A 54,439-nucleotide genomic window follows, 5' to 3' on the forward strand; every position below is an offset into this window, starting at 1 on the left:
GGTTTCGAGATGGCCGTGCTGCGCATGCTGGCGTTCCGGCCGGCCGCAGCGGTACCGCCGGTGCCGAAGGGGGGGAGCGGGGCCGGTATTCACGAAGCGACGCCGGCCGCAATTTCGGCGAGCCCTGCCGTGGCGGCGCAGTCGTCCGCTCCAGTGCAGGCCGCGCCACGCGAACCTGAACCCGAACCTGAGCCGGCTCCGCAACCCGAGCCGGAGCCAACGCCGGACCCTGAACCGGTTCCGGTGCGGGAACCCGTGCAGCCTCCGCCGGTGAAGGCGGAGGGAGATGCGACGGCAACCGATGACCTGCCGCCGTGGGCCCCCGACGAAAAAACGGCGGCCCGCGATGAGAAGCTGGCCGCGGAGATGGCTGGCCCGGACGCGGCCATGGCGGCGCCCTGGCATCAGCCGCCGGACCCTGCCGTGGCCGCCGCCGAGCCCGCCGAGCCGGAGCGCCCGTTCCGCGCCGAAGGCATTGCCATTGCCCCCGCCGATCCGGCGGTGCGGGCGCGGGATGCCGGGCCGCAGGAGGGCATCAGCGAGCTGGCTTCCGCCGAGGACTGGCTGGATCTGGTCGCCAACAGCGGCCTGAGCGGCCCGTCGCGCCAGCTGGCAGCCAATGCGGCCTTCATCAGTTGCCAGCGGGGGACCTTGAAACTGGGCCTTTCGCCCGGATTTGAATACCTGCGCTCGGAGCGCGCACTGGCCGCCTTGGGCGAGATGCTGGAAAGGACCCTTGGCCAGGCGCCGAAGATCGTGGTCGAGACCGTGGAAACCGAACACGTTCCGGCCGAGACCCTGCACCAGCGCGCCGACCGCCAGCGCAGCGAGCGGCAGCAGGTGGCAGAGTCCGTTTTCATGGACGACCCGGAAGTACAGGTGCTGATCCAGCAGCACGGTGCCCGGGTTGTTCCCGATTCCATCCGTTCTTTTGACGAGTAACAGACCATGCGTGGCAACATCGCCCAACTGATGCAGCAGGCCCAGAAGATGCAGGAAAACCTGCAGAAGGCCCAGGAAGAAATCGCCCGGATCGAAGTGACCGGCAGCGCCGGTGGCGGCATGGTCAGCGTGACCCTGACCGGCACCAAGGAGTGCCGCAAGGTGCGCATCGATCCGTCGCTGGCCAGCGATCCGGAGATGCTGGAGGACCTGATCGCCGCCGCCTTCAACGACGCCTCGAACAAGATCGATGCCGAGTCGAAGTCGAAGATGGGCTCGGCCACTGCGGGCATGCAGCTGCCGCCGGGCATGAAGCTGCCGTTCTGATCTTCGGCAGGGCGCCTGTACCGGCGGGCGCCCCGCGGCGTCGAGCTTGCTCGACGGTTCCAGTCCCCAGTCGAGCCTGGCTCGACTCTACAAAGCACGCCGCCGTGTCCGCACCCCTGCTTGAACAATTGATCGATGCACTGCGGGTGCTGCCTGGCGTGGGCCAGAAGACGGCGCAGCGCATGGCGTACCACCTGCTTGAGCGCGAGCGCGAAGGAGGCCAGCGGCTGGCCGAAACACTGGCGCTGGCGGTTGAACGCATCGGCCACTGCGCACAGTGCCGCGACTTCAGTGAAACCGAGCTGTGCCCGACCTGTGCCAACGGCAGCCGTGAACGCAGCCAGTTGTGCGTGGTCGAGTCGCCGGCCGATCGCCTGGCGATCGAGAACGCCACCGGTTTCCGTGGTGTCTACTTCGTGCTGCAGGGCCGGCTGTCACCGCTCGATGGCATCGGGCCGCGCGAGCTGGGCCTGGAGCAGCTGGAGCAGCGTCTGGCCGAAGGCGAGGTGCAGGAACTGATCATCGCGACCAGCGCCACCGTCGAGGGCGAGGCGACCGCCCATTACCTGGCGCAGCTGGCGCGTGCACGTGCGGTGCGGCCGAGCCGCCTGGCGCAGGGGCTGCCGCTGGGTGGTGAACTGGAATACGTGGATCGCGGCACGCTTTCGCACGCGTTCGGAACGCGCAGCGAAGTCCGCGATTGAGCAGGGACCAGCATCGCCCGGTACGGGCGGCCTACAATGCGGGAGATATCTCCGCCGAGGCCGACCATGAGCAACGAAACCCTCTTCAGCAAGATCATCCGTCGCGAGATTCCGGCCACCATCGTCTACGAGGATGACGAGGTGCTGGGTTTCAAGGACATCGCACCGCAGGCGCCGGTGCATGTACTGTTCATTCCGAAGAACGAGATCATCCCGACGCTGGACGACCTTCAGCCGTCGCAGGCGCACCTGATCGGCAAGCTGGCCCTGGCTGCTGCCGAGTACGCGCGCCGCGAGGGTCTGGCACAGGACGGGTACCGCATCGTGATGAACTGCCGCGAGCATGCCGGGCAGACCGTGTTCCACCTCCACATGCACCTGCTGGCGGGCGCGCCTCTGGGGCATTTCGGCGTGCCGGGGCGCTGACGCCCCTCCTGCCATGCCTGGATGCAAAAGGCCGCCCGAAGGCGGCCTTTTGCGTCATGCCCGTGTGATGGCAGCGGTCACCACCAGCCCCACCGCCCATAACCCCAGTACGGGCCCCATGGGCCCGGGCCCCACGGACCGTAAGGGTAGGGCACCACCTCGACCTGGCGCTGTTCCGGCCACAGGTAGATCACGTCGGCCGACAGCTTCGGCAGGCGATAGTCGTACTCGCCGATGCGCGTGTTCTGGTAGCCCTCGATTTTGCCGATGAAGGTCACGTCACGACCGGCCTCGAACACCGCCGGATCGTAGAAACCGGCGCGACAGGCAATGAAGCGGCCGTCGCTGGCGTCGGACGAGCTGGTGTTGGGGCGGCCACTGGCGTTGAGCGGCCGCGAGATCATCTGGAAGCAGGTCTCGCCCTGGCCGGGCTTGGTTTCGATGATGCGGCCGCCCCAACGGACCGGCGTGCCGACCTGCTGGGTGGCGACCGAGTCGCGCGGGGAAACCAGGCTGAACTGTCCCTGCAGCGGCTTGGGGGCCGTGGCGCAGGCCGACAGGGCCAGCGTGGCCACGGCGGTGAGGAGGAACTTGGTGTTCATGGGGAGGCTCCGGAAGTCGGGCGATGCCTGCGCAGGTCCCGCAATAATGAAGCGAGGTCGGTGCAAGTTCCAGCGTAGCGCGCATCGGCGAAACGCTGGCTGAGTGCGAGCAGGCCCGGGTCGGGGCGCTGGGCGTGTACCCGCTGTGCCCAATCGCGCGCGGCCTCGTGGGGTTCGCGGGCCAGGCCCAGGCGGGCATAGCGCCGCCCCAGCCGATGCCAGGCGCGCAGCAGTGGATCGCGTTCGCGCTCGCCGCGGGCCAGCAGCCAGGCCATCCACGCCAGGGCCAGCAGGGCGACGACCACGAAGCCAGCGACCAGCTGCCCCGGTCCCAGTTCGTCCAGCCCGAATGGCCTGAGCATCTGCTGCTGGCGGCGGGCGTCGAAGGACAGCACCAGGTCGTTCCAGCCGCGGCGCAGCCAATCGCCGACCTGTCCCAGTTGCAGCCAGCGCTGCTGCAGTGGCGCGTCCGTACCGGACTGCAGGCGATCATCCAGCGTGTCGAGGATGCGTTCCGGCGCCACGGCTGCGGTCGGGTCGATCCGCACCCAGCCGCGCTGCGGCAACCACACTTCGGCCCAGGCATGGGCGTCCATGCGCCGGACGACCCAGTAGTCACCCAGCCGGTTGCGGGTGCCGCCGGCAAAGCCGGTCACCACCCGCGCCGGAATGCCGGCGTTGCGCATCAGCACGACGAAGGCCGAACTGAAGTGCTCGCAGAAACCCGCCTTGTAACCGAACAGGAATTCATCGACGGGATCGCGCCCTGCCGGGGGTGTTTCCAGCGTGTAGGAGAAATCGGTGGTGATCCACTGCAGCGCGCGGCGGACAATCGCTTCGTCATCGCCGCCAGCGTCCTGCCGCCATTGCCGGGCCAACGTGGCGGTACGTGGATTGAAGCCTGCCGGCAGCTGCAGCGCTGCGTGGCGCTGGCCGGGCGACAGCGTGCCGTCGAAGCGCTGTGGTGGCGCCGAGTGCAGGCGCCAGCGGCTCAGGGAGGACAGCGAGCGGTCACTGCGCAGGCTCATGTCCGCATCCAGCGTGCTGCCTGCGGGAGCGTGACTGGGCAGGTCCAGCGCCACCAGCTGGCGGCGGTCGGTAGGCTCGTAGTCGATCTGATAGTCCCAGCCCTGCGCGCCCGCTTCGACCACGGCCGCAGGTCGCAGGCCGCTGGTGCGATCACGGGACCAGCGCCGGCCGTCGAAGGCGGTCAGCACCGGGCCACGCCAATAGCGCTGCGCGGGGTCGGGCACGGCTCCGAAGAACTGCGCGCGCAGTGCCGGGGTGTCATCGGCCATCAGGTCCAGCCACTGGCCGGGCTCCATGCTGTCGGACAGGCCAGGGGTACCTACCGCGCGTTCGGGGACGCCCCACAGCGGGGTCGCCAGGCGCGGGAACAGCCAGAAGCAGGCCAATGCCAGTGGCAGGCCGATCGCCAGCAGGCGGCCAACGCCACGTAGCTGCCCGCGCAACGGCAGGCGGCCCGCGTGGCCTTCATCCTGGGCCAGGCGTTGCAGGGCGAGCAGCGCGCTGACACCTGCCAGCGCCGCGAGGGCCGTTGTCAGCGGGCCCTGGTCGAGCAGGAACGCTGCAAACGGTGAGAACAGCGCGAAACCGAGCAGGCTCCGCGCATCGCGCAGGCTGCGCAGTTCGCTGGACTTGATCGCCAGCATCGCTGCCAGCAAAGCGCAGCCGGTATCACGCCCCGGGCGGACCATGCCCATCTGCCAGATGATGGCTGCCAGCATGCCCAGTACCAGCAGCAGGCGCGCCGGTACCGGCAGCGTCCTCCGCCAGGACAGTGCGGCGGTCAGGATCGCGGCGATCGCGATCACGGCGGCCAGCAGCGGTGGCAACTGCAGCAGCAACGGCAACAGTGCCAGCGCGGCGCTGGCCAGGGTCCAGGTGCGTGCGCTCCGATCGAGCAGGGCGGTCGTTTCAATCATGCGGCATCAGCGCCAGCGCGCGCAGGCAAAGGTGGTGATGGCCGGCACCCTGGCCAGGCCCGAACGGCGGGTGGGCAGGCAACAGCAGGGTATAGCGGCGGCCCTCGCGTTCGGCCAGATCGACCCAGCGTGCCAGCCGTGCGATGCGTGCTTCATGACCCAGCGGTGCCAGCGCATGCCAGTCCAGCACCACTTCGATACCGATCGGCTTCTCGTATTCGCGCACCAGCAGCGAGTCGCGCCGCGCCGAGTGCTTCCAGGAAATGCTGCGGGGGGCATCGCCGACACGGTAGGAACGCAGCTGGTGAAGTTCCTCGCCACTGGCGTGGGCGCGGGTGTGCAGCGGGTCGCTGCCGCTCTCCGGCAACGGGGGAGCCGTCGATTCGGGCAGCGGATAGACCAGCAGCGGTTGCTCCGGCCATACCCACGACCAGGCCCGCACCAGGCCGAGCGGCTGGGTGGTGGACAGGCGGATGCGCGGCAGTTCCAGCCAGCCTCGGCGCTCGGTAGGGACCTCCAGCTCCACTTCGCCGCGGCCGTGCGCGGGCAGGGATGTCCAGGCTTCGCTGCCCGCCAGTTGCAGATGCAGGCCCTGCCGCGCGCGCGGATCGTGCAGTGACAGGTCCACGCGCAGCCGCAGCGATTGGCCGGCGGGCACCGGTTCGGCGGAGACGGCATCGATCTGCAAGCCGGACAGTTGCAGGTGCGCGGCAATGGCACTGGCAATCGCTGCCGCAGAGAGCAACAGGGCCAGCAGCAGCGCGGGATTGTTGTTGTAGTTCAGTGCACCCAGCAGCATCGCCGCCAGCAGGGTGGCGACGAACAGGCCGAAGCGGGTCGGCAGCACATAGATGCGTTGCCGATCCAGCCGTTGCGGCAGGACCTCGGGCCTGCGCGGCCGCGCCAGCAGCTGCAGGCGCCCCCAGCGTGTGGCCACGTTCAATCCACCGCGACCGTCTGCAGGATCGCGCGCGCCAGCGCCGGGCCCGAGCTGGATTCGGCCTCCGCCACCAATCGATGACCGGCCACCGCCACGAACAGCGTCTGCACATCTTCGGGCACCACATGGCCACGGCCCAGCAGGAGCGCATGCGCCCTGGCCGCGCGCAGCAGGGCCAGGCCCGCGCGCGGCGACAGGCCGACGCGCACGCCGGCGTGCTGGCGGCTGCGGGTCAGCAACGCCTGCACGTAGTCGACGAGCGCATCGCTGGCATGCACCCGGCCTACCGCTTCGCGCAGTGCGCGCACCTGGGTGTCGTCCAGCTTCGGCACGGCGCGTGCGATCAGGTCGCGGCGATCGGTGCCCCGCAACAGCTCCCGTTCGGCCTGCGTGCTGGGGTAGCCCATCGCCAGCCGAAGCAGGAAACGGTCCAGTTGCGAGTCCGGCAATGGGAACGTGCCGGACAGGTCCACCGGGTTCTGCGTGGCGATCACGAAGAACGGATCCGGCAGCGGATGGGTCTGGCCATCCAGGGTGACCTGCTGCTCGGCCATCGCTTCCAGCAGTGCGCTCTGCGTCCGCGGCGGCGCACGGTTGATCTCGTCGGCCAGCAGCACATGGGTGAACACCGGGCCGGGATGGAACTGGAACTGGCGGCTGCCGGCCTCGTAAACAGATACGCCCAGCACGTCGGCGGGCAACAGGTCGGAGGTGAACTGCACGCGCTGGAAGCCCAGGCCGAGGCTGCTGGCCAATGCATGCGCCAGCGTGGTCTTGCCCAGGCCGGGCAGGTCCTCGATCAGCAGGTGGCCGCCGGACAGCAGGGCGACGAAAGCCAGCCTGACTTCCGGCACCTTGCCCAGCACCAGTGCATTCACCTGGTCCTGTGCATCACGAAGGGCCTGGCGCAGTTGATCGGTTAGCATGCTGGGATCGGGGGACGAAGCTGGCATGATCGTCTCGGTTCTGGAATCCACTCGATTATCCATAGGGCAATGCAGGGCGAACAGCGCGCGCGCACGATATTTCTCTGGTTATGGACGCTGGTCACAGCGGCCAAGCTGGTGGTGGCCGCGCGGTTGCCGCTGTTTGTCGACGAGGCGTTCTATTGGCAGGAAGGCAGCACCTGGCCGCCGCCTATTCCGATCTGCCCGGGTTGACGGCGTGGATGGCGCGCCTGGGCGTGGAGATCGGTGGCCACCATGTGCTTGCGTTACGCCTGCCTTTCCTGGCCGTCGGTGCGCTGTTGCCGTTGCTGGTAGTGCGCATCGCCACGCGCTGGTTCGGCAATGTGGCGGGCTGGCAGGCGGGCAGCCTCACGTTGTTGATGCCGCTGTCGGCAACGCTGGGCCTGCTGGCGGTGCCCGACGTGCCGATGGCCCTGGCGGCAGTGATCTGCCTGCATGCCGGCGCGCGCCTGCTGCACAATGTTGATGCCTCTTCGGCGATGAAGCTGGCGCTGGGCCTGGTGATCGGTGCGTTCAGCCACTACCGCTTCATCGGCGTCATCGGCGTCGGCTTCCTTGCGTTGCTGTCGTTGCCCCGGGGCCGGCGCATGCTGGCTGACCCGCGGGTATGGGTTGCGCTGGCGGTGGGCGTGCTGGCCTGGTTGCCATTGCTGGCCTGGAACGCCGACAACCATGATGCTGGCCTGAAGTTCCAGGTGTCGAGCGCCATCCCTGGACATTCGAATGGAATGGCCTGTGGTTCCTGGTGATCCAGCCGATGCTGGTCACGCCCGTGCTGTGCATTGCGATGTGGAAGGTGGCGCTGGCCGGGACCCGCAGCGGTGGCGGTGCGCGGGTGCAGTGGCGTTACTTCGGCCTCGTCGGGGGCGTGTCGACGCTGGGTATCTTCCTGCTCGGATTCTTCACCGATGTCGAGCGGATCAGCTTCCACTGGCCACTGCCGGGCTACCTGGCGCTGCTGGTGGCGGTGCCGGTGGTGCTCAACGGCTGGCCGCGCTGGTTGCGCAGGACGGGTTGGTGGCTGGCAGGCGCCGGCATGTTCCTGGCCTTCGGTTACTACCTGATGGCTTCAACGCCCTTGTTGCGCGAGCAATTGGCCGGCAGCAAGTACTATCCGCGCAATTTCGCAGGCTGGCAGCCACTGGCGGCCGCCGTGCGTGATGAACTGCAGCACATGCCGCCAGGCACGCGCGTGCTGGCCGGCAATTTCAAGGTGGGGGCCGAGCTGGGTTTCCAGCTTGGCAAGGGAGACATCGAAGTGCTGCCGCATCCGCTCAATGACAAGCATGGCCGCACTGCACAGCTGGCGCAGTGGAACCTGCTGCACGAAGGCGAGCGCAGGGCGCCGGTGCTGCTGGTGCTTTCGCCCAGCGACCAGCGCTACCGTGATCTTCTGGCGCGCTACCACGCCGTCTGCGAGCAGGTGGGACCGTTACCTGCGCCGCGGGTGGTCAGCAGCGATCATGGTTTCCAGCGGTTCCTGCTGTTCCGGCTGCCGGCGCACCGTGCGCCGGGGGCGTGCGTGACGCCGGCAATGGCCTGGCTGGATGCTCCTTCCAACGGCCAGGAGGTTTCGGGCACGTTCGCCATCAAGGGCTGGGCGTTCAAGGATGGCGTCGGCCTGGCGCGGGTTGAACTGCTGGTCGATGGCCGTTCCATCGGCGATGCCCGCTATGGGCGCGAGTTCGACATCCGCTCCGCCTGGCCGGACAGCACTGACCCGCAGCATCCGGCAGTCGGGTTTGACGCGTCGCTGGATACTCGTGCGCTGGCGCCGGGGCGGCACTGGCTGGGCCTGCGCCTGCATGGTCGCGATGGCAGCGTGGAACAGTGGCAGGAGCAGCCGTTCGAGGTTCGTTGAGGCCCCTGCCTTTGTAGAGTCGAGCCATGCTCGACTGCATTTTCCGGGCCGCCTGCCATTCGGGGCAGAAGCAGTCGAGCATGGCTCGACCCTACAGTTCAGGGCACCACGAACCCCGCCTGGCGCAGCAGCCCGCACAACGCGATCAGCGGCAGGCCGATCAATGCGGTCGGGTCGCGGGTGACGATGGCTTCGAACAGGCTGATGCCCAGGCCTTCGCATTTGAAGCTGCCGGCGCAGTCCAGCGGCTGCTCCGCGGCGACATAGCGGTCGATCTCGTCCCGGTGCAGCGCGCGGAAGCGCACTTCGGTCAGATCGATCGCAGCAAATGATTCTCCGTCGCGCGTGAGACTGATGGCGGTGTGGAAGTGCACGGTCCGCCCGGACATCGCCGCCAGCTGCGCACAGGCGGCCTCGACCGTACCTGGCTTGCCGAGCGGCCGGCCGTCCACGCCGGCCACCTGGTCCGAGCCGATCACCCAGGCACCGGGGTAGCGCGCGGCCACCTGGGCGGCCTTGGCGGCGGCCAGGCGTCTGGCCAGGGCCAGAGGGGGCTCGCCGTCCAACGGGGTCTCGTCCACGTCCGGACGTGCGCAGTCGAACGGCAGGCCCAGCCGTTGCAGCAATTCGCGGCGGTAGCGGGAGGTAGAGGCCAGGACCAGGGACATGCGACAATACCGGGGCAGGGCGCCGCAGTCTGGCCTTTCGGCGGCGCCAGCGGCAAGTGTTGTCGAGCCGGTATTTGACAGCAGTCGCCTCGATCCTTAGTATTCAGCGGCTTATGTCCGCGAACGTGCCCGAAACGCTGGATGCCTGGCGGATGGTTGTAGCGCGAAGGCGCTTCGACGGTCAGGTTTCCTTGGCTGAATTGACCCGCCTGCAGGGGTTGGTGGCAGATACCGACGGCGAGTGCATCTACTCGCTTGAGTTCGGCCGCGACGACGTCTTGCGGGTATCCTATGTGGAACTGACCATCGACACCGCGCTGCCGCTGACCTGTCAGCGCAGCATGCAGCGATTCCTGTTGCCGGTGAAGATGACCCAGAGGCTTGGCCTGATCCGCGACGAGGACGAGGAATCGTCCCTGCCGCCGGATTACGAGGCGTTGCTGGTGCCGGAAGACGGCCAGCTGCGCCCATTGGACCTGGTCGAGGACGAGTTGGTGCTGGCGGTGCCGGTGGTGCCGTTGTCGCCTGACGGCGAGGCAGTCGACAAGGACTGGGCGCCGAGCGAAGAAGAAGCGAAGCAGGCCAACCCGTTCGCGGCGTTGGCGGCATTGAAGAAACAATAGCAGCCGGTTGTCGTCGGCGGCTGCGGCGAAAGCGAAAAGTGTGCTGGGCGCTGGCGTCCTGTGCGACGAAACGACGAAGCAAAACGAACCGAGTTTGGAGCAATCCCATGGCTGTCCAGAAATCCCGTGTTACCCCGTCCCGTCGCGGCCAGCGCCGTTCGCATGACGCCCTGAGCGCCAAGCAGCTGTCGACCGACCCGACCACCGGCGAAGTGCATCTGCGTCACCACATCACTGCCGACGGTTTCTACCGCGGCAAGAAGGTCATCCAGACCAAGACCTCGGCCGTCGAAGAAGATTGATGTGCCGGGAAGGCCGCTGCCTCCGGGCAGCGGCCTTTGCCTTCTTTCCCGGGTGCGCCGGTGATCGGCGGCCCGCGCAACAGGAACCATGATGAGCAAGCGGATCTACTCGAGGATCGCGGGCACCGGCAGCTATTTGCCGGAAAAAGTCCTGACCAATGCCGACCTGGAAAAGATGGTCGAAACCTCGGACGAGTGGATCCAGTCGCGCACCGGAATTCGTGAGCGGCACATCGCCGCCGACGGCGAAACCACCAGCGACCTGGGCTACAACGCCGCCGTGCGCGCGCTGGAAGCGGCCGGCATCGATGCCTCGCAGCTCGACATGATCGTGGTCGGCACGACCACTCCTGACCTTATTTTCCCGTCCACCGCGTGCCTGATCCAGGCCAAGCTCGGTGTTGCGGGGTGCCCTGCCTTCGACGTCAACGCGGCCTGTTCCGGCTTCGTGTTCGCGCTGGGCGTGGCCGACAAGTTCATCCGTTCCGGCGACTGCAAGCATGTGCTGGTGATCGGCACCGAAACGCTGACCCGCATGGTTGACTGGACGATCGCACCACCTGCGTGCTGTTCGGCGATGGCGCCGGCGCTGTCGTGCTGAAGGCTGACGAAGAGACCGGCATCCTCAGCACCCACCTGCATGCCGACGGCAGCAAGAAGGAACTGCTGTGGAACCCGGTCGGCGTCTCGGCCGGCTTCAAGGATGGCGTCAACGGCGGTGGCACCATCAACATGAAGGGCAACGACGTGTTCAAGTATGCCGTGAAGGCGCTGGACTCGGTCGTGGATGAGACCCTGGCTGCCAACGGCCTGGACAAGTCCGACCTGGATTGGCTGATTCCGCACCAGGCCAACCTGCGCATCATCGAAGCGACCGCCAAGCGCCTGGACATGTCGATGGACCAGGTGGTGGTGACCGTCGACAAGCATGGCAACACCTCGTCGGGCTCGGTGCCGCTGGCACTGGATGCCGCCGTGCGTTCGGGCCGCGTCGAGCGCGGGCAGCTGCTGCTGCTTGAAGCCTTCGGTGGCGGCTTCACCTGGGGTTCGGCTCTGTTGCGCTATTGATAGTGCGGATTACGACAACGTAAAGTCTTGTCGTTACGGCCCCGCGGGGCCGTAACGCGTTTTAGGGAGGACCTGTCATGGTTGAGCCCATCGTCATCGAAGGGCAGCGTGCCTGGCTCAAGCAGTACGGCAAGGGAAGCCGCGCAGTGGCCCTGGGCCTGCTCAGTTTCGTTGCCCGCCGTTTCGATCTCGATGCCCTGCGCCCGCCACCGCATCGCGGCGGTGACGCTGCCCGTGAAACCGAGGCCCGTCGCCTGGGAGAGCTGCAGGCACTGGGTGTGAACGTGCCCGACGTGCTGGGCAGCGGCCATGCCGCGCTGGTGATCGGCGACAACGGTAGTTCCTTCAATACCTGCCTGCGCGAAGCCGATGATGCGGGCCGCGACCGGCTGGTGATGGCGGCGATGCAGGCCATCGCCGAAGCGCACGCCCGCGGCGCGTATTTCGGCCAACCGTTGCCGCGCAACCTGACCTGGGATGGCGAGCGGGTGGGTTTCATCGATTTCGAGGAAGACCCGCTGGAAGTGATGGAACTGGCCGAAGCGCAGGCCAGGGACTGGTTGATGTTCGGCTATGGCGTGGCCAGGTACTACGCTGACCGCCCCGGTCACCTGCAGGCAATGATGGCTGAGGCGATGGGGGAAGTTCAGGCGCCGGTGCGCGAGCACGTGCACGCGATGAGCGGTCGCCTGCGCAGCCTGGCCCGGGTGTGCATGAAGCTGGGCCGTTCAGCGCGCGCATTGGCCCATTCCATCTTCATCACCCATGGCGCCAGTACCGTCGGCGTCCTGATGCTGATCGGGCTGTGCGTAGATTTCTTCGCCGATGGCGAACTGGACGTCCTGCAGTTGTTCTGCTGATGGCTGATCGGGGTCAGATCCCTTTTGCGCAGGAAAAGGGATCTGACCCCGTCGCCCCTGCCCGTCAATGCTCCATACGCCTGCATACGCGCACGTACAGACGACACAGCGGATTCGCCCTTATCATGGCCCGCTTCGATTGCAACAAGCGGATGACCGCGTGACCGAATCCACCCTCGCTTTTGTCTTCCCCGGCCAGGGCTCGCAGTCTGTGGGCATGCTGGCCGAGCTGGCCGAACTGCACCCGCAGGTGCGTGAGGCCTTCACCGAGGCATCCGACGGTGCCGGCGTCGACCTGTGGGCACTGTCCCAGGGCGGCCCGGAGGAAATGCTCAACCGTACCGAATACACGCAGCCGGCCCTGCTGGCCGCGAGCATCGGCGTGTGGCGTGCCTGGAATGCCGTGGGCGGTCCGCGTCCGTCGGTGCTGGCCGGCCACAGCCTGGGCGAGTACACCGCCCTGGTCGCCGCCGGCGCGCTGAGCCTGCATGACGGTGCGCACCTGGTGCGCCTTCGTGGCCAGCTGATGCAGGACGCTGCACCGGCCGGTGTCGGCGCCATGGCGGCCGTGCTCGGTGCCGAGGATCAGCTGGTGCTGGACGTCTGCACCGAAGCAGCGGGCAGCCAGGTTGTGGTGCCGGCCAACTTCAATTCGCCCGGCCAGATCGTGATCGGTGGCGACGCCGATGCGGTCGACCGTGCGCTGGCGCTGCTGGCCGAGAAGGGGGTGCGCAAGGCGGTCAAGCTGGCCGTCAGCGTGCCCTCGCACACCCCGCTGATGCGTGAAGCCGCCAACCGCCTGGCCGAAGTGATGGCCGGTCTGTCCTGGCAGGCGCCGCAGTTGCCGGTGGTGCAGAACGTCGATGCCCAGGTGCACGACGGCGTGGATGCCATCCGCACCGCGCTGGTCCAGCAGCTGTACCAGCCGGTACAGTGGACCGGTTGCGTGCAGGCCTTGGCCGCGCGCGGCATCGTCCGGATCGCCGAGTGCGGTCCAGGCAAGGTGCTGACCGGCCTGGTCAAGCGCATCGACAAGGCCATCGACGGCCGTCCGCTGGCCACTCCGGGCGACTTCGAAGCCGCCCGCGAGGCTTGGTCGGCCTGATTTCCCTGTTCCTTCCGACCGCACCGGTCGCCGTTGCAAGCGGCACGGGTGCGGCGGTCGCCCCAGCCCGAGGAAAACATCATGAGCAAGCCCCTGCAGGGTGAAATCGCACTGGTCACCGGTGCCAGCCGTGGCATTGGTGCCGCCATCGCCGATCTGCTGGCCGCCCAGGGCGCCACCGTCATCGGCACCGCCACCACCGAATCCGGCGCTGCCGCGATCGGTGAGCGGCTGGCCGCCCACGGGGGCCACGGCCGTGCGCTGAACGTCACTGACGCTGCCGCGCTGGAGAGCGTGCTGGACGGCATCGCCAAGGAATTCGGACCGATCTCGATCCTGGTCAACAATGCCGGGATCACCCGCGACAACCTGCTGATGCGCATGAAGGACGAGGACTGGGCGTCGATCATCGACACCAACCTGACCAGCGTGTTCCGCACCAGCAAGGCGGTGATGCGCGGCATGATGAAGGCACGCAAGGGCCGCATCATCAACATCGCATCGGTGGTGGGCGTGACCGGCAATGCCGGCCAGGCCAACTACGCCGCTGCCAAGGCCGGCATCATCGGCTTCAGCAAGTCGCTGGCCAAGGAAATCGGTTCGCGCGGTGTCACCGTCAATGTTGTCGCACCTGGCTTCATCGACACCGACATGACCAAGGCGTTGCCGGAAGAAGCGCGTACCGCGCTGATCAATGACATCGCCCTCGAACGCCTGGGTTCGCCGGAAGACATCGCCCATGCGGTGGCCTTCCTGGCCAGCCCGGCTGCCGGTTACATCACCGGCGAAACCCTCCATGTGAACGGCGGCATGTACATGCCGTAAGCAAGGGGCGCAGGGATTGCGCCGCAAGTGGTTGATCTGCGGAGGTTTTTGCTGCAATGCAAGGCCGCGCCGGTTTCCACTACACTATCCCACGGCCATCGCCTTTGATGGCGACCACTTTTGAACCACAACTCCATCTGGAGCGAGATCCCATGAGCACCATCGAAGAACGCGTCAAGAAAATCGTCGTCGAACAGCTTGGCGTCAAGGAAGAAGAAGTCACCAACAGCGCATCGTTCGTCGATGACCTGGGCGCTGACTCGCTGGACACCGTCGAGCTGGTGATGGCGCTGGAAGAAGAATTCGAGTGCGAGATCCCGGACGAAGAAGCCGAGAAGATCAGCACCGTGCAGGCCGCCATCGACTACATCAAGGCCCACGTCAAGGCCTGATGTCAGACGGCAGTGCGCGTGCGGGCATCCGCCCGGCGCGCACCGCACCCCATGGGGCCGCTGTTGCGGCCCCGTGTGTTTGAGCATCACACCGAAGCAAACCGAGTTGCCCGTTGAAATCATCCGGGCCAGGAGAATCAGCAATGAAGCGTCGCGTCGTCGTAACCGGCCTGGGTATCGTCTCGCCGTTGGGCAATGATCTGGCCAGCAGCTGGGAAGGCATCATCCACGGTCGCTCGGGCATCGGTCCGCTGACCCACATTCCTGATGCCTACCTGGATCGCTTCACCACCAAGATTGCAGGTGAGGTCAAGGGCTTCGACATCACCGCCGACAACGAACTGTTCGGCAAGTACCGGGTCAGCGGCAAGGATGCCAAGAAGATGGACCCGTTCATCCATTACGGCCTCGGTGCCTCGTTCATGGCCCTGCATGACTCGGGCCTGGAGATCACCGACGCCAATGCCGAACGCATCGGCGCCATCGTCGGCGCCGGCATCGGCGGCCTGCTCGGCATCGAAGAGCAGACCATCGAGTTCCATGAGGGCAAGAAGATCTCGCCCTTCTACGTGCCCAAGACCATCATCAACATGCTACCGGGCCAGCTGAGCATCATCGCTGGCCTGAAGGGCCCGTCGTTCTCGGCGGTCTCGGCGTGCGCGACCTCGAACCATTCGATCGGTACTGCGATGCGCATGATCCAGTACGGCGATGCCGACGTGATGGTGGTCGGTGGTGCCGAGCGAGGCTCTTCGCCGACCGCCGTGGGCGGCTTCTGCGCGATGAAGGCGATGAGCACCCGCAACGATGCCCCGGAACAGGCTTCACGCCCGTGGGACAAGGACCGTGACGGCTTCGTGCTGGGCGACGGTGCCGGCATCCTGATCCTGGAGGAGTACGAGCACGCCAAGGCCCGTGGCGCGAAGATCTACTGCGAACTGGCCGGCTTCGGCGCCAGCTCCGATGCCTACCACATGACCGCGCCGAGCGAGAACGGCGAGGGCGCTGCGCGCTGCATGGTCATGGCCATGAAGGACGCCGGAGTGACCCCGGAACAGGTGGGTTACCTCAACGCGCACGGCACCTCCACGCCGCTGGGCGACCTGGGCGAGACCATGGCGATGAAGACCGCCTTCGGCGACCACGCCTACAAGATGATGGTCAGTTCCACCAAGTCGATGACCGGCCACCTGCTGGGCGCGGCCGGCGGCGTGGAGGCGATCTTCTCGGTGATGGCGCTGCAGGACAACGTCATTCCGCCGACCATCAACCTGCAGGAGCCGGGCGAAGGCTGCGACCTGGACTACGTGCCCAACGAAGCGCGCCAGGCCAAGGTCGATGTGGTGATGTCCAATGGCTTCGGCTTCGGTGGCACCAACGGCACGCTGGTCTTCAAGCGCGTCTGAGCGAGTTGTAGCGTCGGGCCATGCTCGACTCCGCCGTTGTGTAGAGTCGAGCCATGCTCGACTGAACGTGCGTCACGCACGAGGAGGCCGCCGCAAGGCGGCTTCCGTGCATCTGAATCCCTGAACCGGCCGCCATGACCCATGCACCGCTGATCCACCCGCTGCCGCACCCGATCGATCTGCTGGCCCTGCAGCAGCACGACCCGGCGCGATTCCCGCTGCTGATGGAATCCACCGCCTCGGGCACCGCCCAGGGCCGCTGGAGCCTGCTGTTGGCCGCACAGGGCGGCAGCCTGCGCCTGGACGCCGATGGCCGGGTGCGCGACGAGCGCGACACCGAGCATGGGGGCAGCTTCCTGGAGGTGCTGGACCGCGCCTGGCAGGGCGAACGCCTGCCGCATGACCACAGCCACAGCCTGCCGTTCCGGGGTGGTTGGGCGTTGATGCTGGACTACGAAGTGGCCAGCCAGATCGAACCGGTGCTGCCGGCGCGCGCGCGCGCCGACGGCCGCCCGACCGCGCTGGCGCTGCGCTGCCCGGCGGCGGTACTGCACGACCATCACAACGATGCCAGCTTCGTCATCGCCGAAGCCGGCGAGCAGGCACTGCTGGAGGCGCTGGTGGCCCTGGCCTCGCAGGCGTTGCCGGAAGCAGGGCTGGCCTGGCAGCCGCCGCAGTCGGTGGACGAGGACGCCCCGCGTCGCTTCACCGATGGTGTACGCCGGGTGATCGAATACCTGCGTGCCGGCGACGTGTTCCAGGTGAACCTGTCGCGACGCTGGAGTGCCCGGTTTGCCACGCCGGTCAGCCCGCAGGCGCTGTATGCGCAGTTGCGCCGCGCCAACCCTGCACCGTTTGCCGGCCTGTTCAGCGCGCACGGCCGCCACGTGGTCAGCTCCTCGCCGGAGCGGCTGGTATCGGTGCATGCCGGCCACGCGCAGACCCGGCCGATTGCCGGCACGCGTCCGCGCTTCGAGGGCGACGATGATGCGGCGCGCATCCAGGAGCTGGTGGGCCACCCGAAGGAACGTGCCGAACACGTGATGCTGATCGACCTGGAACGCAACGACCTGGGCCGCATCTGCCTGCCGGGTACGGTGGTGGTTGATGAACTGATGACCGTGGAGAGCTATGCCCATGTGCATCACATCGTCAGCAATGTCAGCGGCCGCCTGCGCCCGGAGGTCACGCCGGGCGAGGTGATCGCTGCGACGTTCCCCGGCGGCACCATCACCGGCTGCCCCAAGGTGCGCTGCATGCAGATCATCGGCGAGCTGGAGCAGGTCCCGCGCGGTGCCTACACCGGCGCGTTCGGCTGGCTGAACCGCGATGGCGACCTGGACCTGAACATCCTGATCCGCACCGCCGAGGTGGATGCCACGAGGTCAGCTTCCGCACCGGCGCCGGCATCGTGGTCGATTCGGACCCGGACAGGGAACTGGACGAGACCCGCGCCAAGGCGCGCGGCCTGCTGCGCGCGCTGGGCCAGCAGGGGTAGTGCCGGTGGGTGCCAGTGTTGTGGTGGGTGCCGACCGTTGGTCGGCACGCAGATGCCACCCCGGTCATGACCCCACATCACCGGCACGGTATCCTGCACGACGGAATCGAGTTCAGAGGTAGTCCATGGCGGGAGCCAAGCGCGGATGTCTGTTCGTGGTAACGCTGGGGGTGGTGCTGGCCGCCATCCTGGCCGGTGCGGGCGCGTGGTTCTTCTACCAGCAGGGCCGGTTCGCCGATGCGCGGATCACCCCGACTGCCGAAAGCGTGGTCATCGCCAGTGGCGACGGCATGAACAGCGTACTGCGCAAGCTGCGCGATGCCGGCGTGGATGAAGGCCAGGACACCCAGTGGCAGCTGCTGGCGCGCCAGCTCGACGCAGCCGGCAAGCTGAAGGTGGGCGAGTACGCGCTCAGCAACGAGCTGACGCCGCGCGAACTGCTGCTGCGCATGCGCGCCGGCAAGGTGCTGCAGCACCGGGTCACGATCGTCGAGGGCTGGAACATCCGCCAGCTGCGTGCCGCGCTGAAGCGTGCCGAGCCGCTGCTGCACACCACCGACACCCTCGATGACGCCGCGCTGATGCAACGTCTCGGTTTCGCCGGCCAGCATCCGGAAGGCCGCTTCCTGCCAGAGACTTACGTCTACCAGCGCGGCGACAGTGATCTGGATGTGCTCAAGCGGGCGCACGCGGCCATGGAGAAGGCGCTGGACGAAGCGTGGGAAAGCCGCGCGCCGGACCTGCCGATCAACTCGCCCTACGAACTGCTGACGCTGGCCTCGATCATCGAGAAGGAAACGGCGCTGGCCGGTGAGCGCCCGCAGATTGCCGGCGTGTTCATGCGCCGCCTGAAGATCGGCATGCGCCTGCAGACCGACCCGACCGTCATCTATGGCCTTGGTGCGGCTTATGACGGCAACATCCGCCGGCGCGACCTGAGCACCGATACGCCTTACAACACCTACACCCGTTCCGGACTGACCCCGACCCCGATCGCCATGCCCAGCCGTGACGCGCTGATGGCCGCCGCACAGCCGGCGCCGGGTGATGCGCTGTACTTCGTGGCCGTCGGTGATGGCAGTGGCGCACACGCGTTCTCGTCCAGCCTGGACCAGCACAACGCGGCGGTTGCCCGCTACCTGCGGCAACTGCGCCAGCAACGTACCCAGGAGACCCCGGCGCAATGAGTCCCGCGCTGCTTCGCCATCCCCGTTTCGTCAGCCTGGAAGGCGGCGAGGGCGCGGGCAAGACCACTGCCATCAATGCCATCCGTGACTGCCTGCGCCGGCACGGCCACGAGGTGGTGCTGACCCGCGAGCCGGGCGGTACCCCCCTGGCCGAGCGCATCCGCGGCCTCGTGTTGAAGCCCGATGCCGAGATCGCTGCCGAACCGCTCAGTGCCGAGGCCGAGCTGCTGCTGGTGTTCGCCGCGCGGGCGCAGCATGTGCGGCAGGTGATCCAGCCCGCGCTGCAGCGCGGCGCCTACGTGCTGAGCGATCGCTTCACCGATTCCAGCTATGCGTACCAGGGCGGTGGCCGTGGCCTCGATCCGCAGTGGATCGCCGATCTGGAGCGTCGCGCGGTGGGCCTGTTGCCAGGCCTGACCCTGCTGCTGGACGTGGATGTGGCGGTAGGCCGTGCGCGCGCCAATGGCCGCGACCTGTGGCCGGACCGTATCGAGAGCGAGCAGGACGATTTCTTCCAGCGCGTGCGCGCGGTATTCCGCGACCGGGCGCAGCAGGATCCGCAGCGCTTCGCGCTGATCGACGCCGGGCAGGTGCAGGAGCGCGTGGCCGCCGATGTGGTCGCGCGTGTCGAGCGCTGGCTGCAGGACGGGGAGGGCGCATGAGCACGTTCTCGCCGTGGCAGCAGCGCGCGTTCGAACAGACCGTGGCGGCGCTCGATGCCGGGCGCCTCGGCCATGGCCTGCTGATCTGCGGGCCGGCCGGGCTGGGCAAGCGTGAGGTGGCGCTGGCGCTGGCCGACCACGTGCTGGCGCAGGGTGATGCCGCCCACGCCACGCGCACGCGCCAGCTGATCGCCGCCGGCACCCATCCGGACCTGCAGCTGGTCAGCTTCATTCCGAACAAGAGCGGCGACAAGCTGCGCACCGAGATCGTCATCGAGCAGGTGCGCGAGATCACCGACAAGCTGGCGCTGACCCCGCAATACGGCGTCGCGCAGGTGGTGATCGTCGACCCTGCCGATGCGATCAACCGCTCGGCCGCCAACGCGCTGCTGAAGACGCTGGAAGAGCCGCAACCCGGCCGCTATTTGTGGCTGATCAGCAGCGACCCGGCGCGCCTGCCGCAGACCATCCGCAGCCGCTGCCAGCGCCTGGAATTCAAGCTGCCGCCGCAGCACGAAGCGCTGGCCTGGCTGCAGCAGCAGGGCCACGGCGAGGCACCGGCGCGCGAGGCGCTGGAGGCTGCGCGCGGCCATCCGGGCCTGGCCGACAACTGGCTGCGCGACGATGGCCTGGGCCTGCGCCGCGAAGTGGGGCGCGAGCTGGAACAGCTGGCCGTCGGCAAGGTGGGGGCGGTGGAGCTGGCACAGAAGTGGTGTGGGGACGAGAATGCAGCGCTGCGGCTGCGCTTTGCCGCCGATCTGGCGCTGGCCCAGGCCAGTACCGACGCCTTGACCACGCCTGAGCGATTGCACAAGCTTGCGGCCTGGTTCGACGCTGCCAACCGCACCCGCGACCTGCTGCGCACCACGGTGCGTGCAGACCTAGCGGTGGTCGAGTTGCTGCTGGCCTGGAACAAGGTGAACGAGCGGCCTGCCGCAAGGGGAAATCGATGAGTGCCAGCAACGCCCGCCAGGGCATCCTGTCCCTGGCCGTGAAGGACAAAGCCGCGCTGCACAGCGCGTACATGCCGTTCGTGAAGAATGGCGGCATCTTTGTGCCCACGCCCAAGCGCTACTTCCTGGGTGACGAGGTATTCCTGCTGTTGACCCTGCCCGATTCCAGCGAGCGCCTGCCGGTGGCCGGCAAGGTGATCTGGGTGACCCCGGCCGGCGCGCAGGGCAACCGCACCGCCGGCATCGGCGTGCAGCTGGCCGAGGGTGCCGAAGGCGAGGGCGTGCGCCACAAGATCGAGACCCTGCTGGCCGGCCTGACCAGCTCGGACAAGCCGACCCATACGATGTGATTCCCGTAGCGCCGGCCGCGCCCGGCGGACTGCGAATCACCTGTGGCGCCGCTGCTCCGTAGAGGCGAGCCATGCTCGGCTGCACAGCCCGGAATACCGGTGAACACGAACGTGAAAAGTGTTGACGACCTCTGAAAAGCCCCTATAATGAGCGGCTCAGCAACACACCGGGCGGTTAGCTCAGCGGTAGAGCATTGCCTTCACACGGCAAGGGTCACAGGTTCGATCCCTGTACCGCCCACCATTTAAATTCAGTGTATTGCGAAGAAACCGGCCTTGAGCCGGTTTTTTCGTAACTGCGTGGTAACAGCGTTTGTGCCGTTGACCGGGAGAACGTAATGACCAAAGCTGAAGTCCGTAGTCTCTTTCCCGCATTGCTTGCCGCTTGGCGTGCCCTCCCCGAGAACTGTGATGCTAAAGAGCAGGAGCTCCGATTCTCTGATTTCTATTCTTGGCTGAGAGGCTCGCATTCCTATGCCATCAAGTTCCGGTCCGTGAGGGGGCCTCGTGAGGACCTGGAACAGTGGTTCGACGCGGCCACGCACCAAAGCTGGCGAAACTAGGGCAGGCCAGGCCGAGGTGGCTCACACTGCATGTCCTTGCAGACCCCACGCTGTTCGTGTTGACTTGGGTTAGGAAGTCGATATGTTCGGCATGTCCGGTTGCCACAGTATGGATGGGCATGTCGGCACGAGATGGTGCTTTCAACCAGCGACCAAGGAGGAACAGAAATGGGGATCAGGGAAAATTTCAAGGTGGGTAGCAAGGTTGTCCTGAACTCAGGCGGCCCCGTCATGACCGTTAAGAGTGTTGAGTCCACTCCTCTTTCGGTTCGCTACTGGTGTCAATGGTTTGCCGGGAAGAAGCTTGAACAAGGGCAGTTCCCACAGGATTCGCTTGAGCCGGTGCCTGAGGCTGGCGAATGAATGCCGAAAGGGCTGCTGCATGGATGCAGGCAGTTGTTGAAAAAGAGGGCTGCCTCTACCAAGACGACGTCGTTGACCACCTCCTCAGAGCGAAGCAGGAGTCTTTGCTGCGAGAGAATGCGGACGGCAATCTCGTTGTCGCGACGCCTTTGCTCAACGCCTTCCGAAAGCTCAACGAGAAGACCGTTGTTTGGGTAAAACCGGATCGGTACTGGCGAAAGCGCGTGCCGGAGGACGAAGAAGGTCGAGAAGCTCGCGGTTGAGTGCGTGTAAGAATGATCCGGCTGAAATACGTGGCAGCTCAGTCTGGTCTTCAGCACCCGTTGTGTTCCATGTATGTGGGGCAGTGCCGATTCCCAGTGCCGCCTCGGCGAGTTTGCGGTTGTGATTTTACTATCGGCGGTAGTGCAGCAAGTACGACTGGCCTAAGCGCGCGCCTTGATTGGCCTGGCGCCATGATCGAAGAACTCTTCAATCTTGTTTTGCGAAGCCGTAAGGCCTTTAAGTGCATCCCACATCAGGTCATAGAACTCCGCTTTGTCAAAAATGACGGGCTTCTTTTGGGTGATGCTGCCAAAGCTACTTGATGGTCCTTTCACGTACGTAATGGTTACAAGTTCTTTCGCCCTTGCAATGTTGTATACCGCACGCTGAAGCCCTTCTGCAGCCGGCCCAAGCTCATGAAGTCGATTGACCTCACTTTCTATCGCAGCAGGAACTTCTAATGCTAATTGCGCCTTGGGTCCAAGAAGGCATGAGTTCTCTCCGCGATCTTTAACGTGATCGTCAGGATGCTCGTTGGCCCAAATCTCGTTGTTCCTCTGGACGAAAGCCTGGATGTGCGGAAGAAGCTGAAGTCCAAGGCTGCGCGAGCGATCAAGGGCCTCTCGCTGGCGGCTTCTTGCCGCGATGTAGTGCTGAGTTGCCGGAATAGCTATGGCAATGAGGATTGCCGCAATGCTCCCTATCGCTTGAACCCAAGATGCCCATTCCGCCTGGGTTAGGCATGGCCAGCCTGTAGGAGCGAATTGCCAACAGACGCTTTTGACTGGCTCCATGTGTATCTTCCTGTTGCGTGACGGAATGCACGAGGCACTGGTTGGAGGTTAATCGGCCGCCATCCAAAACCAAAATCTCTCAGGGGCCGACCTAGACTGTTAGCAATAGGGCGACTTTGGCGTACGTCATTCTTGGGCGAGAACATCATTCACGTCGCTATAGTCTGTTGGAGTGATGCCAACGAAAGACTGGAACTCGTGCGCAAATCCCACGCTACTCGACAGCAGCCAACGCAGTTGGTGGCGGAAGCCAAGTAGCTCGTTGCGAGATCTGCATACAGTACGGGCATAGCATCCTCACCTGGACGCATCTTAGTCTGCATTCGTGAAGCCAAGTCGTTCAGTGCTCTACCGGCGCCAATTAGGCTGGCAAGATCCGCGCCGAGGTCGTTTGGAAGATTGTGGATTCGATCCTCAGCCGCTTGCGCTGCTGGCATAAATGGAAGAGTCGCCTCAGCAAGCGTTTGCACGAAAGCACGAGGGTCAGCGACACCAAAGGTGCCATCGCCGAGCATGATTGCCTGGTTCCATCCCCTGGCAAGGGCCGCGACAACCGCCGGGAGCGTCGTCACCTCCACCAGCAGCAGTCGTCCCAGAATGCGGGCGTTGTCTCTTCTGAGTGCTTCTGCCGCGTCGTACTGCATCCTCGCGATGCCCTTAGCCTCCTCCGCGATCGCCGTGGCTTTGCGCGAAGTACTTTGGGCAATTCCTGCAACTACGATTGTTGCGACTGCGGCGCCAAAGCCGACGGCCACCCCAGCCCAGTCGGCAAGGTTCCCTACTTCTGCTGCCAGTGGACAGAGCTCGATGACCATATTCCCCCCTTGTTAGAGCGGATTCTGCCACGGGCAGGCGCTGAGTGCCCTCAGTGGAAATGCTGTTCGTCCGGGTCTACGTCCACAAGCGGATGGCAAACCTTGGATTCATCGGTTGGCGTGGCGCCCAGCTTTGAGAGCATCGCGCTGAGCGTGCGTGGACGACACGCTGAGGTCTTCCCCCTTTTTCCACGCGCGCGGCCAAGATGCACACTTGGCGCAGCAGCAGGCGGTGAGCGGCATTGAGCCAGGGCATGTTTGAGACGCACTCCTTCCAGGCCCTGACCTGTGCGGCGGTCATGCCTTTGTACGGCGTGCCGATGGGGTCCGAATTGGCCGGCTCCGAGCGGTTCTTGTACCGGCCTGGATCTTTGATCGTGGCGCCCGCTACCTGGGCCTTCTTCGGGGGGGGGCGTGGCTTTGCCATGGGTCTCCTTGGCCCGTCAGGGTCGTATTTCCAATTGCGGACCCGAAGTTGCTAGGGCGACTTGGGAGGCGAGCGTCACCGCCTATCGAAACTACCTGGCCGGACAAGGGCATTTGAGGGTGCTTGTGCGGCCGGATTAACGATTCCGCATCAGGCAATAGGCCATAGGTCCGCATAGCCAAGGCCTGGCAGGCAGGCGCTTGGTCCAATGCGGTGGCGACCTGTCGAATTACTTGCTTCAATCAGGGGGCGCAATGACGCGCTATGCGATTGAAGGAACGCCGGGGGATCGATGGCTAACTATATGATTGGTTATGACCTGAACAAGCAGGGCAAGAACTACGATGGTCTGATTAAGAAGATCAAAGATCTGAGTACAAATTGGTGGCATCACCTGGACTCGACTTGGATCGTTACCTCTAATCTCAACACCGTGGCAATCAGAGATGCGTTGAAACATTTTCTTGACTCTGATGACGAACTGTTGGTCGTTGCGCTGAAGAGCGAAGGCGCTTGGGTAGGATTCAATACGGAAGGAAGCAACTGGTTGAAGAATTACCTTTAGCGTATTCCTGGAGGGCTCCAGACTGCGGAGCCCTCTTTCCGGTGATTTGCCGCCGGCCCAGCCTGCTGCCGAGGAGGCCATCTGGCCGCATGTCGCAGATCTGGAGCTCGCGATATCTCGAATCCACGAACCGACCAATCCGTTCCCATCCCGTTTCTCGGGGGGGCGGGCGGATTCTCCTTTCCCCTTCGAAATGGGCCTTTTAAAGCTGTTTTCGGTGCGACCTCGTTTCAGTCGATTGCACCGGATACCTCCGATTTTCCGGCACTATTACACCGAAATTACACCGTCCCACGGCGTGGCTTCCACCCAAGCGATGCCCTCAAGGTTGGTCTGAAGTCTCGCCAAGAGGGTGGGGACAGGTATGCCCGGGTCCATGATGACCGTCAGTCCCTCGCAGAAAAGCGCAGGGCCGTAGAGGAGCAGCTCTCTACGGTAGGCGACTCCATCAGTCTGCAAGCACGCTGGGTGAGCGGTGAATTTAGTGAGCATGTGGCTATCCTGGATGGGCAGGCTGCCTATTAGATACATTCAAAATGGCTTTGCAACAACGAAATTAAAGTTGTCCATGAATACTTAGTAAGTAGTTGATTTAAATGGTATTTATTTTGCAGTACGTGTATTGCTGCTGTTTTACATAAATGTTATGTTGAGAAAATCTTGCGCAGAAATTATTTTGCGTTATGTGCCGCCCTCAATGCGCAACTGCTCGAGGTGCGTACGCCCTGCGTCGAGACGGCCTCCAGCCGGTCCAACCGCTCCACCACCTGCGCGAGCAGAGCATTGCTCTGCTGCACCGCCGCCGTGGTCGCGCCCTGCGCTTTGTTGTCCACCACCAGGTCGAACAGCGCGCGTGAAGTTGTCCGACAACGCCTCGATGGTGTCGGCCAGCTCGCCCATGCCGACGCCACCCTTGTCCAGGTCGCCCACCTTCATCCGGTCGATCAGGCCCGTCACCTGGCGATCGCGTTGAGGTAGTCTCGGGCTTGCTCCCATGGGCGCCTCCTGGCCGGAAAGATATCCACAGGCTTATCTGTGGCCGACGTTACTCCGGCAGTACTATTATCCGGCCAACCTTAGTTTGGGTCTGGCAATGCTAGCTGTGTACGTAGACGAAAGCTGCGCGGATGGTCGGAACCGTTACCTCATCCATGGGGCGCTGTTTCTTTGCGGGCAGCAGATCGGTGATCTGCGCGCTGCTATCGAAGCTACGGTCGCGGCTAGCGGCCTGTCAGATGAAGTGAAGTGGAGCGGTATCACCAGGGCCAAGCGGGAGCGCGAGCTCGCGATCGCTGACCAATATTTCGATGGAACCACTGATCAAGAACTTGCGGCCGGCCGTTGGTTTCAGGCGATGGTGATCGATCAGCATCAGTTGGACGTCCGGGGGTATCACGATGGCGATAGAGACGTCTGCTTCTACAAGTGCTTGTATAACCTTCTTGTAAAGCGCATCGCTCAGTACGCGTTGCCTGATGAAGACGTGCACGTCGTTCTAGATCAGCGCACGACGCTCAGATACGACCTGGAAGATCTCCGGGCAGTGTTGAACAACGCGCTAAGGCGAGACCTCGCTGATCGATCTCCTCACGTTCGCACCGTGATTTACAGAGACTCGCGCACCTGCCGACTACTTCAGCTGTCCGACCTTCTGACTGGTGCTGTTGGCTTCCATCAGAACCGTATGCATTTGGTGCCAACTGCATCTCCGCACAAGCGTGCTGTGGCAGAGCATATTGCCAGGCGGGCCAACTTGGAGTCGTTGCAGATCGCCAACAGTTGGTCGCCGCATATGGGCATCTGGACGCTTCGGATGGGTGAGCGCCGCACATAAAAAAGGCCGAGCGATCTAACGGTTTCCCGTATCCACGTCCGTGGCACTCGGATCTCCGAGGGATTCGATCGGCTGGGCCTCAGGGCGAGTGTGGCATGTCCTGCCCCCAATGCAAACGGGCTGCGTTCAGCATTGCTGGGAGCGTTCTCGGCCGGGCGTAGCCCCGACCATCCCGACGTTCCCCAGCAGGTCGCGCGCGATCATCGCCGTAGCATCCAGTAGGTCATGACCGCTGCCGGCCTGCGCCACAACTGCCAGCAGACTACGGCCCACCCCGGCATTGCCGCTGGTCAGTTCCATCTCGCCTTCAAAGCATAGATCGGCCAACCATTCATGGGCCTGTTGCAGCCCACGCTTGCGGACGCGGCGGAACTCCGCGAGCAGCTTCGCCTGGCCGGCCTCCTGCTCACCGTCGGCCAGCAGGCCGATGGCACCGCCGTGCGCCGCGCGCCAGAGGGCCGGCAGCGGGCGACCATTTGCGTCCACCACGTCCGGCGAGAACTGCGCGCAGTACATTTCGTAGCGCTTGCCCGCCGTGCTACGGGGCACGATGCCGGCTTCGGCGAGCAGGCGTTCGGCTTCATCCAGTTTGCTGAATTTCAAGCGCAGCAGTGCAGGGCGGCTCAGTTGTTGTGCCAGCGCGTGCTGGTTGGCGGCGAACCAGACGTTCCAGCCCACGCTTGCGCGGCCTTCCAGTGCGGCCTTGAAGTATTCCAGGTGTTCGGCGTCCATTGCGGTCTCCTGCGCTCCCTACGCGATTGTAGCGGGAGCACATCCGCGCCGGTCAGGCATCGCCGCTGGAGAGGCAATGATGTGCCTCGCGCACCAGCTGTCGTGCGGCCACGATCAGTCCGTCGATATGGAAGGCGCCCAGCTGTTCGTCCGGACCGCCTTCGTTGCGCGCACGGTCGGCGGCCTGCAGCAGATCGAGCAATGCGCCGAGCCCAGATAGCGAGCGGCGCAACGAAGCGTGATTGCTGGCGCCGAGGGTGAGGCTGATGCATGGCTGTCCGTCATCGCCGTCAGCATGGTTGATCGCATTGAGACGGGCGAAGAAAGTGGGCAGCTGCGCGGGCAAATTCTGCGCGTTCAGGGTGCACTCGATCTCGCGTGCGAGGTCTTCGGGCACATCGGCGGCGACGTCGCCGATCAGGGTGTGCAGGCGGGGATGGACGGCGGTGCGGTTGGTCATGGCGAAACCCTCACTGGCGTAGGGCCACCTTCCGGAGTGAAGGTGGCGGACGGTGCGGGTTGGCGTACCAAGGCTGAAAAGCTCACAGGGAGAAAAGGCCCGGCGGATCTTGCGATCCCCACGCACCGCCCGCCATTGAAGGCAATCGGTGCATTCTCTTTGCTGCGATCGATATCGCAACATCCTGTGAGCCTGTTCGATTATTCGAGACGCCAATCCCGGCCAAGGCGTCTTGCCTCGGCGCGGCGATCTTCAAGCCGGGCAATCACATCGGTCTGTAAGGAAAGTTCTCAACTGTCCCTAGGCAGGCCTGACATTTCCCGTTGTGTGTCGTCCGACACCTGCGAGTAGTGCGGCCCATCACTGATGGCGCACATCGCCGCCCCTACCGACCGTGCACATGACGACTCCGGAGGGATGCCGCCACGGCAATCGCGTCACCCCGCGCGGCGGAGGCGGGACCATGCCACGCATGAAGTCAGAGGGTTCCATCCCTGCGCTGTCCCGCCGCCTCGGGCAGGCGTAATCTCGCGCCATTGCCATCCCCGCCCTTACCCAGGAATGCCGCTATGCCGCTCGCCCGCATCGATCTTCGCAAAGGCAAACCCGCCGATTATCTGCAGCGCGTAGGGGAGGTCATCTACCAGGCCATGCGCGCGGTGGGCGTGCCGGAGAATGATCGCTTCCAGATATTCCAGGAGCACGACGCCGGTACGCTCGTCTACGACCCCGGCTACCTGGGCGTGGACCGCACGGACGACTTCATCTGCATCCAGATCACCTGGAACGAAGGGCGCACGCTGGAGCAGAAGAAGGCGCTGTACGCGGGCATCGCCGAGGGCCTGCACGCAGCAGTGGGCATCCGCCGCGAGGATGTGTTCATCAACCTGGTGGAAGTAAAGAAGGAGAACTGGTCGTTCGGGAACGGCCAAGCGCAGTACGTGAGTTGATACGAGGAGCTGCATCGACGCCTGGCGTGGGTCTGCCGACGAGCATCCGCTGCGGGCGCGCATCGGCATCACCAGGGGGCCGTGATGCGAACGGGGCGGGCGGGTTACATCGCGTAGGCGACCCAGCCCCTGAAGCTGAAGCCTGCATAGAACAGCTCCACGCCGTCGAAGCCGGCGTCCTGCAGCAACGTGACCTCCTGCTCGGGCGACAGCAGTGGCAGCCGCTCGGCAATGGCGTCGGCCGCGCGCTGCGCATCGGCGCGCGCAACCCCTGAGGCTTCGGCGAACGCCGCGTAGCGCTGCAACCAGCGCAGTTTGCCAGCCGGCTCCTGCGGCACGCTGTGGTGTGCCACTACCAGCGGCGCGCCGGGCCGCAGGCGCCTGCGCAGCTCGCGCAGCGTGTGCAGGCGCTGCGCGGCGTCGAGGAAGTGCAGGGTCAACAGGCAGCTGGCACCGTCGAAGCGCAGCTTCGGCGCAGCGTCGATGTAGCCCTCCAGCAGTTCCACGCGCGACATCAGCGGGCCCAGTGTCTGCTCGGCCAGGGCCAGCATCGGCGCGGCAGGGTCCACCCCCAGCAACTGCCAGCCGGGTTGCGCCTCGGCAAAGGCCTTCAGCTCCAGTCCGCCACCGGCACCGAGTACCAGCACGCGGCCCTGCGCAGGAACACGTTCGGCCAGCAGCAGGTGGCTCATCTGTTGCAGGGCGAGGAAGCCCGGCACCTGGCGCAGTGGGCCTTCAGCATAGCGGGCCACCGCCTGCGGGTCGGAGAATGTGGACATGCGCGGATTCCTGCGGCAGGGGGCATACCACTGTAGCGCGGCGCGCAAGGGGTATTGCGCGCCGGTGCCGCACTGGCTGGACAGGGCTGGGCTCAGGCCGCCATGGCGTCAAGCACCTCTTCCAGCGATACCTCGCCGAGGAACCCGCCACTGCTGGTGGCTGGCCGCTGCGCCTCGATCGCATGGGCAAACTGCACGCCCGCGTCGTCCTGCAGGCGTTCGAACAGCTGCTGCACCCTGGGGAACTCGCGGCGGTCGACGACCTGGTGGTAATCGTTCCAGCGCGCGATGCCGGCGAAGTAGGCATCGGCGAAACTGCGCTGCGCGCCCAGCAACCACGGCCCTGTGCCGAGCATCTGTTCCAGTGCCTGGTGGGCCTGGCGCACCTTGGTCGTGCCATAGGAACGCAGGGCCTCGCCTTCGGCGCCTTGCGCCTGCTCCAGCGCGTGCCAGAGCGGGGCATAGGCACCAAAGAAGCTGGTGTTGAGGTAGGCAAGCCGGTGGTTGAAGTGATCGAAGGCGGGGCTTCCCTGCGCGAAGCCCAGACCCTGCGCGATGCCCTGCGCGGCCAAGTGGTTGAGGATGGCCAGGCTCTCGCTGAGCAGCTCGCCCTGCGCGGTCAGCAGGGTCGGGGTTTCGCCGAGTGGATTGAGGCGGCGGTAGTCTTCGCCCTGCACCTGGCCGGGCATGTCGATGCGGCACAGGCGATAGGGCTGGCGCAGCCATTCCAGGGCGACGATGGAGCCGAACGAGCAGCCCGAGGGCACACCGTAGAAGAGGATCGGGGTCATGGCAGGTTTCCGGTTCAAGCCGCGATGCGGCGGGTGAGGAAAGCGTGCCCGCGTGGACATTGGCGTAGAAGCCACCCAGATGGCATCCTGAAGTCCACACCTGTGGACGTTGCCCATGCTCAACCTCAACGATCTGGCCCTGTTCGTGACGGCGGTGGAGCAGGGCAGCTTTGCTGCAGGCGGGCGCCATCTGGGCCTGCCGCGTTCGACCCTCAGCAAGCGCGTGGCGCTGCTGGAGGAGCAACTCGAGGTGCGGCTGCTGCAGCGCAGTTCGCGTCGCTTCGCGTTGACCGATGTCGGCCAGGAATTCTTCGAGCGCGCACGTGCGGCGCTGGCTGAAGTGACGGCTGCCGAAGCCATTGTCCGCGACCGCCAGGCCGAACCCAGCGGTACCGTGCGCATCAGCGCTTCCATCCCGGTTGCACAGCACCAGCTGGCCGCCTGCCTGCCGGCACTCGCCATCCGCTATCCACGGCTGCGCATTGAAGTTGAAGTCAGTGATCGCTTCATCGATCTGGCACAGGAAGGCATCGACATCGCCTTGCGCAGCCACTTCGGTCCGCTGCCCGACTCTGGTCTGGTGCAGCGCTTGTTGGGCAGCGAGCGCATCGTGCTGGTCGCGTCCCCTGCCTACCTGGCAACTGCGCCGGCGCTGGATACGCCAGAGCAGCTGCGCACACACACGGGCCTGTTGACCGCGCGCCACGCCACGCGCTGGACGCTGCACGGTGCCGATGCCCGCACTGTGCAGGTGGAGCCGCGGGTGGCGATGGTCGGCAATGAATCGCAGCTGTTGATCGCAGCGGCCGAAGCCGGCCTTGGCATTGCCGTGCTGCCGCACAGCCTTTGTGCCGCGTCCATCGCTGCCGGTCGCCTGCAGCGGGTCCTGCCGGTGTGGCATGCCGGCGAGGTCACCACCAGCGTGCTGCTGCCGCATCGTCGCGGCCAGTTGCCGGGGGTGCGGGTCGTGGTGGACGCGCTGGTCGCGCATTACCAGCTCAACGCAGCGCCATCGGCTACACCTGCCGGATCCTCGGGTGCTGGCACTGCGAAACGTTGAACGTACATAGTCGAGGTCGCGCGCTGCGACGGTCTGAAGGCGTTGCCCGGTGCCAGCACGTTGCCTTGGTGAAGGCACTGCCGCGCCCTGCAACTGCTGCATGAATCGATCAGCCTCGGCATGGTGCTGGTGACCGTGGTTGCCGTGATCTGCGTGGCAGGCGCCCGCCGCTTAGGAAAAAGGGGACGGAGGGGATTAAGTCGTAGTCGGCCCTACTGTGCCTGAAACGACTTAATCCCCTCCGTCCCCTTTTCCGCGGTGTCGCGGAAAAGGTTCGCGACGGCGTAGTCGATGAACACCCGCAGGCGTGCGCTGGGATGGCGCCCGCCGGGCCATAGCAACGAGAACTGCCCCTGGTGCGTGGGAAGCGCAGGCAGCACCCGTTGCAGGCGGCCGTCGGCCAGCGCGTCGGCGGCAAGGAAGTCAGGCATCCACGCCAGCCCCATGCGGCCGATGGCAGCGGCCAGCACCGCCTCCATGTTGTTGCAGGTCATGGCAGTCGGCAGGAGCGCGCCGGCGTCCCCTTCGATACCCGGCAGCTGCCACGGATGCAGCTTTCCGGTAGTGGGATAACGGAAGCGCAGCGCGGTATGCAGGCGCAGGTCGCCCACATCGCTGGGCGTGCCATGCGTCTGCAGATAACCAGGTGCCGCACAGAGGATGAAACGAAAGCCGCCCAGCCGCCGTGCGGTCAGGCTGGAATCGGCCAGTTCGCCGCTGCGTATCACCGCGTCCAGGCCTTCGCTGACGACATCGACGATGCGGTCGTTGAACTCCAGTTCCAGCTGCACCTGCGGGTAGCGTTGCTGGAATCCGGGCAGCACCGGCAGCAGGAAGCGGTAGCCGATGGTGGGCAGGCCAATGCGCAGCAGCCCACTGGGCGCCTGCTGTCGCTGCGCCAGGTCCGCCTGCGCTTCGGAAAGTTCATCCAGTGCGCGACGGCAGCGCTGCAGCAACAGTTCGCCTTCGTCGGTGAGGTGCACGCGGCGGGTGGTGCGCTGGAACAATCGCGTGCCCAGGTTCTGTTCCAAGCGGGCGATGCGCTTGCCTACCGCCGAGGCGGACAGGCCGAGCGCGCGGGCCGCGCCGACGATGCTGCCCGCCTCCGCAGTACGGACGAAGGCGAGCAGGGCAGAGATGGAGTCCATGATGGGCATGATTGCGGAACATTGAGCCGTAATCAACGTCCATCGAGCCTGTTTTCAAGCAATAGCGGCGGGTCCATCATCAATGCCCCCGATGGATGGAGGCCCGCATGGCCCCGGTTTCAATGCTTCCTGTACCTGTCCAAACGCAGCAGCGTTGGATGCTGTTTGCCGTGTGCCTGGCCGCGCTGGCACTGCCATTGTCGTTCTCGGCCGGTGCGGTCGCGGTGCCAGCGCTAGCCCGTTCCGAAGCGGCCTCGCCTACGGCGCTGGCCTGGGTGACCAACGCCTTCATGCTCACCTTCGGCAGCCTGCTGCTTGCTGCCGGGGGCCTGGCTGATCGCCATGGCCGTCGGCGGATGTTCCTGCTGGGCACGGCCGGCTTCACCGCCGCGACGGCCGCTGCATGCCTGTCGCCTACGCTGCTGTGGCTGGACCTGGCGCGCGGGCTGCAGGGCGTTGCCGCCGCAGCAGCGCTGGCCTCGGGCACCGCTGCGCTGGCACAGGGCTGGCAGGGACCGGGGCGTGCCCGTGTCTTCGCCCTGCTGGGCACGACATTCGGTGCGGGCCTGGCGCTGGGGCCGCTGCTCGCGGGCCTGTTGCTGCAGGCGCTGGGCTGGCGCAGCGTGTTCGCCGCGGGCGGTGTGCTGACGTTGGTGGCGTTCGCACTGGGCGTGCGCGTGTTGCCCGAAAGCCGGGGCGAGCGCGGACGGCTGGACATCGCCGGCATGCTGGGCTTTAGCCTGATGCTGGCGGCGTTGACGCTGGCCCTGCTGTGGCTGGGCGAGTTCGGCCTGCATGCCGCGCGCGTGCAGCTGGCGCTGTTGGCGACGCTGCTGTTGGGCGGCGTGTTCGTCTGTATCGAACGGCTGCACCCTTCTCCGTTGCTGGACCTCTCACTGTTCTCGCAACCTGCGTTCCTGGGTGTCCAGCTGTTGCCGGTGGCGACCTGCTTCGGCTACGTGGTGCTGCTGGTCGTGTTGCCTCTGCAACTGCTGGGCGTGCATGGCCAGAGCGCGACGCTGGTAGGACTGCAGATGCTGGCGCTGTCCGCGCCGATGCTGGCCCTGCCGATGCTGGCCGCGCGTTGGGCGGAGCGCGTTGGAAGCGCACGGCTGTGCACGCTGGGACTGCTGGTCTGTGCCTCTGGCCTGTACCTGCTGTCGTGCCACGCGGCGCACCCGTCGCCCTCGCAGTGGGTGCCGTTGCTGATGTTGGTCGGTGCAGGGACGGCCTTGCCGTGGGGGCTGATGGATGGACTGTCGGTGAGCGTGGTACCGGTGCAACGTGCAGGCATGGCCGCGGGCATCTTCGGAACCGTGCGGGTGGCAGGCGAAGGCATCGCTCTGGCTGCGGTGACGGCCGTGCTCGCGCTGCTGATCGGCCAGCAGCTGCATGGTGCGCCGACCGCATCGTTGGCGCGTGCCGGTGCCTATCTGGCGACCGGGTCCCACGCCCAGGCGGCGGCCCTGCTGCCGGCGACGAGTGGCCTGCAGCTGCGGCAGGCCAGTGCCGAGGCGTTGGCGATACTGCTGCGCATACTGGCGCTGCTGACCGCCGCATGTGCTGTGCTGTTGCACCTGTTGCTGCGGCCACGCAAGGGTGCGGTGGTCGAGCACCCGGTGTAGGACGCTCATTGCCCGGCCTGCTCGCCTGCCTCCGCCGTCATCCCGCAGTCGTGTTCCGCTCACGCCGTCTATGCCCACCCAGGCCTAGTCTCGATCGTCCCCGTCCCCCACGGAGACCCGCCATGTGGCTGCTTGATCATCTCTGGCCCGGCCGTAGACCCCTTCCTTCCCCGGTCGCGGACGAACCGCAGCCAGCGCCCCGCCGGCCCTGGCTGAAACGCCCCGCGCGGGCCGGCCGCAGCGGCATGGCGCCCTGGCAGAAGGTCGCCGTGCCGTTGCGGCGCACGCGCCACTAGCCGGTGCGATCCGACGGGTGGTTGACCCCGTCGTTGACCGGGATCACCCCTAGTGCGAACGGGTCGATACCCTCCAGGCAGGCCACGTTGTAGCCGTACTGGTCGGGATTGGAGCGCCGCCGATGGTGGGTGTAGATGCCGCACACGCCGCAGAAGTAGTGCTCGGCCACATGGGTATTGAACTGGTACCGCTGCAGGTGGTTCTGCCCGCGTACCACCTGCAGGCCGCCGCGGCTGACGCTGGCGGCGATGGCGCCACGGCGCCGGCACATCGAGCAGTCGCAGCGACGCGGGTCGACGATGCCGTCCGGCAGGTCCAGCAGCAGCTCGACCGCACCACAGTGGCAGGTCGCGCGGTGCTGGGGTTGGACCGGAACGCCGGCCACGGAAGTGATGCCCATCGTTGCTCCTGTGTGGGGTGGATCTGGCCGTACGGGCCGCCGCAGACGGTGCGCCTGCATGCCTGAACAGGCTGTAGATGCCAGGATGAACCGGCTTGTGGCTAACTATGCGGCTCCAGGACCGCTACAGGATGCCAGTGAGAGCCGCAGGACGTTGGATGACAGGAAGTGCCATGGCGCTGGCCGCGCTGTGGGTGACCGGGCTGCTGGCGTACCAGTTGCCGGGGCCGGGTTGGCTGGCCACCGGCGTGGCCGTGCTGTGGCTGCTGGTTGCGCTGTGGGCCTCGTGGCGGGTCGCGCGTGGCCGGGCGTCGCGTCGCCTGGGCGTGGCCTTCGGTGCGTCGTTGGCGCTGGCCGGCGTGGGCTGGCTGTTGCTGACCCCGCGCCAGGACCGTGTGTGGGCAGACGATGTGGCCCAGCGCCTGCACGTGGTGTCCTTCGATGGTCGCCACGTCGTGCTCGACAACGTGCGTGATTTCACCTGGCGCAGCGAAACCGACTATGACGCGCGTTGGGTGCGCCGCGGATACGACCTGGACCAGCTGCGCTCGGCCGACCTGGTGCTGTCGTACTGGATGGGACCGGCGATCGCCCACACCCTGATCTCGTTCGGCTTCGAGGATGGCCGGCACGTGGTGTTCTCGCTCGAGATCCGCAAGGAGCGTGGCGAGTCGTTTTCGGCACTCGGCGGGTTCTTTCGCAGGTTCGAGATGACCCTGGTCGCCTCGGAGGAGACCGACATCATCCGTACCCGCACCAACGCGCGCGGCGAGGACGTCTATCTGTACCGCCTGCATGGCATGGACCGCGCGCAGCTGAAGGAGCTGTTCGCTGCGTACATCGCGCAGGCGCGGGAGCTGGATGCGAAGCCGGCCTTCTACAACACGCTGACCAGCAACTGCACCACCATTGTCTTTGATCTGGCCCGCCAGATCGCGCCGCGCCTGCCACTGGACTATCGGCTGCTGGTGTCCGGTTACCTGGCCGAGTACGCGCAGGAGGTGGGTGCGTTGACCCCGGGTGTGCCGTACGCCGAGCTGCACGACAAGGGCCGCATCACCCAGCGTGCGTTGGACCTGGGCAGCGGCGAACACTTCTCCACCGTGATCCGCCAGGGCGTACCTGGCACCGAGCAGGACCCGCAGTAATGACTCGACTCCTCCTGATCCGCTGGCAGCGTGCGCTGCCGGTGTTGTTCGCCGCCTTCCTGCTGCTGGGCAGCAGTGGCTGCGCGATGGTCACCGTCAAGCAGGTCAAGTCCAGCGATTCGCTGGTCAACAAGCGTGCCGACGTGCTCAACACGGGCAAGCTCAGCCCGGCCGCACGCGAGACGCTGAGCGCCGTGGGCCTGGACGAATCAAAGTGCGAGAAGGACTTCCTGGTCTGCCGCAGTACGCTGTTGATGACCGACGATCTCAACGTCGAGCAGCGGTTGTCGGCCTTGTCCGAACTGTGGGTGAAGCCGCCCTCGCGCTGACGCCGAAGAAGGCCGCAGCCGGTGATCCGCCGATGAGCGATGCGGCACTGGATGCATGGCTGGAAGCCGCACGCTATGCCTATGCCTACCTGTTCTACAGTGGCCGCTCGCCATCCGATCGTGCTTTCGAGGACCGGCAGACGCAGGTACGCGACTACTACAACTACGCGGCCGAGAAGGCGGCGGTGGTGCTGTTCGTGCGTGCGCGTGCCGCTGCATTGGCCGGCGAGGACTACACGAAGCCGGTCTCGGTCGGCAGCTGGTCGCTCGCCTCCAACTACCAGCAGCTCAACCTGAAAAGCATTCCCGCGCAGCTGGTGCCGGCGGGAACGGTCAGCTTCGTCGGCCTGCGCAGCACCTATCGCCGCGATGGCTTCGGCGCCGAGCTGGTGATGGTGATGGACCCGCCGAAGCTGGTGGCACCGGTGATCGCACCGGAAGGCCCCAAAGCCGAAACGGCATCGGAGGGTGCTGATGACGAGCGCCGTGGGCGTCGCCATCGGCATGACGATTCGGTTCCCGAGTTCAGCGAGATGTCCTCGATCAATGTCACCGCGCTGCTGCGTTTCGAAGGCAGCAGCCTGGACGACGTGATGCGCACGCGCCGGGTCGAGCTGGATGCCTATTCACCGGAGGCCACCGAGCGCATCACCCTGCATGGCGAACAGGTGCCGCTGGCTGGCAATTTCACTGCGGCCTATGGCCTGTGGCTGGCACAGAGCGGCTTCGCCAAGCAGTCGCTGCGCACCCTGTTCGGCATGAGCGAAGGCATCGGCGAGCCGCATATCTACCTGATGCAGCCGTGGGACCCGAACCGCCGCATCATCTTCATGCTGCATGGCCTGGCCAGCAGCCCCGAAGCATGGGTAAACCTGGCCAACGAGATCATGGGCGACCCCGAACTGCGCCAGCAGTTCCAGGTGTGGCAGGTCTACTACCCGACCAACGCACCGATCGCGCTGAACCGCTATGAGATCGCCAACGCGTTCAACGACACCCTCAAGCACTTCGATCCCAATGGCAGCACGCGTGCATCGAAGGACATGGTCTACATCGGCCACAGCATGGGTGGCGTGCTGGCGCGCCTGCTGGTGAGCGATTCCGGCGACGTGCTGTGGGATGACCTGCTGGCCAATTACGATCTGAAGGGCGAGCGCCTGAAGCGGGTGCAGAACAAGCTGGGGCCGCTGCTGCGCTTCCAGGCGCAGCCAAACGTGGAGCGTGCGATCTTCATTGCTGCGCCACACCAGGGCACGGACATCGCGGGCAACAAGGTCGGGCGCCTGATCGGCCGGCTGGTGCGCCTGCCGCTGACCCTTCTCGGCAAATTCGAGGATGTGTTCCTGGCGCTTGCGCAGGCCGAGCAGCAGGTGGACGGCACGGCCAAGCCGAAGATCCCGAACAGCATCGACAACCTCAAGGCCAGCGATCCGTTCGTGAAGGCGGCCGCGCAGCTGCCGATCGAAGCCGGCCTGAAGTACCACTCGATCATCGCCCAGCGCAAGCCGGAACTACCGCTGGAGAAGTCCGATGACGGGCTGGTGCCGTACTGGAGCGCGCACCTGCCAGGCGCGGTGTCGGAGAAGGTGATCATTTCCGGCCACAGCGTGCAGGAAACTCCGGAGGCCGTGCTGGAGGTGCGCCGCATCCTGCATCGGGATATCGATGACATGGGGGCGGGTACCCGGTAGTGCTGGCCGCTGGCCGGCACTACCGAAAACCGGCGGCGCTATACCCGCCGGGCGATCACGCTGGCCAATACGGCCAGGCCGAAGGTGATCGCCAGGCACAACAGGTAGCCGGTGTGCGGGGCGCTTTCCACGAACAAGGCGAACAACGCACCGGAGACCGCCAGCGCTGTGGTTACCGACAGGGCCTCGCTCAACTGCAGCGCCGAGGTGTTGGCGCCCTGTTCGTGCGGCGGCGACAGTGACAGGGTCAGCACCGACAGGCTGGCGTAGATCATGCCCATGCCGAAGCCGGTCACGGCCCAGCCGACCAGCGCTACCGGCAAGGGGACCTGCCTGAACAGCACAGCAAGTGTCGCGGCGATGCCAACCGTCATCAGCGCGGTGCCCACGCGCAGCAGTTGCTGGCGAGACCAGCCGCGCTGCTGGTGCCCCTGCAGCCACGAACCAGCGAACCAGCCCAGTGCACCGAGACTGAGCACCGCGCCTGCCCAGCTGGGCGGAAGCCCGCGTTCGCGTTGCAGCAGCAGTGGCAGGTAGGCCTCGCAGGCAAAGAATGCGGACGCGGCGATGCCGCGCAACGCGATGACACTGGGCAGGCCACGGCGCAGGATGAGCGTTCCGGCCGGCAGCAACCGGTGCACGCAGAACAGCAGCGCCAGCATCGACCCGCCGATGCAGAACAGGGCGACCCTGCCATGCTGCTGACCACCGACGTAGAGCAACAATGCAGCCAGCGAGGCAGCACTGGCCCAGCGCACGACGTTGCTGCGTCCTTCATCGCCACTGTCGGCAGGAGGGGACTGCATGCGCGCGAGTGCTGGACGCAGCAGCAATGCGGCCGGTATCGCCAGCAGCGGCACCGCCAGGAACACCCAGCGCCAGCCCAGATGCTGGACGATCAGGCCGCTCAGCGCCGGGCCGACCATCGAGGGCACTACCCAGCCCGCGGAAAAGGCCGCGAACACTTTGGGTCGCAGGTGTTCGGGATAGCTGCGGCCGACCATCACATACAGCGAGACCGAGATCGCACCCGCGCCCAGGCCCTGCATCAGGCGCCCGGCCACCAGCATGCCCATGCGCATCGCAAAGCCCGCCAGCAACAGGCCGAGCACGAAGCAGGCCAGGCCGTACCAGAGCGGTCGCGCAGGCCCATGGCGATCAGCCCAGCGCCCGGCCAGGGTCATGCCGATCACGCTGGTGGCCAGCGTGCCGCCAAAGGCCAGCGCGTACAGGCGCAGGCCATCCAGGGCGTCGGCCACGGTGGGCATGGCGGCCGCAACCGCCAATGCCTCGAAGGCATGCAGTGCGACCAGGGCGACCATGCCGAGGGTGGTCGCGCGGTAGCGTGCGGACAGGATCGAAGTGTCGGCTGGCGGGCTGGTATCGGTGGGTGAAAGCGTCTGGGTCATGGGAATCGGCTGCAGGCCGCGCTTGCCAACAGGCGGCGAAGATAGCAGCATCGCACCTCAACCATGGTTGAGATCAAGTAATGGCATCCCAGGAGCTCAGTGTCGGCGACGTTTCCCGGCGCAGTGGCGTGGCCATCTCCGCACTGCACTTCTACGAGCGCAAGGGGCTGATCAGCAGCCTGCGCACCTCGGGCAACCAGCGCCGTTACAGCCGCGATGTGCTGCGCCGGCTGGCGGTGATCCGGGTGGCGCAACGGGTAGGCATGCCGCTTGAAGCGGTCGGGCGTGCCTTCGAGAGCCTGCCCGAAGGGCGCGCGCCAACCAAGGCCGACTGGGCCAGGCTCTCCGCACGCTGGCGCGCCGAGCTGGAGGAGCGCATCCACATGCTGCAGTTGCTGCGCGATGAACTGACCGGCTGCATCGGCTGTGGCTGCCTGTCGTTGCAGCGTTGCCGCCTGGCGAACCCGGAAGACATCCTCGGCAAGCGTGGCGACGGCCCGATGCGCTGGGAACGATGAAAAAGGGGACGGAGGGGATTAAGTCGTTTGTGCACAAACGACTTAATCCCCTCCGTCCCCTTTTTCTTACCAGACCGTGATCGTCTCTCCGCTCTGGATGCCTTCCACCGCACGCTGGTACGCCAGCGCCGCGCGCTGTGCGCTGACCGCTTCAAAGCCGGGGAAGTAGGGGCCGTAGGCCGCCATCGATTCGATCAGCACGTTCGGACTGACCACGTTGATGCGCAGCCCGCGTGGCAGCAGCTCCAGCGCGGCTGCGCGGACGAAACCCTCCAGTGCGGCATTCACCGAGGTGGCATTGGCACCATCGCGGATCGGCTGGGCGCTGACGATGCCGCTGGTGAGGGTGATCGAGCCACCGGTGGCGAGATGATGCTGCGCGGCCAATGCCAGCCGCACCTGGCCCAGCAGCTTGTCCTGCAGGCCGATGTTGAACTGCGCCGGGGTCATATCCCGCAGCGGGCCGAAATGCAGCGTGCCGGCGGTGGAGATCACCGCATCGACCGTGCCGGTGCGGGCGAACAGGTCGTCAACGCTGGCGTCGTCGGTCAGATCCACGCGCAGCTCGCCACTATGGCGACCGGCGGCGAGGATCTGGTGCTGCTGGCCGAGCTGGCGGGCGACGGCTTGGCCGAGGGTGCCGCTGGCACCGACGAGGAGAATCTTCATGGCGGTTCCTTGCGTGAGGGAGTGAGCGCAGTCTGCGCCGTCACAGTGGGGTTTGGTAAGCGGCGTATGCTTTGCAGATTCCTAACCCTGGATTAGCAATGGATACCCTCCGCTGCATGCAGGCGTTCGTCGCCGTGGCCGAGCGCGGCAGCTTCACCGGTGCCGCCGAGCAGTTGCAGGTATCTTCGGTGATGGTGGGCAAGTACATCCAGCAGCTGGAGGCCCATCTGGGGGCAGCGCTGCTGCAGCGGAACACGCGTCGCCAGCGCCTGACCGAAGCTGGCAGTGCCTATCTGGCCGGGTGCCGGCAGGTGCTGGAGCAGGTGCAGCAGGCCGAGGCCGATGTGGCCGGGCTGCAGGTGCAGCCACGCGGCCTGCTGCGGGTCAGCGCGCCGACCACCTGGGGCAGCTGCGTGCTGGCGCCGCTGCTGTCGGGACTGCTGCGTGCGCAGCCGTTGCTGAACATCGAGCTGGATCTGAGCAATCGTCGCGTGGACCTGATCGAGGATGGCTTCGACGTGGCGATCCGGGTCGGTCCTCTGCCGTCGCAGGAGGTGGTGGCGCGTCCATTGCCGCCGTATGCGATGAGCCTGTGCGCGTCACCGTCCTACCTGCGCCGCCGCGGGACCCCGCGGACGCCGGCGGACCTGGCAGGGCATGACTGCCTGAGCCACCTGGCCTGGCGCGGCGGCCACGGCTGGCAGCTGGCCAACGGTGAACAGGTGGATTGGGAGGCGCGGCTGACCTGCAACGACGGGTTCGCGCTGCGCGAAGCCGCCGTGGCCGGGGCCGGGTTGGTGTTGCAGCCCACTGCGCTGTTGGCGGGGGAGATCGCAGCAGGGCGACTGAAGCCGCTGCTGCGCGACTACCTGCCCGAACCGCGACCGATGCACCTGATCTACCTGCCCGATCGCAGGCCGCGCCCGCGGCTGCAGTGCTTCGTGGATTTCGTCATGGCCACATTTGGGCAATGAGCATCCACGCCATGCGTGGATGATGGTAGGTGCCGACCGTTGGTCGGCACACATCGGGATCAATCATTCGCCGCAGACAATTCCTGCCCGCGCACCTGCGCAGCACGCAGTGCGGTGTCCACCAGCGCCTCGAACCCCCCGGCCTGGAAGCTCTCGATCGCGGCCTGGGTGGTGCCGTTCGGCGAGGTCACGCGGCGGCGCAGTTCGGCAGGGCTTTCGCCGGCTTCGTCCAGCATGCGCGAGGCGCCCAGCAGCGTCTGCACCACCAGCGTGCGCGCGGCATCGGCCGGCAGGCCCTGGGCGATGCCCGCCGCTTCCATCGCTTCGGCCAGCAGGAACACATACGCCGGGCCGCTGCCGGACACGGCAGTGACCGAATCCATCAGTGATTCGTGCTCGATCCATACCGTACGACCGGCACTGGCCAGTACCTGTTCGGCCCGCGCGTGCTGCTGCGCATCCACCGATGGCGTGGCGTACAGGCCGGTCACGCCGGCGCCGAGCAGGGCCGGCGTGTTGGGCATCGCACGCACCACCGGCAGGTTGCCACCCAGCCAGCGCTCCAGCTGCGCACTGGTGATGCCGGCGGCGATCGACACCACCAGTGGCCGGTTCGCCTGGGCCAGCGCCTGCAGCGACTGGCAGACCTCGCGCAGCACCTGTGGTTTCACCGCCAGCAACCAGGTGCCGCCCTGCGCTGCGGCGTCGGCCGCGTTGTCGTGCACCTGCACGCCGAAGTCGGCAGCCAGCGACCCGCGCAGCGCGGCAACCGGTTCGGCCACATGGATGCGCGCGGCCGGCACGCCCTGGCGGATCAGGCCGGCGATCAGGCTGCGCGCCATGTTGCCGCCGCCGATGAAGGTGATGGAATCAGCTGCCATGGAATTCTCCTTGAAAGATCAGGCCGGGCGCGGGCGCGCGCCGAACAGGGCGGTGCCGATGCGCACCAGGGTGGCGCCCTCGGCGATGGCTTCGGCGTAGTCGCTGCTCATGCCCATCGACAGCGTGTCGACCTGTGCGTGCCGGGTAGCCAGCGACTGGAAAAGTGTGCGCATGCGCACGAACGCGTCGCGGCGACGCTCGGCCTCGGGCCAGGGCGCGGGAATCGCCATCAGTCCACGCAGGCGCAGGCGGGGCTCGGCGGCAATCGCGGTGGCCAGTACCTCCACCTCTTCCGGCGCGCAGCCATGCTTGCTCGATTCATCGTCGATGTTGACCTGGATCAGCACATTCAGCGGGCCGCGTGCGGCCGGTCGATGGCGCGCCAGCGCGGTCACCAGCTTGGGCCGGTCCACGCTCTGCACCCAGTCGAAGTGGGTGGCCACGGCCTCGGCCTTGTTCGACTGCAGGTGGCCGATCAGGTGCCACTCCAGCGCCAGGTGCTGCAGCGCCTGCATCTTGGCCAGCGCTTCCTGCACGTAGTTCTCGCCGAATGCCCGCTGGCCCTGTGCCGCCAGCGCGGCCACGGCCTCGGCTGGCTGGGTCTTGGACACCGCCAGCAGGCGCGGGTCGGGCCTGCCGGCGGCCTCGGCAGCGGCATGCAGGTTGCTCAGGATCTGGGGCAGGGGAGTGGCCACGTAACGCGTTCCATTGAAACAGGAGGCTATACTGCCGCCCGGGGAAAGAACCTTCCAGTCGAAGCCGTTATTGGGGAGTAGCCGCTCATGGATATCGCCGAGCTGTTGGCGTTTTCCGTAAAGAACAAAGCGTCCGACCTGCACCTGTCCGCAGGCCTGCCGCCGATGATCCGCGTTGACGGCGACGTTCGCCGGATCAACATCCCGGCCCTGGACCACAAGCAGGTCCATGCGCTGGTGTACGACATCATGTCCGACAAGCAACGCCGCGATTACGAGGAGTTCCTCGAAGTGGATTTCTCCTTCGAGATCCCGTCGCTGGCACGCTTCCGTGTGAATGCGTTCAACCAGAACCGCGGTGCCGGCGCGGTGTTCCGTACCATTCCGTCCGAGGTGCTCACCCTCGAGGATCTGGCCTGCCCGCCGCTGTTCCGTGAAGTGATCCAGCAGCCACAGGGCCTGATCCTGGTGACCGGCCCGACCGGTTCGGGCAAGTCGACCACGCTGGCGGCGATGATCGACTACATCAACAAGAACGAATACGGCCACATCCTCACCGTCGAGGATCCGATCGAATTCGTGCACACCTCGCAGAAGTGCCTGATCAACCAGCGCGAAGTGCACCGCGACACGCATGGCTTCAACGAGGCGCTGCGCTCGGCACTGCGTGAAGACCCGGACATCATCCTGGTGGGCGAGCTGCGCGACCTGGAAACCATCCGCCTGGCGCTGACTGCTGCCGAAACCGGCCACCTGGTGTTCGGTACCCTGCACACCAGTTCGGCGGCCAAGACCATCGACCGTATCATCGACGTGTTCCCGGCCGGCGAAAAGCCGATGGTGCGCTCGATGCTGTCCGAGTCGCTGCGCGCGGTGATCTCGCAGGCGTTGCTGAAGAAGGTCGGTGGCGGTCGTACCGCTGCGTGGGAAATCATGGTCGGCACCCCGGCCATCCGCAACCTGATCCGTGAGGACAAGGTCGCGCAGATGTATTCGGCGATCCAGACCGGCCAGCAGTACGGCATGATGACCCTGGACCAGCATCTGCAGGACCTGGTCAAGCGCAGCCTGATCACACGCAACCAGGCCCGCGAGTACGCCAAGGACAAGCGCCTGTTCGAGTAAGGCGGGCCAGCAGCGGGGGCGGCGCGCGCCAAGACGCGGCCGTTCCCGGGTTGTGACCTCCATCGATCGTTTCCTGGTACACGCCCTTCTGGGAGCCCGCCGTGAACACCACTGCCACCACCATCGATTTCACTTCGTTCCTCAAGCTGATGGCGCACCAGCGCGCCTCGGACCTGTTCATCACGGCGGGCATGCCGCCGGCGATGAAGGTCAATGGCAAGATCTCGCCGATCACGCAGACGCCACTGACGCCGCAGCAGAGCCGCGACCTGGTCCTCAACGTGATGACGCCGGCGCAGCGCGAGGAGTTCGAAAAAACCCACGAGTGCAACTTCGCCATCGGCCTGTCCGGTGTCGGCCGCTTCCGTGTCAGCTGCTTCTACCAGCGCAACCAGGTCGGCATGGTGCTGCGCCGCATCGAGACGCGCATCCCGACCGTGGAAGAGCTGAGCCTGCCGCCGATCATCAAGACGCTGGCGATGACCAAGCGCGGCATCATCCTGTTCGTCGGCGCTACCGGTACCGGCAAATCGACCTCACTGGCCGCGATGATCGGCTACCGCAACCAGAATTCCACCGGCCACATCATCACCATCGAAGACCCGATCGAGTTCGTGCACAAGCACGAGGGGTGCATCATCACCCAGCGCGAAGTCGGTATTGATACCGACAGCTGGGAAGCCGCGCTGAAGAACACCCTGCGCCAGGCGCCGGACGTGATCATGATCGGCGAAGTGCGTACCCGCGAGGGCATGGACCACGCCATCGCCTTTGCCGAGACCGGCCACCTGGTGCTGGCCACGCTGCATGCCAACAACGCCAATCAGGCGATGGACCGCATCATCAACTTCTTCCCGGAAGACCGTCGCAACCAGCTGCTGATGGACCTGTCGCTGAACCTCAAGGGCGTGGTCGCGCAGCAGCTGGTGCCGTCGCCCGATGGCCGCTCGCGCAAGGTGGCGATGGAAATCCTGCTCGGCACGCCGCTGGTCCAGGACTACATCCGCGATGGCGAGATCCACAAGCTGAAGGAAGTCATGAAGGACTCGGTCCAGCTGGGCATGAAGACCTTCGACCAGAGCCTGTTCGAGCTGTACCAGGCCGGCGAGATCAGCTACGAGGACGCGCTGCGCTACGCCGATTCGCAGAACGAGGTGCGCCTGCGCATCAAGCTCAGCCAGGGCGGCGACGCGCGCACCCTGTCGCAGGGGCTGGATGGGGTGGAGATCTCCGAAATCCGTTGACCCGGCCGGCATCGGTCATGACCGGATTGATGAATTCCAGTCATGACCGACTGCCGTCCAACCGGCTCAATCCATCGCCGCTGCAGGCGTATCGTCAGCACTCCCTCTCTGGAGTACGACGATGCAGACACGTGAACTCGGCCGCAGCGGCCTGAAGGTTTCCGCCCTGGGCCTGGGTTGCATGGGCCTGACCCATGCCTACGGCCAGCCGGTCGAACCGAGCCAGGGCATCGCCCTGCTGCACGCTGCCGTCGAGCGCGGCGTGACCTTCTTCGACACCGCCGAGGTGTACGGCCCGTACACCAACGAAGACCTGCTCGGGCAGGCGTTGGCCCCCTACCGCGACCGGCTGGTGATTGCTACCAAGTTCGGCTTCAAGGATGCGAGCACCGATGCCGGGCTGGACAGCCGCCCGGAGAACATCCGCGCGGTGGCCGAGGCCAGCCTCAAGCGCCTGCGCACCGACCACATCGACCTGTTCTACCAGCACCGTGTCGACCCCAACGTGCCGATCGAGGATGTGGCCGGCACCGTGCGCGACCTGATCGCCGAAGGCAAGGTCGGCCACTTCGGGCTGTCCGAGGCGAGCGCTGCCACCGTGCGCCGCGCGCATGCGGTGCAGCCGGTCACCGCCGTGCAGAGCGAGTACTCGCTGTGGTGGCGCGAACCGGAGCGTGAACTGCTGCCGACGCTGCAGGAGCTGGGCATCGGCTTCGTGCCGTTCAGCCCGCTGGGCCGCGGCTTCCTGACCGGTGCGATCAACGCCGATACCACCTTCGACGCCAACGACTTCCGCAACAGCGTGCCGCGTTTCGAAGTGGAGGCGCGCCGCGCCAACCAGGCGCTGGTGGATCGCATCAGCACGATTGCGGCAGCGCGCGGTGCGACGCCTGCGCAGGTCGCACTGGCCTGGCTGCTCGCGCAGGCACCGTGGATCGTGCCGATTCCGGGCACCACCAAGGTTCATCGCCTGGAAGAAAACCTGGGCGCGGCCGACCTGCAGCTGGCGCCGGAAGAACTGCAACGCATCGCGCAGGCGCTGGACGAAGTGTCGATCGTCGGCGAGCGCTACAACGCCCAGCGCGCGGCACAGGCCAAGGGCTGACCAGCCGGTGAGTGCGGACCGCTGGTGGTGGGTGCGGACCGTTGGTCCGCACGCCTTGACCCTCACCCCATCGGCCCGCGCAGCGCATCAAGCACGGTGCGCATCGCCACGGTCACGTGGCGGCGCGACGGGTAATACGCGTAGTAGCCATCGAAGTGCGGGCACCAGTCGTCCAGCACTGATTGCAGCCGGCCATCGTCCAGCATCGGCTGTACCTGGTCTTCCGGCAGCCAGGCCAATCCGCTGCCTGCCAGCGCAGCGGCGCGGGTCATGCCCATGGTGTTGAACGTCCACTGGCCGCTCACGCGCACGCTCAGTTCATTGCCGTTCTGGCCGAAATCCCACGGCATCAGCCCACCATGCGTGGGCAGGCGCAGGGTCACGCAGTTGTGCCCGGCCAGATCGTCCGGGTGCCGCGGCACCAGGTGCTGGCGGAAGTAGCTGGGCGCGCCGACCACGCGCATGCGCAGCGGCGGGCTGATCGGTACGGCGATCATGTCGCGCGCCAGCCGCTCGCCGAGGCGGATGCCGATGTCGTAGCGCTCGGCCACGATGTCGGCCAACCCGTAGTCGGCCGCCAGTTCCACCTTCAAATCCGGATACTGCTGCAGCAGCGGCGCCAGCCTGGGCCAGGCGATGTACTCGGCGGCGTGGCCGGTGGCATTGATGCGGATGGTGCCGGCCGGTCGCTCACGGTACTCGGCCAGCGCGGCCAGCCCGTCCTCGATCTCGGCCAGGCGCGGGGCCAGCGTTTCCAGCAGGCGCGCGCCGGCTTCGGTGGTGGACACGCTGCGGGTGGTCCGGGTCAGCAGGCGCACGCCGAGGCGCTCTTCCAGGCCGCGCATGGCATGGCTGAGCGCGGACTGGGACACGCCCAGCTGGGCGGCAGCCTTGGTGAAGCTGCCCTCGCGGGCAACGTGGGCGAAGGCCTGCAGGTCGTTGAGATTTTCGCGGGGCATGAGGGGATGATACGGCCGGGCTGCGCCCGGCACCTGCTTCAAGCCAAGGCAACGTCAACGTCAAATGCGTGCATTCCGTGGGATGGCGGGATGGGTCCGGTTGAGGGGGACGGCGCCAGTCCCCCTCCGGGGCCCGGCCCAGCCGCTGGCGGCTGTGCGTTCGGGCGCTTGCGAAGCAGTGCTTCGCAAGCAAAGCGCCCTCACCCATGAAGCTCGGTCGCGCTTGCTCGTGTGCGCTGTCCTGCGCACACGGCAAGACCGGGGTTGGGCGTCCTGCCCAACCCGCCCGAGGCATGCCTCGGGCCCATGGCGCTCACGCCCCCTCAACCGGACCCACCCCGCCTTCGACAGTTTCCCGCGAGCTGTTGGAACGGCATTCTGCTTTGGTGGGGGCCGACCGTCGGTCGGCACTGGGTCGGACGTGTGGGTATGTCGATTTCTGCGTCTGTGGTTCGTCGAATGAATGACTTCAACGGGAGCTGCACATGAGCACTGACACCAAGCCCAAGGGCCCGGCCTCGTACTTCCCCTCCATCGAGAAGACCTATGGACAGCCGGTCGCCCACTGGCTCGGGCTGCTGGCAGGGAAGAAGGGCCTGAAACACATGGAACTGGTCAGCTTCCTGAAAAGTGAGCATGGACTGGGCCATGGCCATGCCAACGCGCTGGTGGCGCACCATCTGGCCGGCAAGGGCTGAGCAGCGGCGGGCAGGGGGCATGGAGCGGGCGGATTCAGCTGAACGATTTCATCTGCAACTGTCATGCAGATCGTGTCTAATACCGCTCCCCACCTGCTGTTCCCCCACCCGCATGTCCCTTCCTTCCCATGGCCCCGCGCCGTGCGACGACGCTGACGGCCACCTGGTCACCGCCGGTCCGTTGACCCCGCCGCCCGACAGCGCCGGCACCACCGCCGACGAAAAAGCGCTGCGCCACTCGATCGCCGAGGACGTGCAGGGCATGGTGCTGGCCACGATGGTGGCCTCGCTGGGCCTGGCCATCTTCGCCAAGGGTGGGTTGATGATCGGCGGCATGGCCGGATTGGCCTTCCTGTTGCACTACGCGATGGGCTGGAACTTCGGCCTGGTGTTCGTGCTCGTCAACCTGCCGTTCTACTGGGTGGCCCTGCGGCGCATGGGCTGGGAGTTCACCCTGAAGACCTTCACCGCGGTCACCGCCTGTGGCGTGCTGACCGACCTGCTGCCGCGCTGGATCGATTTCTCGCATATCCATCCGCTGTACTCGGCGATCGTCGGTGGCGCGCTGTCCGGCCTGGGCATCCTGTTCTTCATCCGCCACCGCGCCAGCCTCGGCGGCATCGGCATCCTGGCGGTGTACCTGCAGCGCACCCGTGGCTGGAGCGCGGGCAAGGTGCAGATGTCCTTCGACGCCTGCCTGATGGTGGCGGCGTTCTTCGTGCTGTCGCCGTCGAAGGTGCTGTACTCGGCCATCGGCGCGGTGGTGCTCAGCCTGGTGCTGATGTTCAACCACCGCCCCGGCCGCTACATGGGCGTGTGACCGTTCAATGGGGTTGCCGGCCAGCAGCCGGCACTACCGGAAGCCACGCGTGGTAACGCCGGGCCATGCCCGGCGGATGCCCGTCAGTGGTCGGTGGCCTTCAGCCACGGCGGTGACAGCTTCAACAGCCGCGCATGCACCGGGCAATCTGTGGCATGCGCACCGGGCAGGTAGCCCAGGCTCATCAGGAATTCGCCGGTGATTTCGCCACCGGTGAAGCGGAATGTCTTCTTGAACAGCTTCACCCAGTCGGCCTTGCTGCGTGGGTGGTGCGCATCCAGCCACGCCGCGAAGCTGCCATGGCTGGCCCGCAGCTGCTGGATCACCTGCGCGTTGTGGATCGCCGCCAGCACCTTCAGGCGGTTGCGGATGATGCCCGGGTCCGACAGCAGGCGCTCGATGTCCTGCTCGGCGTAGGCCGCCACGCGGTCCACCTCGAAGCCGTCATAAGCCGTGCGGAAGCCCTCGCGCTTTTTCAGGATGGTTTCCCAGCTCAGGCCGGCCTGGTTGATTTCCAGCACCAGCCGCTCGAACAGTTCGCGCTCGTCCCGCTGCGGGAAGCCGTATTCGTTGGCGTGGTAGTAGTCGTGCACCGGATGGCCCGGGGCGATCAGGCAGTAACCGCTCATGGGGAAGACTCGTCGGGTTCAGGGTAGGAATCGATGGCCGCCGGCGGCTGGTCGCCGATGGACAGCATCGGCCAGCGCGGCGGCACCAGCGACAGCCTGCCATCGCGCAGTGCCTGGTTGAGCCCGCCGGCCTGCGCAAGGCCGTATCCGTTCAGTGAGCCCGCCTTGTACCAGCGGGCGTTGCCGCCGCGCGCGAACAATGTGCATTCCGGTGCACTCACGTCGTACAGCTCGCACAGCAGCACTTCGCCTGTGCCATCGCCATTCAGGTCACGATGCACGATCAGGCAGTCGCGCTCGCTCCGGGCGCAGGATTCGCCATTGATCGAGCGCGTGGCCAGTGCCTGCCACCAGTCGTCCGGTGGCGAGCTGGATCCTTTGGCCAGCTTCGACGCGCGCTGCAGGGCGGGGACGTCCTGCGGCCCCTTGTCGAGGCGGTGGCCGTCGTCCCAGCGTGAGGTGCGTGCCAGGGCTGCTGCGATCACCTGTGGCGCGTTGGCATCGGCGGCGATGGCCGGATCACGCTGCAACTCGCGCAGCGCCTGCACGCCACGGCGCCCAAGGTCGAAGCGCAGCACGTTGACGTCACTGCTGGTGATCGCCGGCGGGTCCGCACGCAGGCGCGCCAGCTGGCTGGACAGGCTCAGCCGCACCGGATCCAGCAGCGGCGAGTTGCCCAGCACGGCCAGTGCCAGCACGATCCAGCACATCCAGCGGTTGACCGGCTCCAGCGCGTGCAGCCAGTGGCTCTGCCGACGCACCACCGCCAGCGCATAGCCCACGGCATAGCCGGCCACGGCCAGTGCGATCAGCACCGCCCAGAAGCGGTCCACGGTCCAGCCGTACTGCGCCACTCTCAGGCCCAGCGCATACAGTGCCAGCGCGGCGTAGGCCGGCAGCGTCAGCAGGCTGGCTTCGACCAGCCTGCGCAGCACAGGAGGGTAGGGGGCGCTGTCTTCCCCCTGCTGGTAGACCGCATTGGTGAACGTCACCAGCAACAGCGACACCGTCACCAGCAGGCCGGCAGCCGAACGGGTCTTCCACAACGGCTCCAGCCCGGTGAGCGGCAGGCTCAGCACGAACAGCACCGCGATGAACGACAGCAGCGGCAGCAGCCCGCGGCAGATCGCGAACAGCACCTGGCGGGTGATCTGGATCGCACGGTGCTGGGTACGCCCGATCAGCACGCCGAAGCCGGCGAGGCTGCCGGTGGCCAATGCGATGAAAGCATCCTGGCGGAACAGGTCGCGGAAGAAGGTCACGTCCAGCAGCTGGAACAGGGCCGCCCACAGCCACAGCAGCAGCCAGGTCAGCCCGGTGAACAGCGCTGCCAGGGCCAGGGTCAGGCCGTTCTGCCAGGCACGCTCGAACAACTCCGGGTAACTGGCGCGCCAGTGCCCGTGCTGCAGCTGGAACTGCCACCACGGCAGGGCCACGAACACCGCCACGGCCATGCCCAGGGTCAACGGAAGCTGCAACGCGCCCGATTCCAGTGCGGCCTCGCCATTGAGGTTCCAGCCGATCCAGGCGGCCAGTGCCAGCACCACCGCCGAGCCGAGCATGGCCTGCAGCCACAGGCGGCGCTGGCCCAGCTCGACCAGGCTCAGCGCCACCGCGCTGGGGATGGCCAGCACCCAGGCGTACCAGCAGTAGCGCCAGCCGATATCGCGGAACGGCCATGCATCGGACAGTTCCTGCGCGGCATACAGCATCAGGCCCTGCATCAGCGCGATCAGGACGATGGCGCTGCGTGCCGGCAGGTTCAGGGGCAATGAAGACGACATCGACGACCTTCCATGGCAAAGCGCCATCCTAGCCTATCGCCTGGGGACGCCCACGGCGCGACCACGCCGGTCGCAGCGGGTAGAATGGGCGCATGCCCGTAACGCCGACCTCCCTTGCCGATCACCTGCTCGTCGCGCTGCCGTCGCTGCTCGACGCGACCTTCGCCCGCAGCGTCGCGCTGATCTGCCAGCACGACGAGAACGGGGCGATGGGGGTGCTGGTCAACCAGCCGTCCGAGTACACGCTGGGCGAAGTGCTCGCGCAGATGGACATCAGTACCGGCGATGGTGACCTGCAGGCCCGGATGGTGCTCAACGGCGGCCCGGTGCATCCCGAGCGTGGCTTTGTCATCCACGACGATGCGCGGGCATGGGATTCCAGCCTGACCGTGGGTGAAGGCCTGTTCCTGACCACGTCGCGCGACATCCTCGAGGCGATGGCGCGCGGCGAGGGCCCGGCCAATGCCGTGGTCACCCTTGGCTGCGCGGGATGGGGGGCGGGCCAGCTGGAAAGCGAACTGGCCGAGAACAGCTGGCTGACCGTGCCGGCCGATGCCGAACTGGTGTTCCAGCTGCCGCTGGAGCAACGCTGGCAGGGCGCGGCCGCGCGCATCGGCGTCGACCTGTTCCGGCTGACCGATTACAGCGGCCATGTCTGAGCCGGCCAGCCTGCGTCGCGATGGCACCGTGCTCGGCTTCGATGTCGGCTCGCGGCGGATCGGCGTGGCCATCGGCAGTGCGTTTGCCGCGCATGCGCGCGCGGTGGCAGTGGTCGACGTGCACGGCAATGGCCCGGACTGGGCCGCGATCGAACGCCTGCTCAAGGAATGGAAGCCCGATGGCCTGGTGGTTGGCGATCCGCTGACCCTGGACGGCCAGGACCAGCCCAACCGCAAGCGCGCGCAGGGCTTCGCCCGCCAGCTGCGGGAACGCTTCAAGCTGCCGGTGGTGATGATCGACGAGCGTTCCAGCTCGGTCGAGGCCGCCCGCCGTTTTGCCGTCGAGCGCGCCGAGGGGCGCAAGCGCCGCCGCGATGCGGCCGCCCTCGATGCCGTGGCTGCGGCGGTGATCATCGACCGCTGGTTGTCGTCGCCGGACGACGCCACCCCCATTCCCTGACTGCACGACTCCCACCATGACCGCCCAGCAAATCGATGCCTCCGGACGCCTGCGCCACCTGCTGACCCTTGAGGGCCTGCCGCGCGAAACCCTGCTGCAGCTGCTCGACCGCGCCGGCCAGATCCGCGACGCGGCGGTGGGGCGTGTCGGCAACAAGCGCCAGGTGTTGGCCGGTTCGGCGGTGTGCACGCTGTTCTTTGAACCCTCCACCCGCACCCGCAGCTCCTTCCAGCTGGCCGCGCAGCGCTTGGGCGCCGATGTGCTGAACTTCGACGCCTCGACCTCATCCACGCGCAAGGGCGAAACTGCCTGCGATACCCTGCGCAACCTGGAAGCGATGGGCGTGCGCGGCTTCGTGGTGCGCCACCCTGAAGACGGCGCCGTGGCGGCACTGGCCGACGCGGCGGGCGAGGGTACGGCCCTGATCAACGCGGGCGACGGCCGCAGCGCACACCCGACCCAGGGCCTGCTGGACATGCTGACCCTGCGCCAGGCCAAGGGCGCGGACTTCTCGAAGTTGAAAGTGGTGATCGTCGGCGACGTCAAGCACTCGCGCGTGGCCCGCACCGACCTGCATGCGCTGCGCACGCTGGGCGTGGGCGAGATCCGGGTGTGTGGCCCGCAGTCGCTGCTGCCGGATGATGAGACCCTGAAGGGCTGCGTGGTCGGCGATGATTTCGATGCGATGCTGGAAGGCGTCGACGCGCTGATGATGCTGCGCCTGCAGCGCGAGCGCATGGAGGAAGGCCTGGTGCCGTCGCTGGAGCAGTACCACGCCCAGTACGGCCTGACCACCGCGCGCCTGGCCCGCGCCGGCAAGGATGCTGCAGTGCTGCACCCCGGCCCGATCAACCGTGGCGTGGAAGTCACCGATGAGGTGGCCGACGGCCCGCAGTCATGGGTGCTGCGCCAGGTCGCCAACGGCGTGGCGGTGCGCATGGCCGTGCTGGAGACGCTGCTGGGCTGACCACTTTGGTGGGTGCCGACCGTTGGTCGGCGCGGTTGATCTGTCCTCATCCGATCCGGTGGGTGCCGACCGTTGGTCGGCACTGAACCATCAGTGCGGTGAAGTGGGGGCCTGGCCATTGAATGGTTCCGGGCCTACCCGTACTGACGTGGTTGCCCGATAGAAGAGGGATACCGGCAGGCGCACGCTTGGGCCCATGAACCGCGCACGCCTACGCCTTGGCCGCCATTCCCGGATCGGGCAATCCTACATCCTGACCACCGTCACCCAGGAACGTCGACGCTACTTCGATGATGCCACTGCGGCACAGGAGGTGATGGATGTGTTCCGTCGCATTGATCATGAGGGCCTGACGCACTCACTTGCCTATGTGGTCATGCCGGACTACATCCATTGGCTTGTGGAGATCCGTGCGTTCTCGCTGGACTACATCATGCAACACTTCAAATCGAGCAGTGCATTGCGGATCAACCGCATGCTGGGTAAGACAGGACCATTTTGGCAATCGAGCTATCACGATCACGCCATTCGTTCTGAAGAATCACTGTTTCGCCATGCGATGTACATCGTCGCCAACCCGGTCAGGGCGAACTTGGCGAGGTGCGTGGGAGAGTATCCGTATGCCTGGTGCCGATGGGAGATCGGTGGGAGGTACCAAGCAATGGATTACCCCGAAGCGGAGAGATAGTGCCGACCAACGGTCGGCACCCACCAATACCCAAGCCGACCAACGGTAGGTATCCACCAATACCCAAGCCGACCAACGGTCGGTATCCACCAATACCCAAGCCGACCAACGGTCGGTATCCACCAACAGATGTTTCCCAGCAGAAGCTGCGGTTCATCGCTTCTGCTTGAACAGCCATTCCCACATCGCCGGGTCGGCGTAGGTGGCGTCCCAGGCATTGTGGTTGCCCTGCGGATACTCGGTGTAGCGCACGTCATGCGCCTTGGCGCTCTGGAATGCGGCGTGCAGCCTGCGATCGTCGTCCGGCGGCACGACATCATCCAGCGCGCCATGGAACATCCAGATCGGCGTGTGCCGCAGGCGCTGGGCGATGGCCGCATAGGGATCGGATTCATGGGCTACCGGTTCGACGAACAGGGTCGGGCGCACCGCGCGTGGTGCCCGCACGGCACCGCAGACCGGCACGATCGCGGCGAACCGGTGCGGGTCTGCCAGTGCGATGTT

Annotated in this window: 55 protein-coding genes, 1 tRNA gene and 5 pseudogenes (2 of these 61 running past the window's edge); 39 read left to right on the forward strand and 22 right to left on the reverse strand. The window is 66.1% G+C overall.

Annotation, left to right across the window (positions count from 1 at the left end; genetic code table 11):
- The 4 genes from dnaX to A9K58_RS12125 all read left to right on the forward strand — a co-directional run.
- Positions 1–942 carry the 3' portion of a DNA polymerase III subunit gamma/tau gene (gene dnaX, locus A9K58_RS12110; RefSeq protein ID WP_065199572.1) on the forward strand. The gene continues 1,050 nt to the left of window position 1, outside the view, so 942 of the gene's 1,992 nt are visible here — the last part of the coding sequence; its start codon lies off the left edge, out of view; the stop codon is at positions 940–942.
- A gap of 6 nt (positions 943–948) precedes the next feature.
- Complete coding sequence (locus A9K58_RS12115) at positions 949–1,269, forward strand: YbaB/EbfC family nucleoid-associated protein (protein ID WP_065199573.1); 321 nt, start codon at positions 949–951, stop codon at positions 1,267–1,269.
- A gap of 104 nt (positions 1,270–1,373) precedes the next feature.
- On the forward strand, positions 1,374–1,973 hold the full coding sequence (recR, locus tag A9K58_RS12120) for a recombination mediator RecR (RefSeq protein WP_065199574.1): 600 nt from the start codon (positions 1,374–1,376) through the stop codon (positions 1,971–1,973).
- 66 nt (positions 1,974–2,039) lie between these two features.
- Positions 2,040–2,399 carry a histidine triad nucleotide-binding protein gene (locus A9K58_RS12125; RefSeq protein ID WP_065199575.1) on the forward strand — a complete coding sequence of 120 codons (360 nt, stop codon included), beginning with the start codon at positions 2,040–2,042 and terminating at the stop codon, positions 2,397–2,399.
- A 77-nt stretch (positions 2,400–2,476) separates the two neighbouring features.
- Here A9K58_RS12125 and A9K58_RS12130 read toward each other — a convergent pair whose 3' ends face one another.
- Genes A9K58_RS12130 through A9K58_RS12145 form a run of 4 tightly spaced genes read right to left on the reverse strand, consistent with a single transcriptional unit; the run spans position 2,477 to position 6,840 of the window.
- Positions 2,477–3,001 carry a Slp family lipoprotein gene (locus tag A9K58_RS12130; protein ID WP_065199576.1) on the reverse strand — a complete coding sequence of 175 codons (525 nt, stop codon included), beginning with the start codon at positions 2,999–3,001 and terminating at the stop codon, positions 2,477–2,479.
- Positions 2,998–4,947: a transglutaminase TgpA family protein gene (locus tag A9K58_RS12135; protein ID WP_065199577.1), complete on the reverse strand. Its 1,950-nt coding sequence runs from the start codon at positions 4,945–4,947 to the stop codon at positions 2,998–3,000. Before A9K58_RS12135 ends, A9K58_RS12130 begins: the two co-directional genes overlap by 4 nt.
- Positions 4,940–5,884, reverse strand: a complete 945-nt coding sequence (locus A9K58_RS12140) for a DUF58 domain-containing protein (RefSeq protein ID WP_065199578.1) — start codon at positions 5,882–5,884, stop codon at positions 4,940–4,942. The genes A9K58_RS12135 and A9K58_RS12140 overlap by 8 nt, the downstream gene beginning before the upstream one ends.
- Before the next feature lie 2 nt (positions 5,885–5,886).
- Positions 5,887–6,840 (reverse strand): AAA family ATPase, encoded by a 954-nt coding sequence (locus A9K58_RS12145; protein WP_065199579.1) that lies wholly within the window; start codon positions 6,838–6,840, stop codon positions 5,887–5,889.
- Between the two features lie 42 nt (positions 6,841–6,882).
- Here A9K58_RS12145 and A9K58_RS12150 point away from each other — a divergent pair.
- Positions 6,883–8,716 (forward strand): annotated as a pseudogene (locus tag A9K58_RS12150) (glycosyltransferase family 39 protein).
- Between the two features lie 98 nt (positions 8,717–8,814).
- Here A9K58_RS12150 and A9K58_RS12155 read toward each other — a convergent pair.
- Positions 8,815–9,384, reverse strand: a complete 570-nt coding sequence (locus A9K58_RS12155) for a Maf family protein (protein ID WP_065199580.1) — start codon at positions 9,382–9,384, stop codon at positions 8,815–8,817.
- Between the two features lie 113 nt (positions 9,385–9,497).
- Between A9K58_RS12155 and A9K58_RS12160 the strand changes: the two genes are divergently transcribed.
- The 16 genes and pseudogenes from A9K58_RS12160 to A9K58_RS12235 all read left to right on the forward strand — a co-directional run bounded on the left by A9K58_RS12160 (position 9,498) and on the right by A9K58_RS12235 (position 21,804).
- Entirely contained in the window at positions 9,498–10,007 is a 510-nt protein-coding gene (locus A9K58_RS12160) for a YceD family protein (RefSeq protein WP_065199581.1), read from the forward strand.
- 107 nt (positions 10,008–10,114) lie between these two features.
- Positions 10,115–10,309 carry a 50S ribosomal protein L32 gene (gene rpmF / locus A9K58_RS12165; protein ID WP_005408308.1) on the forward strand — a complete coding sequence of 65 codons (195 nt, stop codon included), beginning with the start codon at positions 10,115–10,117 and terminating at the stop codon, positions 10,307–10,309.
- Positions 10,310–10,400: 91 nt separating this feature from the next.
- Positions 10,401–11,377: pseudogene (locus A9K58_RS12170) on the forward strand (beta-ketoacyl-ACP synthase III).
- A gap of 77 nt (positions 11,378–11,454) precedes the next feature.
- Positions 11,455–12,237 carry a BUD32 family EKC/KEOPS complex subunit gene (locus A9K58_RS12175; RefSeq protein WP_065199582.1) on the forward strand — a complete coding sequence of 261 codons (783 nt, stop codon included), beginning with the start codon at positions 11,455–11,457 and terminating at the stop codon, positions 12,235–12,237.
- Positions 12,238–12,397: 160 nt separating this feature from the next.
- On the forward strand, positions 12,398–13,342 hold the full coding sequence (fabD, locus tag A9K58_RS12180) for an ACP S-malonyltransferase (RefSeq protein WP_065199583.1): 945 nt from the start codon (positions 12,398–12,400) through the stop codon (positions 13,340–13,342).
- Positions 13,343–13,423: 81 nt separating this feature from the next.
- Entirely contained in the window at positions 13,424–14,167 is a 744-nt protein-coding gene (fabG, locus tag A9K58_RS12185; RefSeq protein WP_065199584.1) for a 3-oxoacyl-ACP reductase FabG, read from the forward strand.
- Positions 14,168–14,319: 152 nt separating this feature from the next.
- A complete protein-coding gene (gene acpP / locus A9K58_RS12190; RefSeq protein WP_005415509.1) occupies positions 14,320–14,559 on the forward strand; it encodes an acyl carrier protein in 240 nt (79 codons plus the stop codon).
- Between the two features lie 143 nt (positions 14,560–14,702).
- On the forward strand, positions 14,703–15,965 hold the full coding sequence (fabF, locus tag A9K58_RS12195; RefSeq protein ID WP_065199585.1) for a beta-ketoacyl-ACP synthase II: 1,263 nt from the start codon (positions 14,703–14,705) through the stop codon (positions 15,963–15,965).
- A 134-nt stretch (positions 15,966–16,099) separates the two neighbouring features.
- Positions 16,100–17,463, forward strand: a pseudogene (locus A9K58_RS12200) (aminodeoxychorismate synthase component I).
- 125 nt (positions 17,464–17,588) lie between these two features.
- Positions 17,589–18,650: an endolytic transglycosylase MltG gene (mltG, locus tag A9K58_RS12205; protein WP_065199586.1), complete on the forward strand. Its 1,062-nt coding sequence runs from the start codon at positions 17,589–17,591 to the stop codon at positions 18,648–18,650.
- Complete coding sequence (gene tmk / locus A9K58_RS12210; protein WP_065199587.1) at positions 18,647–19,312, forward strand: dTMP kinase; 666 nt, start codon at positions 18,647–18,649, stop codon at positions 19,310–19,312. The genes mltG and tmk overlap by 4 nt, the downstream gene beginning before the upstream one ends.
- Positions 19,309–20,265 carry a DNA polymerase III subunit delta' gene (locus A9K58_RS12215; RefSeq protein WP_065199588.1) on the forward strand — a complete coding sequence of 319 codons (957 nt, stop codon included), beginning with the start codon at positions 19,309–19,311 and terminating at the stop codon, positions 20,263–20,265. Before tmk ends, A9K58_RS12215 begins: the two co-directional genes overlap by 4 nt.
- A complete protein-coding gene (locus A9K58_RS12220) occupies positions 20,262–20,615 on the forward strand; it encodes a PilZ domain-containing protein (protein WP_065199589.1) in 354 nt (117 codons plus the stop codon). The genes A9K58_RS12215 and A9K58_RS12220 overlap by 4 nt, the downstream gene beginning before the upstream one ends.
- 169 nt (positions 20,616–20,784) lie before the next feature.
- A tRNA-Val gene (locus tag A9K58_RS12225) sits at positions 20,785–20,859 on the forward strand.
- Between the two features lie 487 nt (positions 20,860–21,346).
- A complete protein-coding gene (locus A9K58_RS20210; protein WP_065199590.1) occupies positions 21,347–21,541 on the forward strand; it encodes a YodC family protein in 195 nt (64 codons plus the stop codon).
- Entirely contained in the window at positions 21,538–21,804 is a 267-nt protein-coding gene (locus A9K58_RS12235) for a DUF6953 family protein (RefSeq protein WP_065199591.1), read from the forward strand. Before A9K58_RS20210 ends, A9K58_RS12235 begins: the two co-directional genes overlap by 4 nt.
- Positions 21,805–21,966: 162 nt before the next feature.
- Here A9K58_RS12235 and A9K58_RS19505 read toward each other — a convergent pair whose 3' ends face one another.
- Complete coding sequence (locus A9K58_RS19505; RefSeq protein ID WP_155760482.1) at positions 21,967–22,599, reverse strand: hypothetical protein; 633 nt, start codon at positions 22,597–22,599, stop codon at positions 21,967–21,969.
- Between the two features lie 149 nt (positions 22,600–22,748).
- Positions 22,749–23,414, reverse strand: a complete 666-nt coding sequence (locus tag A9K58_RS19510; protein WP_155760483.1) for a hypothetical protein — start codon at positions 23,412–23,414, stop codon at positions 22,749–22,751.
- Between the two features lie 719 nt (positions 23,415–24,133).
- On the opposite strand from A9K58_RS19510, the gene A9K58_RS12245 reads away from it, so the two are divergent.
- A complete protein-coding gene (locus tag A9K58_RS12245; RefSeq protein WP_065199593.1) occupies positions 24,134–24,406 on the forward strand; it encodes a SinR family protein in 273 nt (90 codons plus the stop codon).
- 681 nt (positions 24,407–25,087) lie between these two features.
- Here the strand turns inward: A9K58_RS12245 and A9K58_RS19515 are convergent.
- Positions 25,088–25,402: a hypothetical protein gene (locus A9K58_RS19515; protein ID WP_155760484.1), complete on the reverse strand. Its 315-nt coding sequence runs from the start codon at positions 25,400–25,402 to the stop codon at positions 25,088–25,090.
- Between A9K58_RS19515 and A9K58_RS12255 the strand changes: the two genes are divergently transcribed.
- Complete coding sequence (locus A9K58_RS12255) at positions 25,401–26,240, forward strand: DUF3800 domain-containing protein (protein ID WP_081284038.1); 840 nt, start codon at positions 25,401–25,403, stop codon at positions 26,238–26,240. The two genes, A9K58_RS19515 and A9K58_RS12255, sit on opposite strands and share 2 nt — an antisense overlap.
- Positions 26,241–26,366: 126 nt before the next feature.
- On the opposite strand, the gene A9K58_RS12260 is transcribed toward A9K58_RS12255, so the two are convergent.
- Both A9K58_RS12260 and A9K58_RS12265 read right to left on the reverse strand, forming a co-directional pair.
- Positions 26,367–26,972 carry a hypothetical protein gene (locus A9K58_RS12260; protein ID WP_065199596.1) on the reverse strand — a complete coding sequence of 202 codons (606 nt, stop codon included), beginning with the start codon at positions 26,970–26,972 and terminating at the stop codon, positions 26,367–26,369.
- 52 nt (positions 26,973–27,024) lie between these two features.
- Positions 27,025–27,432: a hypothetical protein gene (locus A9K58_RS12265; protein WP_065199597.1), complete on the reverse strand. Its 408-nt coding sequence runs from the start codon at positions 27,430–27,432 to the stop codon at positions 27,025–27,027.
- Between the two features lie 569 nt (positions 27,433–28,001).
- Here A9K58_RS12265 and A9K58_RS12270 point away from each other — a divergent pair.
- On the forward strand, positions 28,002–28,382 hold the full coding sequence (locus A9K58_RS12270; RefSeq protein ID WP_065199598.1) for a tautomerase family protein: 381 nt from the start codon (positions 28,002–28,004) through the stop codon (positions 28,380–28,382).
- 104 nt (positions 28,383–28,486) lie between these two features.
- Here the strand turns inward: A9K58_RS12270 and A9K58_RS12275 are convergent, their stop codons facing one another.
- The gene (locus tag A9K58_RS12275; protein ID WP_065199599.1) at positions 28,487–29,161 is read right to left on the reverse strand and encodes a class I SAM-dependent methyltransferase; all 675 of its coding nucleotides are present in this window, start codon (positions 29,159–29,161) and stop codon (positions 28,487–28,489) included.
- Positions 29,162–29,253: 92 nt separating this feature from the next.
- Positions 29,254–29,952 (reverse strand): glutathione S-transferase family protein, encoded by a 699-nt coding sequence (locus A9K58_RS12280; protein ID WP_065199600.1) that lies wholly within the window; start codon positions 29,950–29,952, stop codon positions 29,254–29,256.
- 115 nt (positions 29,953–30,067) lie between these two features.
- On the opposite strand from A9K58_RS12280, the gene A9K58_RS12285 reads away from it, so the two are divergent.
- Positions 30,068–31,012: a LysR substrate-binding domain-containing protein gene (locus A9K58_RS12285; RefSeq protein ID WP_065199601.1), complete on the forward strand. Its 945-nt coding sequence runs from the start codon at positions 30,068–30,070 to the stop codon at positions 31,010–31,012.
- Positions 31,013–31,224: 212 nt separating this feature from the next.
- On the opposite strand, the gene A9K58_RS12290 is transcribed toward A9K58_RS12285, so the two are convergent.
- Positions 31,225–32,160 (reverse strand): LysR family transcriptional regulator, encoded by a 936-nt coding sequence (locus A9K58_RS12290; protein ID WP_065199638.1) that lies wholly within the window; start codon positions 32,158–32,160, stop codon positions 31,225–31,227.
- Between the two features lie 107 nt (positions 32,161–32,267).
- Here A9K58_RS12290 and A9K58_RS12295 point away from each other — a divergent pair, with 107 nt between their 5' ends.
- Positions 32,268–33,785 (forward strand): MFS transporter, encoded by a 1,518-nt coding sequence (locus A9K58_RS12295; protein ID WP_065199602.1) that lies wholly within the window; start codon positions 32,268–32,270, stop codon positions 33,783–33,785.
- A 292-nt stretch (positions 33,786–34,077) separates the two neighbouring features.
- Here the strand turns inward: A9K58_RS12295 and A9K58_RS12300 are convergent, their stop codons facing one another.
- The gene (locus tag A9K58_RS12300) at positions 34,078–34,482 is read right to left on the reverse strand and encodes a GFA family protein (RefSeq protein ID WP_065199603.1); all 405 of its coding nucleotides are present in this window, start codon (positions 34,480–34,482) and stop codon (positions 34,078–34,080) included.
- Positions 34,483–34,655: 173 nt separating this feature from the next.
- On the opposite strand from A9K58_RS12300, the gene A9K58_RS12305 reads away from it, so the two are divergent.
- Positions 34,656–35,630, forward strand: coding sequence for an Lnb N-terminal periplasmic domain-containing protein (locus A9K58_RS12305; protein ID WP_065199604.1), 975 nt, complete (start codon positions 34,656–34,658; stop codon positions 35,628–35,630).
- Positions 35,630–37,650: pseudogene (locus A9K58_RS12310) on the forward strand (esterase/lipase family protein). The gene A9K58_RS12305 and the pseudogene A9K58_RS12310 overlap by 1 nt, the downstream one beginning before the upstream one ends.
- 38 nt (positions 37,651–37,688) lie before the next feature.
- On the opposite strand, the gene A9K58_RS12315 reads toward A9K58_RS12310, so the two are convergent.
- Complete coding sequence (locus tag A9K58_RS12315) at positions 37,689–39,110, reverse strand: MFS transporter (RefSeq protein ID WP_065199605.1); 1,422 nt, start codon at positions 39,108–39,110, stop codon at positions 37,689–37,691.
- A 29-nt stretch (positions 39,111–39,139) separates the two neighbouring features.
- Here A9K58_RS12315 and soxR point away from each other — a divergent pair, with 29 nt between their 5' ends.
- Complete coding sequence (soxR, locus tag A9K58_RS12320) at positions 39,140–39,577, forward strand: redox-sensitive transcriptional activator SoxR (RefSeq protein WP_065199606.1); 438 nt, start codon at positions 39,140–39,142, stop codon at positions 39,575–39,577.
- Between the two features lie 66 nt (positions 39,578–39,643).
- Here the strand turns inward: soxR and A9K58_RS12325 are convergent.
- Positions 39,644–40,273: pseudogene (locus A9K58_RS12325) on the reverse strand (short chain dehydrogenase); the annotation flags it as partial.
- 71 nt (positions 40,274–40,344) lie between these two features.
- Between A9K58_RS12325 and A9K58_RS12330 the strand changes: the two are divergent.
- Positions 40,345–41,220 carry a LysR family transcriptional regulator gene (locus tag A9K58_RS12330; protein ID WP_065199608.1) on the forward strand — a complete coding sequence of 292 codons (876 nt, stop codon included), beginning with the start codon at positions 40,345–40,347 and terminating at the stop codon, positions 41,218–41,220.
- 59 nt (positions 41,221–41,279) lie between these two features.
- Here the strand turns inward: A9K58_RS12330 and proC are convergent, their stop codons facing one another.
- Entirely contained in the window at positions 41,280–42,101 is an 822-nt protein-coding gene (gene proC, locus A9K58_RS12335) for a pyrroline-5-carboxylate reductase (protein ID WP_065199609.1), read from the reverse strand.
- An 18-nt stretch (positions 42,102–42,119) separates the two neighbouring features.
- The gene (locus tag A9K58_RS12340) at positions 42,120–42,797 is read right to left on the reverse strand and encodes a YggS family pyridoxal phosphate-dependent enzyme (protein WP_065199610.1); all 678 of its coding nucleotides are present in this window, start codon (positions 42,795–42,797) and stop codon (positions 42,120–42,122) included.
- A gap of 87 nt (positions 42,798–42,884) precedes the next feature.
- On the opposite strand from A9K58_RS12340, the gene A9K58_RS12345 reads away from it, so the two are divergent.
- The 3 genes from A9K58_RS12345 to A9K58_RS12355 all read left to right on the forward strand — a co-directional run bounded on the left by A9K58_RS12345 (position 42,885) and on the right by A9K58_RS12355 (position 46,271).
- A complete protein-coding gene (locus A9K58_RS12345) occupies positions 42,885–43,922 on the forward strand; it encodes a type IV pilus twitching motility protein PilT (protein WP_004147099.1) in 1,038 nt (345 codons plus the stop codon).
- Positions 43,923–44,023: 101 nt separating this feature from the next.
- Positions 44,024–45,166, forward strand: a complete 1,143-nt coding sequence (locus tag A9K58_RS12350) for a PilT/PilU family type 4a pilus ATPase (protein ID WP_019659468.1) — start codon at positions 44,024–44,026, stop codon at positions 45,164–45,166.
- Positions 45,167–45,287: 121 nt separating this feature from the next.
- A complete protein-coding gene (locus A9K58_RS12355; protein ID WP_065199611.1) occupies positions 45,288–46,271 on the forward strand; it encodes an aldo/keto reductase in 984 nt (327 codons plus the stop codon).
- Positions 46,272–46,333: 62 nt separating this feature from the next.
- Here the strand turns inward: A9K58_RS12355 and A9K58_RS12360 are convergent, their stop codons facing one another.
- Positions 46,334–47,230, reverse strand: a complete 897-nt coding sequence (locus A9K58_RS12360; protein WP_065199612.1) for a LysR family transcriptional regulator — start codon at positions 47,228–47,230, stop codon at positions 46,334–46,336.
- Positions 47,231–47,715: 485 nt separating this feature from the next.
- On the opposite strand from A9K58_RS12360, the gene A9K58_RS12365 reads away from it, so the two are divergent.
- Positions 47,716–47,928, forward strand: coding sequence for a DUF4287 domain-containing protein (locus A9K58_RS12365; protein WP_019659465.1), 213 nt, complete (start codon positions 47,716–47,718; stop codon positions 47,926–47,928).
- A gap of 112 nt (positions 47,929–48,040) precedes the next feature.
- On the forward strand, positions 48,041–48,748 hold the full coding sequence (locus A9K58_RS12370; RefSeq protein WP_065199613.1) for a YitT family protein: 708 nt from the start codon (positions 48,041–48,043) through the stop codon (positions 48,746–48,748).
- Positions 48,749–48,831: 83 nt separating this feature from the next.
- Here the strand turns inward: A9K58_RS12370 and A9K58_RS12375 are convergent, their stop codons facing one another.
- Positions 48,832–49,377 carry a DNA-3-methyladenine glycosylase I gene (locus tag A9K58_RS12375; RefSeq protein ID WP_065199614.1) on the reverse strand — a complete coding sequence of 182 codons (546 nt, stop codon included), beginning with the start codon at positions 49,375–49,377 and terminating at the stop codon, positions 48,832–48,834.
- The gene (locus tag A9K58_RS12380) at positions 49,374–51,161 is read right to left on the reverse strand and encodes a DUF4153 domain-containing protein (protein WP_065199615.1); all 1,788 of its coding nucleotides are present in this window, start codon (positions 51,159–51,161) and stop codon (positions 49,374–49,376) included. Before A9K58_RS12380 ends, A9K58_RS12375 begins: the two co-directional genes overlap by 4 nt.
- Positions 51,162–51,253: 92 nt before the next feature.
- Between A9K58_RS12380 and A9K58_RS12385 the strand changes: the two genes are divergently transcribed.
- The 4 genes from A9K58_RS12385 to A9K58_RS12400 all read left to right on the forward strand — a co-directional run bounded on the left by A9K58_RS12385 (position 51,254) and on the right by A9K58_RS12400 (position 53,935).
- Positions 51,254–51,820 (forward strand): YqgE/AlgH family protein, encoded by a 567-nt coding sequence (locus A9K58_RS12385; protein ID WP_065199616.1) that lies wholly within the window; start codon positions 51,254–51,256, stop codon positions 51,818–51,820.
- Complete coding sequence (gene ruvX, locus A9K58_RS12390) at positions 51,813–52,280, forward strand: Holliday junction resolvase RuvX (protein ID WP_065199617.1); 468 nt, start codon at positions 51,813–51,815, stop codon at positions 52,278–52,280. Before A9K58_RS12385 ends, ruvX begins: the two co-directional genes overlap by 8 nt.
- Positions 52,281–52,296: 16 nt before the next feature.
- Positions 52,297–53,247 (forward strand): aspartate carbamoyltransferase catalytic subunit, encoded by a 951-nt coding sequence (locus A9K58_RS12395; RefSeq protein WP_065199618.1) that lies wholly within the window; start codon positions 52,297–52,299, stop codon positions 53,245–53,247.
- 196 nt (positions 53,248–53,443) lie between these two features.
- Positions 53,444–53,935 (forward strand): REP-associated tyrosine transposase, encoded by a 492-nt coding sequence (locus A9K58_RS12400; protein WP_065199619.1) that lies wholly within the window; start codon positions 53,444–53,446, stop codon positions 53,933–53,935.
- A gap of 153 nt (positions 53,936–54,088) precedes the next feature.
- Here A9K58_RS12400 and A9K58_RS12405 read toward each other — a convergent pair whose 3' ends face one another.
- Positions 54,089–54,439, reverse strand: the end of a protein-coding gene (locus A9K58_RS12405; protein WP_065199620.1) for a carboxylesterase family protein. The gene runs 438 nt beyond the window's last position; 351 of the gene's 789 nt are visible here — the last part of the coding sequence; its start codon lies off the right edge, out of view — the gene reads right to left on this strand; it ends in the stop codon at positions 54,089–54,091.

The organism is Stenotrophomonas maltophilia, from assembly GCF_001676385.1.
GTDB classification, from domain to species: Bacteria; Pseudomonadota; Gammaproteobacteria; order Xanthomonadales; family Xanthomonadaceae; genus Stenotrophomonas; species Stenotrophomonas maltophilia_J.

Coding starts and splice junctions, on each gene's coding strand:
- A9K58_RS12115 (WP_065199573.1), top strand. CDS start 949: ATGCGTGGCAACATCGCCCAACTGATGCAGCAGGCCCAGAAGATGCAG.
- A9K58_RS12125 (WP_065199575.1), top strand. CDS start 2,040: ATGAGCAACGAAACCCTCTTCAGCAAGATCATCCGTCGCGAGATTCCG.
- A9K58_RS12130 (WP_065199576.1), bottom strand. CDS start 3,001: ATGAACACCAAGTTCCTCCTCACCGCCGTGGCCACGCTGGCCCTGTCG.
- A9K58_RS12135 (WP_065199577.1), bottom strand. CDS start 4,947: ATGATTGAAACGACCGCCCTGCTCGATCGGAGCGCACGCACCTGGACC.
- A9K58_RS12145 (WP_065199579.1), bottom strand. CDS start 6,840: ATGCCAGCTTCGTCCCCCGATCCCAGCATGCTAACCGATCAACTGCGC.
- A9K58_RS12155 (WP_065199580.1), bottom strand. CDS start 9,384: ATGTCCCTGGTCCTGGCCTCTACCTCCCGCTACCGCCGCGAATTGCTG.
- A9K58_RS12160 (WP_065199581.1), top strand. CDS start 9,498: ATGTCCGCGAACGTGCCCGAAACGCTGGATGCCTGGCGGATGGTTGTA.
- rpmF (WP_005408308.1), top strand. CDS start 10,115: ATGGCTGTCCAGAAATCCCGTGTTACCCCGTCCCGTCGCGGCCAGCGC.
- A9K58_RS12175 (WP_065199582.1), top strand. CDS start 11,455: ATGGTTGAGCCCATCGTCATCGAAGGGCAGCGTGCCTGGCTCAAGCAG.
- fabG (WP_065199584.1), top strand. CDS start 13,424: ATGAGCAAGCCCCTGCAGGGTGAAATCGCACTGGTCACCGGTGCCAGC.
- acpP (WP_005415509.1), top strand. CDS start 14,320: ATGAGCACCATCGAAGAACGCGTCAAGAAAATCGTCGTCGAACAGCTT.
- fabF (WP_065199585.1), top strand. CDS start 14,703: ATGAAGCGTCGCGTCGTCGTAACCGGCCTGGGTATCGTCTCGCCGTTG.
- mltG (WP_065199586.1), top strand. CDS start 17,589: ATGGCGGGAGCCAAGCGCGGATGTCTGTTCGTGGTAACGCTGGGGGTG.
- tmk (WP_065199587.1), top strand. CDS start 18,647: ATGAGTCCCGCGCTGCTTCGCCATCCCCGTTTCGTCAGCCTGGAAGGC.
- A9K58_RS12215 (WP_065199588.1), top strand. CDS start 19,309: ATGAGCACGTTCTCGCCGTGGCAGCAGCGCGCGTTCGAACAGACCGTG.
- A9K58_RS12220 (WP_065199589.1), top strand. CDS start 20,262: ATGAGTGCCAGCAACGCCCGCCAGGGCATCCTGTCCCTGGCCGTGAAG.
- A9K58_RS20210 (WP_065199590.1), top strand. CDS start 21,347: ATGGGGATCAGGGAAAATTTCAAGGTGGGTAGCAAGGTTGTCCTGAAC.
- A9K58_RS12235 (WP_065199591.1), top strand. CDS start 21,538: ATGAATGCCGAAAGGGCTGCTGCATGGATGCAGGCAGTTGTTGAAAAA.
- A9K58_RS19505 (WP_155760482.1), bottom strand. CDS start 22,599: ATGGAGCCAGTCAAAAGCGTCTGTTGGCAATTCGCTCCTACAGGCTGG.
- A9K58_RS19510 (WP_155760483.1), bottom strand. CDS start 23,414: ATGGTCATCGAGCTCTGTCCACTGGCAGCAGAAGTAGGGAACCTTGCC.
- A9K58_RS12245 (WP_065199593.1), top strand. CDS start 24,134: ATGGCTAACTATATGATTGGTTATGACCTGAACAAGCAGGGCAAGAAC.
- A9K58_RS12255 (WP_081284038.1), top strand. CDS start 25,401: ATGGGCGCCTCCTGGCCGGAAAGATATCCACAGGCTTATCTGTGGCCG.
- A9K58_RS19515 (WP_155760484.1), bottom strand. CDS start 25,402: ATGGGAGCAAGCCCGAGACTACCTCAACGCGATCGCCAGGTGACGGGC.
- A9K58_RS12260 (WP_065199596.1), bottom strand. CDS start 26,972: ATGGACGCCGAACACCTGGAATACTTCAAGGCCGCACTGGAAGGCCGC.
- A9K58_RS12265 (WP_065199597.1), bottom strand. CDS start 27,432: ATGACCAACCGCACCGCCGTCCATCCCCGCCTGCACACCCTGATCGGC.
- A9K58_RS12270 (WP_065199598.1), top strand. CDS start 28,002: ATGCCGCTCGCCCGCATCGATCTTCGCAAAGGCAAACCCGCCGATTAT.
- A9K58_RS12275 (WP_065199599.1), bottom strand. CDS start 29,161: ATGTCCACATTCTCCGACCCGCAGGCGGTGGCCCGCTATGCTGAAGGC.
- A9K58_RS12280 (WP_065199600.1), bottom strand. CDS start 29,952: ATGACCCCGATCCTCTTCTACGGTGTGCCCTCGGGCTGCTCGTTCGGC.
- A9K58_RS12285 (WP_065199601.1), top strand. CDS start 30,068: ATGCTCAACCTCAACGATCTGGCCCTGTTCGTGACGGCGGTGGAGCAG.
- A9K58_RS12290 (WP_065199638.1), bottom strand. CDS start 32,160: ATGGACTCCATCTCTGCCCTGCTCGCCTTCGTCCGTACTGCGGAGGCG.
- A9K58_RS12295 (WP_065199602.1), top strand. CDS start 32,268: ATGGCCCCGGTTTCAATGCTTCCTGTACCTGTCCAAACGCAGCAGCGT.
- A9K58_RS12300 (WP_065199603.1), bottom strand. CDS start 34,482: ATGGGCATCACTTCCGTGGCCGGCGTTCCGGTCCAACCCCAGCACCGC.
- A9K58_RS12305 (WP_065199604.1), top strand. CDS start 34,656: ATGGCGCTGGCCGCGCTGTGGGTGACCGGGCTGCTGGCGTACCAGTTG.
- A9K58_RS12315 (WP_065199605.1), bottom strand. CDS start 39,110: ATGCTGCTATCTTCGCCGCCTGTTGGCAAGCGCGGCCTGCAGCCGATT.
- soxR (WP_065199606.1), top strand. CDS start 39,140: ATGGCATCCCAGGAGCTCAGTGTCGGCGACGTTTCCCGGCGCAGTGGC.
- A9K58_RS12330 (WP_065199608.1), top strand. CDS start 40,345: ATGGATACCCTCCGCTGCATGCAGGCGTTCGTCGCCGTGGCCGAGCGC.
- proC (WP_065199609.1), bottom strand. CDS start 42,101: ATGGCAGCTGATTCCATCACCTTCATCGGCGGCGGCAACATGGCGCGC.
- A9K58_RS12345 (WP_004147099.1), top strand. CDS start 42,885: ATGGATATCGCCGAGCTGTTGGCGTTTTCCGTAAAGAACAAAGCGTCC.
- A9K58_RS12355 (WP_065199611.1), top strand. CDS start 45,288: ATGCAGACACGTGAACTCGGCCGCAGCGGCCTGAAGGTTTCCGCCCTG.
- A9K58_RS12360 (WP_065199612.1), bottom strand. CDS start 47,230: ATGCCCCGCGAAAATCTCAACGACCTGCAGGCCTTCGCCCACGTTGCC.
- A9K58_RS12365 (WP_019659465.1), top strand. CDS start 47,716: ATGAGCACTGACACCAAGCCCAAGGGCCCGGCCTCGTACTTCCCCTCC.
- A9K58_RS12370 (WP_065199613.1), top strand. CDS start 48,041: ATGTCCCTTCCTTCCCATGGCCCCGCGCCGTGCGACGACGCTGACGGC.
- A9K58_RS12375 (WP_065199614.1), bottom strand. CDS start 49,377: ATGAGCGGTTACTGCCTGATCGCCCCGGGCCATCCGGTGCACGACTAC.
- A9K58_RS12380 (WP_065199615.1), bottom strand. CDS start 51,161: ATGTCGTCTTCATTGCCCCTGAACCTGCCGGCACGCAGCGCCATCGTC.
- A9K58_RS12385 (WP_065199616.1), top strand. CDS start 51,254: ATGCCCGTAACGCCGACCTCCCTTGCCGATCACCTGCTCGTCGCGCTG.
- ruvX (WP_065199617.1), top strand. CDS start 51,813: ATGTCTGAGCCGGCCAGCCTGCGTCGCGATGGCACCGTGCTCGGCTTC.
- A9K58_RS12395 (WP_065199618.1), top strand. CDS start 52,297: ATGACCGCCCAGCAAATCGATGCCTCCGGACGCCTGCGCCACCTGCTG.
- A9K58_RS12400 (WP_065199619.1), top strand. CDS start 53,444: ATGAACCGCGCACGCCTACGCCTTGGCCGCCATTCCCGGATCGGGCAA.